General features: G+C 67.6%; 37 protein-coding genes, 2 tRNA genes and 2 pseudogenes. 14 read left to right on the top strand and 27 right to left on the bottom strand.

The annotated features are described in order from the left end of the window. From ASG64_RS22270 to ASG64_RS21010, 10 genes and pseudogenes are all read right to left on the bottom strand, one after another. Positions 1-599 (bottom strand): annotated as a pseudogene (locus ASG64_RS22270) (pyruvate carboxylase); the annotation flags it as partial. A 112-nt stretch (positions 600-711) separates the two neighbouring features. Next, positions 712-2,217, bottom strand: a pseudogene (locus tag ASG64_RS22180) (ATP-binding protein); the annotation flags it as partial. A gap of 1 nt (position 2,218) precedes the next feature. After that, a partial coding sequence (locus tag ASG64_RS22175) for an ATP-binding protein (protein ID WP_442971175.1) occupies positions 2,219-3,064 on the bottom strand: 846 nt, incomplete at its 3' end. A 201-nt stretch (positions 3,065-3,265) separates the two neighbouring features. Then, positions 3,266-4,312 carry a 2-hydroxyacid dehydrogenase gene (locus ASG64_RS21040; protein ID WP_056076482.1) on the bottom strand — a complete coding sequence of 349 codons (1,047 nt, stop codon included), beginning with the start codon at positions 4,310-4,312 and terminating at the stop codon, positions 3,266-3,268. Continuing rightward, positions 4,309-5,235: a hydroxymethylglutaryl-CoA lyase gene (locus tag ASG64_RS21035; RefSeq protein WP_056076478.1), complete on the bottom strand. Its 927-nt coding sequence runs from the start codon at positions 5,233-5,235 to the stop codon at positions 4,309-4,311. Before ASG64_RS21035 ends, ASG64_RS21040 begins: the two co-directional genes overlap by 4 nt. Further along, on the bottom strand, positions 5,232-6,437 hold the full coding sequence (locus ASG64_RS21030; protein WP_056076473.1) for a CaiB/BaiF CoA transferase family protein: 1,206 nt from the start codon (positions 6,435-6,437) through the stop codon (positions 5,232-5,234). Before ASG64_RS21030 ends, ASG64_RS21035 begins: the two co-directional genes overlap by 4 nt. 17 nt (positions 6,438-6,454) lie before the next feature. After that, complete coding sequence (locus ASG64_RS21025; RefSeq protein ID WP_056076470.1) at positions 6,455-7,876, bottom strand: GntP family permease; 1,422 nt, start codon at positions 7,874-7,876, stop codon at positions 6,455-6,457. Positions 7,877-8,301: 425 nt separating this feature from the next. Continuing rightward, positions 8,302-9,090, bottom strand: a complete 789-nt coding sequence (locus ASG64_RS21020; protein ID WP_056076467.1) for an IclR family transcriptional regulator — start codon at positions 9,088-9,090, stop codon at positions 8,302-8,304. 578 nt (positions 9,091-9,668) lie between these two features. Beyond that, positions 9,669-9,744: transfer RNA gene (locus tag ASG64_RS21015), tRNA-Lys, on the bottom strand. A 92-nt stretch (positions 9,745-9,836) separates the two neighbouring features. Beyond that, on the bottom strand, positions 9,837-10,058 hold the full coding sequence (locus ASG64_RS21010) for a DUF3618 domain-containing protein (RefSeq protein ID WP_042575143.1): 222 nt from the start codon (positions 10,056-10,058) through the stop codon (positions 9,837-9,839). A gap of 114 nt (positions 10,059-10,172) precedes the next feature. Here ASG64_RS21010 and bcp point away from each other — a divergent pair, with 114 nt between their 5' ends. Then, positions 10,173-10,646: a thioredoxin-dependent thiol peroxidase gene (gene bcp, locus ASG64_RS21005; RefSeq protein ID WP_056076464.1), complete on the top strand. Its 474-nt coding sequence runs from the start codon at positions 10,173-10,175 to the stop codon at positions 10,644-10,646. Here bcp and ASG64_RS21000 read toward each other — a convergent pair. Both ASG64_RS21000 and ASG64_RS20995 read right to left on the bottom strand, forming a co-directional pair. Then, positions 10,624-12,024 (bottom strand): dipeptidase, encoded by a 1,401-nt coding sequence (locus tag ASG64_RS21000; RefSeq protein WP_056076461.1) that lies wholly within the window; start codon positions 12,022-12,024, stop codon positions 10,624-10,626. The two genes, bcp and ASG64_RS21000, sit on opposite strands and share 23 nt — an antisense overlap. 31 nt (positions 12,025-12,055) lie before the next feature. Further along, complete coding sequence (locus ASG64_RS20995; protein ID WP_056076458.1) at positions 12,056-13,261, bottom strand: hypothetical protein; 1,206 nt, start codon at positions 13,259-13,261, stop codon at positions 12,056-12,058. Between the two features lie 205 nt (positions 13,262-13,466). On the opposite strand from ASG64_RS20995, the gene ASG64_RS20990 reads away from it, so the two are divergent. Continuing rightward, positions 13,467-14,222 carry a TetR/AcrR family transcriptional regulator gene (locus ASG64_RS20990; protein ID WP_231568716.1) on the top strand — a complete coding sequence of 252 codons (756 nt, stop codon included), beginning with the start codon at positions 13,467-13,469 and terminating at the stop codon, positions 14,220-14,222. Between the two features lie 37 nt (positions 14,223-14,259). On the opposite strand, the gene acpS is transcribed toward ASG64_RS20990, so the two are convergent. Further along, positions 14,260-14,652, bottom strand: coding sequence for a holo-ACP synthase AcpS (gene acpS, locus ASG64_RS20985; RefSeq protein ID WP_042575146.1), 393 nt, complete (start codon positions 14,650-14,652; stop codon positions 14,260-14,262). Further along, entirely contained in the window at positions 14,649-23,849 is a 9,201-nt protein-coding gene (locus ASG64_RS20980) for a type I polyketide synthase (RefSeq protein ID WP_056076455.1), read from the bottom strand. The genes acpS and ASG64_RS20980 overlap by 4 nt, the downstream gene beginning before the upstream one ends. Positions 23,850-24,348: 499 nt before the next feature. Here ASG64_RS20980 and ASG64_RS20975 point away from each other — a divergent pair, with 499 nt between their 5' ends. From ASG64_RS20975 to ASG64_RS20960, 4 genes are all read left to right on the top strand, one after another. Further along, positions 24,349-25,056: a hypothetical protein gene (locus tag ASG64_RS20975; RefSeq protein ID WP_156388480.1), complete on the top strand. Its 708-nt coding sequence runs from the start codon at positions 24,349-24,351 to the stop codon at positions 25,054-25,056. A gap of 53 nt (positions 25,057-25,109) precedes the next feature. Beyond that, positions 25,110-25,194: transfer RNA gene (locus tag ASG64_RS20970), tRNA-Leu, on the top strand. Between the two features lie 58 nt (positions 25,195-25,252). Further along, positions 25,253-25,660 carry a transcriptional regulator gene (locus ASG64_RS20965; protein WP_197074778.1) on the top strand — a complete coding sequence of 136 codons (408 nt, stop codon included), beginning with the start codon at positions 25,253-25,255 and terminating at the stop codon, positions 25,658-25,660. Beyond that, on the top strand, positions 25,657-26,007 hold the full coding sequence (locus ASG64_RS20960; protein WP_042575148.1) for a DUF3817 domain-containing protein: 351 nt from the start codon (positions 25,657-25,659) through the stop codon (positions 26,005-26,007). Before ASG64_RS20965 ends, ASG64_RS20960 begins: the two co-directional genes overlap by 4 nt. Positions 26,008-26,011: 4 nt before the next feature. On the opposite strand, the gene rdgB is transcribed toward ASG64_RS20960, so the two are convergent. The 7 genes from rdgB to clpS form a co-directional block, all read right to left on the bottom strand. Continuing rightward, positions 26,012-26,644: an RdgB/HAM1 family non-canonical purine NTP pyrophosphatase gene (rdgB, locus tag ASG64_RS20955; protein ID WP_235579669.1), complete on the bottom strand. Its 633-nt coding sequence runs from the start codon at positions 26,642-26,644 to the stop codon at positions 26,012-26,014. Beyond that, positions 26,637-27,389: a ribonuclease PH gene (gene rph, locus ASG64_RS20950; RefSeq protein ID WP_042575171.1), complete on the bottom strand. Its 753-nt coding sequence runs from the start codon at positions 27,387-27,389 to the stop codon at positions 26,637-26,639. Before rph ends, rdgB begins: the two co-directional genes overlap by 8 nt. 48 nt (positions 27,390-27,437) lie before the next feature. Further along, positions 27,438-28,196, bottom strand: coding sequence for a cyclic nucleotide-degrading phosphodiesterase (locus ASG64_RS20945; protein WP_200933530.1), 759 nt, complete (start codon positions 28,194-28,196; stop codon positions 27,438-27,440). Between the two features lie 99 nt (positions 28,197-28,295). Beyond that, positions 28,296-28,934: a rhomboid family intramembrane serine protease gene (locus ASG64_RS20940; protein ID WP_056076453.1), complete on the bottom strand. Its 639-nt coding sequence runs from the start codon at positions 28,932-28,934 to the stop codon at positions 28,296-28,298. 61 nt (positions 28,935-28,995) lie between these two features. Then, complete coding sequence (locus ASG64_RS20935; protein ID WP_156388479.1) at positions 28,996-30,081, bottom strand: P1 family peptidase; 1,086 nt, start codon at positions 30,079-30,081, stop codon at positions 28,996-28,998. Continuing rightward, positions 30,078-30,662, bottom strand: coding sequence for an oxidative stress transcriptional regulator AosR (aosR, locus tag ASG64_RS20930; RefSeq protein ID WP_042575173.1), 585 nt, complete (start codon positions 30,660-30,662; stop codon positions 30,078-30,080). The genes ASG64_RS20935 and aosR overlap by 4 nt, the downstream gene beginning before the upstream one ends. 52 nt (positions 30,663-30,714) lie before the next feature. Then, a complete protein-coding gene (clpS, locus tag ASG64_RS20925; protein ID WP_042575174.1) occupies positions 30,715-31,026 on the bottom strand; it encodes an ATP-dependent Clp protease adapter ClpS in 312 nt (103 codons plus the stop codon). A gap of 71 nt (positions 31,027-31,097) precedes the next feature. Between clpS and ASG64_RS20920 the strand changes: the two genes are divergently transcribed. The 3 genes from ASG64_RS20920 to ASG64_RS20910 are packed head-to-tail and all read left to right on the top strand — an operon-like array spanning position 31,098 to position 35,054. Then, a complete protein-coding gene (locus ASG64_RS20920; protein ID WP_056076449.1) occupies positions 31,098-32,387 on the top strand; it encodes a nicotinate phosphoribosyltransferase in 1,290 nt (429 codons plus the stop codon). 2 nt (positions 32,388-32,389) lie between these two features. Continuing rightward, positions 32,390-32,944, top strand: coding sequence for an isochorismatase family protein (locus ASG64_RS20915; RefSeq protein WP_056076445.1), 555 nt, complete (start codon positions 32,390-32,392; stop codon positions 32,942-32,944). A gap of 40 nt (positions 32,945-32,984) precedes the next feature. Continuing rightward, positions 32,985-35,054 (top strand): ATP-dependent DNA helicase, encoded by a 2,070-nt coding sequence (locus tag ASG64_RS20910; RefSeq protein WP_056076442.1) that lies wholly within the window; start codon positions 32,985-32,987, stop codon positions 35,052-35,054. A 1-nt stretch (position 35,055) separates the two neighbouring features. Here the strand turns inward: ASG64_RS20910 and glgP are convergent, their stop codons facing one another. Continuing rightward, positions 35,056-37,632 carry an alpha-glucan family phosphorylase gene (glgP, locus tag ASG64_RS20905; protein WP_056076440.1) on the bottom strand — a complete coding sequence of 859 codons (2,577 nt, stop codon included), beginning with the start codon at positions 37,630-37,632 and terminating at the stop codon, positions 35,056-35,058. A gap of 232 nt (positions 37,633-37,864) precedes the next feature. On the opposite strand from glgP, the gene ASG64_RS20900 reads away from it, so the two are divergent. The 3 genes from ASG64_RS20900 to ASG64_RS20890 are packed head-to-tail and all read left to right on the top strand — an operon-like array spanning position 37,865 to position 43,577. Further along, positions 37,865-39,871, top strand: coding sequence for a maltotransferase domain-containing protein (locus ASG64_RS20900; protein ID WP_056076436.1), 2,007 nt, complete (start codon positions 37,865-37,867; stop codon positions 39,869-39,871). Next, entirely contained in the window at positions 39,868-42,084 is a 2,217-nt protein-coding gene (gene glgB / locus ASG64_RS20895) for a 1,4-alpha-glucan branching protein GlgB (protein ID WP_042575156.1), read from the top strand. Before ASG64_RS20900 ends, glgB begins: the two co-directional genes overlap by 4 nt. Next, complete coding sequence (locus ASG64_RS20890; protein ID WP_235579668.1) at positions 42,081-43,577, top strand: metallopeptidase; 1,497 nt, start codon at positions 42,081-42,083, stop codon at positions 43,575-43,577. The genes glgB and ASG64_RS20890 overlap by 4 nt, the downstream gene beginning before the upstream one ends. Positions 43,578-43,587: 10 nt before the next feature. Here ASG64_RS20890 and ASG64_RS20885 read toward each other — a convergent pair whose 3' ends face one another. Together ASG64_RS20885 and ASG64_RS20880 are read right to left on the bottom strand one after the other, a co-directional pair. After that, the gene (locus ASG64_RS20885) at positions 43,588-44,469 is read right to left on the bottom strand and encodes a tetratricopeptide repeat protein (protein ID WP_056076433.1); all 882 of its coding nucleotides are present in this window, start codon (positions 44,467-44,469) and stop codon (positions 43,588-43,590) included. Between the two features lie 69 nt (positions 44,470-44,538). After that, positions 44,539-44,931 (bottom strand): DUF3817 domain-containing protein, encoded by a 393-nt coding sequence (locus ASG64_RS20880; protein ID WP_082518636.1) that lies wholly within the window; start codon positions 44,929-44,931, stop codon positions 44,539-44,541. A gap of 108 nt (positions 44,932-45,039) precedes the next feature. Here ASG64_RS20880 and mce point away from each other — a divergent pair, with 108 nt between their 5' ends. Both mce and ASG64_RS20870 read left to right on the top strand, forming a co-directional pair. Then, positions 45,040-45,513, top strand: a complete 474-nt coding sequence (mce, locus tag ASG64_RS20875; protein ID WP_042575158.1) for a methylmalonyl-CoA epimerase — start codon at positions 45,040-45,042, stop codon at positions 45,511-45,513. A gap of 70 nt (positions 45,514-45,583) precedes the next feature. After that, positions 45,584-46,522: a hypothetical protein gene (locus ASG64_RS20870; RefSeq protein WP_082518639.1), complete on the top strand. Its 939-nt coding sequence runs from the start codon at positions 45,584-45,586 to the stop codon at positions 46,520-46,522. Between the two features lie 11 nt (positions 46,523-46,533). On the opposite strand, the gene ASG64_RS22170 is transcribed toward ASG64_RS20870, so the two are convergent. From ASG64_RS22170 to ASG64_RS20860, 3 genes are read right to left on the bottom strand one after another with little or no spacing between them, the layout of a single operon-like run. Then, positions 46,534-46,854 carry an ATP/GTP-binding protein gene (locus tag ASG64_RS22170; RefSeq protein ID WP_082518635.1) on the bottom strand — a complete coding sequence of 107 codons (321 nt, stop codon included), beginning with the start codon at positions 46,852-46,854 and terminating at the stop codon, positions 46,534-46,536. Between the two features lie 23 nt (positions 46,855-46,877). After that, a complete protein-coding gene (gene nucS / locus ASG64_RS20865) occupies positions 46,878-47,582 on the bottom strand; it encodes an endonuclease NucS (protein ID WP_042575161.1) in 705 nt (234 codons plus the stop codon). A 31-nt stretch (positions 47,583-47,613) separates the two neighbouring features. Further along, positions 47,614-49,164: an adenylate/guanylate cyclase domain-containing protein gene (locus ASG64_RS20860; RefSeq protein WP_042575162.1), complete on the bottom strand. Its 1,551-nt coding sequence runs from the start codon at positions 49,162-49,164 to the stop codon at positions 47,614-47,616. Positions 49,165-49,362: the final 198 nt, after the last annotated feature.

Below are 49,362 nucleotides of genomic sequence, written 5' to 3'. Positions count from 1 at the left end.
AGATGATTGAGCCGATCACGCCGCTCCGCCGACGTGCCCGAGAGCAGCACCTCGTCCTGCGTCGTCAACGTCGCCTCCCCACGCCCGGCGCCGCGCCCYKCCAACGCGGTGGTGCGGAACGGTTCCGGCCACCCRCCGGCCGGGGTGCCCAGATCACCGCGCAGGAACCCGATCACCGAATCGGGAATGTCGAACTTCCCCGGATCCGCCGCGAAGTCCTCCATCGACACCCCCGCCCCCACCAGGTGCAACGCCAGATCGCCCACGACCTTCGACGACGGCGTCACCTTGATCAACCGGCCCAGCAACCGGTCCGCGTCCGCGTACGCCTTCTCCACGTCCTCGAACCGGTCCCCCAGCCCCAACGCGATGGCCTGCTGACGCAAGTTGGACAGCTGCCCACCGGGGATCTCGTGGGTGTAGACGCGGCCGGTCGGGGCGGGGAGCCCGGACTCGAACGGGGCGTACACCTTTCGGATCGCCTCCCAGTAGGGCTCCAGATCGCACACCGCCGCCAGATCCAACCCGGTGTCCCGCTCGGTGTGCGCCGCCGCCGCGACGATCGCCGACAACGCCGGCTGACTGGTCGTGCCCGCCATCGACGCCGACGCCCCGTCCACAGCGTCCGCCCCGGCCTCCCACGCCGCCATCCTTCACTCTTCTGCAGGCGTAGCCGGCTGCGGTGAGCCCCGGTCTGGTCGTGCCCGCCATCGACGCCGACGCCCCGTCCACAGCGTCCGCCCCGGCCTCCCACGCCGCCAGATACGTCGCCAACTGACCACCCGGAGTGTCGTGGGTGTGCACGTGCACCGGCAGGTCGAAATTCTTGCGCAGCGCCGACACCAACGTCGCCGCCGCCGGCGCCCGAAGAAGCCCCGCCATGTCCTTGATCGCCAACACGTGCGCTCCGGCGTCGACGATCTGCTCCGCCAACCGCAGGTAGTAGTCCAGGGTGTAGAGCTTCTCGCCGGGGTTCGACAGGTCACCGGTGTACGACATCGCCACCTCGGCGATCGTCGTGCCCGTCTCACGGACAGCGTCGATCGCCGGGCGCATCTGGTCGACGTTGTTCAGCGCGTCGAAGATGCGGAAGATGTCCACACCCGTCGCCGCCGCCTCCTCCACGAACGCTGTCGTCACCCGCTCCGGGTACGGGGTGTAGCCGACGGTATTACGCCCGCGCAGCAACATCTGCAGGGCGATGTTCGGCACCGCCTCCCGCAACGCCGCCAACCGCTCCCACGGATCCTCGTGCAAGAACCGCAACGCCACGTCGTACGTCGCACCGCCCCAGCACTCGATCGACAACAACTCCGGCGTCAACCTCGCCACATGCGGCGCCACCGCCAGCAGGCCGGTGGTGCGAACCCTCGTGGCGAGCAACGACTGATGTGCATCACGAAACGTTGTGTCCGTCAACGCCAGTGCGCGTTGTTCCCGCAGCGACCGCGCGAAACCGTCGGGGCCCAACTCGAGCAGTCGCTGCCGCGATCCTGCCGGCGGGGCAGCGTTCAGGTCGGTCGCGGGGAGCTTGTCGCGCGGATACACCTCCGTGGGGCGCCGCCCGTGCGGGGAGTTGACGGTGACATCGGCCAGGTACCGCAGGATCTTCGTCCCCCGGTCCCCGGAGATGTTCGCAGCAAGCAGGTTCGGGCGTTCCTCGATGAACGAGGTGGTGACATGACCGGCCCGGAAATCGGGATCGGCGAGCACCCCCTGGAGGAACGACATGTTCGTCGACACACCGCGGATGCGGAACTCCGCCAACGCGCGCCGCGACCGCGCCACCGCATCTTCGAACGTGCGTCCACGGCAGGTCAGCTTCACCAGCATCGAGTCGAAGTACGCCGACACCTCCGCACCCAGCGTGGTCCCGCCGTCGAGACGGATCCCGGCACCGCCCGGGGTCCGGTACGCGGTGATGCGGCCGGTGTCCGGGCGGAACCCGTTCGCCGGGTCTTCGGTCGTGATGCGGCACTGCATCGCCGCACCGCGGATTCGGATGTCTTCCTGCCGCAACCCGAGATCCTCGAGGGACTCCCCCGAGGCGATCCGCAACTGCGACTGCACCAGGTCGACATCGGTGATCTCCTCGGTCACCGTGTGCTCGACCTGGATCCGCGGATTCATCTCGATGAACACATGATTGCCGTCCCGGTCCACCAGGAACTCCACCGTGCCCGCACACGAGTACCCGATCTTCCGCGCGAACGCCACNCCGCGGATTCATCTCGATGAACACATGATTGCCGTCCCGGTCCACCAGGAACTCCACCGTGCCCGCACACGAGTACCCGATCTTCCGCGCGAACGCCACTGCGTCACTGCACAACCGGGCACGCAGTTCGTCCGAGATGTTCGGCGCCGGCGCCAGCTCGACCACCTTCTGGTGACGACGCTGCACCGAGCAGTCCCGCTCGAACAGATGCATCACGTTGCCGTGGGTGTCCGCGAGGATCTGCACCTCGATGTGGCGCGGCTCGACCACCGCCTGCTCCAGGAACACCGTCGCATCACCGAACGCCGACTCCGCCTCGCGCGCCGCCGCCTCGATCGCCTCTCGCAACCCCGACGGCTCCGCGACGCGCCGCATCCCGCGGCCACCGCCGCCGGCGACCGCTTTGACGAACACGGGGAACGTCATCGACTCCGACGCCGCCACCAACGCATCGACGTCCGTCGACGGCTCCGAGGACGCCAACACCGGCAGCCCGGCGTCCTTCGCCGCCGCGATCGCCCGCGCCTTGTTGCCCGTCAGCTCCAGCACCTGCGCCGACGGGCCCACGAACGTGATGCGCGCCTCCGCGCACGCCGCCGCCAACTCCGGATTCTCCGACAGGAACCCGTACCCCGGGTAGATCGCGTCGGCACCCGACCGCTTCGCCGCATCGACGATCAGATCCACCGAGAGGTAGTTGCGGACCGGATGGCCCGGCTCGCCGATCTCGTAGGCCTCGTCGGCCTTGGTCCGGTGCACCGAATTGCGGTCCTCGAACGGGAACACCGCCACCGTCTGCGCCTCGAGTTCGTACGCCGCACGAAACGCTCGGACGGTGCACCGAATTGCGGTCCTCGAACGGGAACACCGCCACCGTCTGCGCCTCGAGTTCGTACGCCGCACGAAACGCTCGGATCGCGATCTCGCCGCGATTGGCCACCAACACCTTGGAAAACAACGACTATCCCTTCGACTGACAAATTTGTGTTGTACGAATGCCCTCGAACCGAACTCGGCCGGCGTGCTGCGCCGCCATTCGAGCTGCTGTCACGGCAAGGCTGTGGACGGTCGTCCGAGGACGTCGGCGTCCGTCATCTCGCCGACGCCGTGAGACCAGGCTTCGCTGTTGACCGGATGGGGTGGTAGCACCCCGTTTGCCATGGCAACCGCGTTCTCCGCACACAGCGTTGCCATCTTCGCCCGCACTTTCACGGTCGCGCTCCCGAGGTGCGGGAGCAGGACGGCGTTGTCGGCCTGCGCTAGTCCCGGAGCGAGGTCGGGTTCCGCTTCGTAGACGTCGAGGCCGGCTGCGGTGATATCGCCGTCGCGAAGGGCTACGACGAGTGCGGCCTCGTCGACGACCGGTCCGCGGGCGGTGTTGATCAGGATCGCCGACGGCTTCATGGCACGTAGGACATTCGCGTCGACGAGGTGGTGAGTGGCCGGGGTGAGCGGGACGTGCAGGGACAGGAAGTCGCTGTCGGCGACGAGGTCGTCCCAGCCGACGTGGTGGACACGGTCGGCAAGGGATCCGAGTTCCTCGTCGGTGACCGGTCTGTCGCCGGGTGGGCGAGGGCAGAAGTTGACGGTCATGCCGAAGCCGAGCGCGCGTTCCGCGGTGGCGCGGGCGATGCGGCCGAAGCCGGCGAGCCCGAGTACCGAGCCGGACACATCGCTGCCCAGCAGTAGCTCCGGTTCCCATCCGCGGAAGCGCCCGGCACGTACGTAGGTGTCGGCTTCGACGGCGCGCCGTGCGGTGGCCAGTATGAGCAGCAGTGCGATGTCGGCGGTGGCATCGGTGAGGACACCGGGGGTGTTCGCGACGACTATTCCCTGTGCGGTGGCCGCCGAGACGTCGATGTTGTCGCACCCGACAGCGTAGTTTGAGATTCCGGTCAGACGGGCTTCGGACAGCAGTTCGGCGTCGAACCGGTCGCGCAGTTGGGCCACCACCACCGAGTAGTTGCCGGAGGCGCATGCGTCCGCCAGCTCGGGCGGCGACATCGGACGGACATCGACGTGGATGTCCGGATCCGCGGTGAGCAGTGTCATGCCGGGCCGAGGGAGCGGCGTGGTCACCAGGATGGCGCTCATATGACCCATTCGAACGCTCGGGCCGTGGACCGGGCGCCCTGCACTGCCTTCGATCGCATGGGTTCGCCGAGTTCGGCGAGGAGCTTCTCCGACAGGTGGACCAGACTCGCGAGGATGTTGGGGGTGAACCAGTCCGGCCGGGTGGCGAACAGGATGTCCTCGGTGGAGGTGTTGCCGCTGGCGCCGGGCGCGAAGGGGCATCCGCCGAGTCCGCCCAGTGCGCCGTCGACGAGAGTGGCTCCCGCAGTGATGGCCGCGAGGGTGTTCGCCACGCCGAGTCCCCAGGTGTCGTGGCCGTGGAATACGATTCTGCGTTCCGGACTCTCCGCCGCGACGCGTCGAATCAGTGAGGACACCTGCGCGGGAACGGCTTGGCCGAGAGTGTCACACACGACGATGTCCACTGCGCCTCGGGCGCGGACGTCGTTCGCGATCTGCAGTACTCGTTCCTCACTGATCCGGCCTTCGAAGGGACAGGTGAAGGAGGTGGCGATGCACAGTTCGACCTGCCCGCCAACTGAGCGAGCAATGTCGACTGCATCGGGCATGGCAGCGAGGCTGGCGTCGGTGGTCCGTCCGATGTTCGCCTGGTTGTGCGAATCGGACGCGGAGAAGCAGTACTGGAAGTTGCGGGCTCCGGCGGCAGCGGCCTTGTCCACGTGTCGCGGTGTCGCGACCCAGACCCAGCAACGTTCCAGTTCCTCGGCCGTGAGTTCCTGGATCACTTCCAGGGTGTTGGCCATCGGCGGGACCTTGTCCGGGCGGGCGAGCGAGCCGATCTCGATGGCGGGCACACCTGCCGTCAGCAGATCCCGGACGACCCCGAGTTTGCGATCGGTCGAAAGCATTTTGCCGGTCAGTTGCAGCCCGTCGCGCAAGGTGACGTCGCGGAGTTCGGCGGTGGGGGTGAAGGTGTCGGTCATGCGGTCATCTCCTCGTCGGTCCTGCCGAGCAGCGTCGACAGAACTTCCTGCGTGTGTTGGCCGAGGTCGGGTCCTACCGATCTGATGGGCAGCGAGGCGCCACCGATTACGGGAACGATGCCGACGAACCCCACGTCGGTCGGGTCGGTGCTTCCGATATCGACGGGAAAGTTCTGGATCATGTTGCGGGCTTTGTACTGTTCATCGGCGACGATGTCGGCGGCGGTGTAGATCGGTCCGGACGGGACGCCGGCGGCGTCGAGGATCGCCAGTGCTTCCGCGCGTGAGTGCAGCGCGGTCCATGCGCCGATGGCCGCATCGAGTTCGTCGCGGCGGTTCCACCGACCGGCATTGGTGGCCAGGTCCGGGTCCGCCCCGAGGTCCGGACGCTCGATGGTGTCCATGTAGCGCTGGAAGATGGCGTCGCCGTTGCCGGCGATGATGATCGATTGACCGTCGTTACACGGGTATGCATTCGAGGGCGCTATGCCTTCCATGCGGCCACCGACGCGTTCACGTTCGACACCGTAGGCGAGGTAGTCGGGGATCAGCGATTCCATCATCGACAGGATCGACTCGTTGAGTGCGACATCGATCGAGCGTTGCTGCAGCGACAGTTCACCTTTCGCAGTCTGGCGTTGAAACAGGGCCATCACGCAGCCGAAGGCGGCGTAAAGGCCGGCGATGGAGTCACCAATCGATACTCCGACGCGCACCGGTGGTCGGTCGGGGTCGCCGACGAGGTTGCGGAATCCTCCGTAGGCTTCGGCGACGGCAGCGAAGCCGGGGCGCTCGGACATCGGCCCCGTCTGCCCGAAGGCGGAGATGCGGGTGATGATGAGGTCGGGGTTGTTCTCGCTCAACACTTCTGGCGAGAGTCCCCACTTCTCGAGGGTGCCGGGCCGGAAGTTCTCCAGGACGATATCGCACTGTGCGGCGAGGTCGAGCACGTCCTGTCGGCCCTGCTCGGTGCGCAGATCGAGCACGATCGACTTCTTGTTGCGGTTGATCGTGCGGTAGAGCATCGAGGTGGTGCCGGAGTAGAGGCGCCAGTTACGCAGTTCGTCGCCGGTGTCGGGTCGCTCGACCTTGATGACCTCGGCGCCGAAGTCAGCGAGCATGCGTGCGGCGGTGGGCGCCGCGATGTAATTGCCGAGTTCGAGAACTCGTATCCCGCTCAGGGGGAGATCGGTGTCGTTCATGGTGTTCCCTTCTGCGCTCACAGCACGAAGCTCATGGGCATGATCAGCAGGATGGCGATGACGGAGGCGACCGAGACGCCTACCGAGCAGGTCTTGAGGGTGCCTCGGGTGCTCTGGCCCATCAGGGACTGGAGCAGCCAGAACGTGTTGCTGGTGACGTGGACGGCGAACAGGGATCCGGCACCGGCGGCGAGCGCGATGAACACCGGATCGAGCCCGATGAGCGGCGCGACCGGAGCGAGAATGCCGGCGGAAGTGATGGCGGAGATGGTCACCGACCCGACCGCGACGTGTAGCGCGGCAGCGATGATCCAGACCATCAGCAGGGGCGCGGCGGTGTTGGCGGTGAAATACTGACCGAGGATGTCGCCGAGACCGGCCTCGTTGATCATCGCGGCGAGGGAGCCACCGACACCGGTGAGAAGCAGGATCTGCCCGCTCTCGGCGAAGCCACGCGCAAGCGCCTCCTCCACGCGTTTCTGGCCGACATGATAGCGGCCGATGAGGCAGGTACCGACCAGGCCGATGAGGAGCGCGATGACGGGGCTGGCGATGAATTCGATTATGGGTTGGGATGTCTCGGCGACTTCGAGGACGGCTCCGGTGGCGATGAGTACGAGGGAGAGCAGCAGGGGCGAGAGCAGGACGATCAGGCGTGTCTGCTTTTCGGTGCGCAGTTTCTCGGCGACAGCCCCTCCCCGGCCGGCACCGGTGCCGGCCGCGTCCGGCGACTCGCCGGTACCGACAGTGTCATCGTCGGTCGGGGTGTCGGTCGGCGCCGCGATAATGTTCATCTGCTGCTCGTCCTTGTCCTCGTTCCACCAGCCGTGGCGGAAGACGAAGGACATGACGGCGACCGAGAGTACGACCACGGGGACGATCAGCACGAAGCCGTAGATCATCATCTTGCCGAGGGGGACTCCGAGGAGTCCGGCGAGGGCCAGGGCTGCGACGCCGGGAACCATGAAGACGATGCCGCACTCGAGGGCGATGGCCAGCGCCGTGGCCATCCGCGCAGTGCCGTACTTACCGATCTTCGGAGCGACATTGCGGGCCAGCGGCGCCGAGATCACCAGCAGCACGTCGAGGAAGATCGACTGCAGAAGGGTGGCGATGGTCAGGGACAAGGCGTAGGGCAACCGCTTGGGCCCGAACGTGCGCAACAACGTTCCCACCAGCCGTTGGATGGCGTTCATCTCCTGCAGCACCGAGCCCATCAGGACTCCGAACCCAATCAGCAGGCCGACCTCGGCCATGATCTCGCCGAAGCCTCCGGTGATCGTGTCCACCGTCGCCGACACACCGAGCTGGGTGGCCAGACCCAGGTACGCCGCGCCGAGAACCAGCGAGATGACGGGGTTGAAATGAAAACGAACGATGAACACGACCACCGCGAGCACTGCCACCGCGGTGTTGATCACGATCCACATGTCGGACATTGGGGAACTTCCTACGAGTTGTGAGTGCCGTCATGCCCTAATGCGGGTGTGATGCGCCACACTGTCGCTCACATTATGGGCATAGATTCATCTTGTGAGCAAGACCCTGTCAGTTTTCGGATCGTTGGACTGGCAGGCCTCATGGACGGGAGGCCGCAACCGTCACCGTGAATGCGTCCGGCCGACCATGAGGCCCCGACGGGAAGAGGTATCTCGTACGATTAAATTCGAGCCGCCGCGGTGCTATGAACCGCGGCCCTACCCGGCGAGGGTGGTCTCGACACCAGGCGCGTTGTCGAAAAACCGCTGTCGGCGGCTCGCAAGGGAGGAGCCGGCGCGTTCACGTGAGACGGCTACGTCGCAGCCAACTCGTAGCAATGACTTCCGCTGAGCCCGATAGGTCGAGGCACGAGCGTGACGCGGTCTCAGACGGATGCAGGGTACCTGCCGCCGAGTGTGCGAGTGATCTGTTCAGCGTGGGAGACCACCAGGTCCACCCACTCCTCGCACTTTTCCTGAGGCATGCGCACTGTGGGCCCGCTGACCAGCACCGCCCCGATGATCTCAGCGGCGGAATTGAACACCGGCGCAGACAGACCCGATGCGCCGGTCTCCCGCTCGCCGGTCGAGATCGCGTAACCGTCCGACCGTGCCTGCTGCACCAGTTCCCGAAGTCGACCAGTCTCGGTGATCGTCAGATCTGTGATCGACTCCAGCTTGTCCGCCAGCACTCGTTCAGCCAACTCAGGATCGTAAGCGAGCAGCACGCGGCTGGCCGATCCTGCATTCAGTGGAATCACTTTGCCCACGTACATGTCTCGGCGTAACGCATGGCGTGTCTCGGCGATCGCTACACACACACGGTAATTCTGTTCCGCGCGAAAGAAGCAGGCCGTTTCCGTGGTCACGTCTCGCAGGTTCTTGAGAACCGGGTTGACCACCGAGAGAATATCGAGATCTTTCATCGACGTCGCTGCCCAGTACGCCATCCGCACACCGATACGGATCTGATCACCACTGCGGTCGAGGAACCCCTGCTGCACCATGTTCGTCACCAACCGCTGGACCGTCGAAGTCGGGATGCCCGTGGTCTGGTGCAACTCCCCTAGCGTCATGGACGGGCGATCGAAAGAGAACGCATCGAGAATCTCGGTTATCTTCCCCAACACCAACAATGGTTGCAGCTTGCCGGAGGCTGCGTTCTCGGTGCTCACAACGCCGACGATACTCGACGCCTCTGTTGCGTCACGTGATTCTATCCCGACGAACGGAGGGGTCGCACGCGCTGCGCCTTTGCCTCACCGCTGTACCGGCTTCCCGACTGAGGCTCAGTCTGGTGTGCCACTTCAGGTCGCGGTGCCGACTAAAGGAAGCGATCCAGGCAGCCGTCACCACCGAAGTCATCGACGTCAACCCCTTCGCGCGTATCCCGCCAGACTCGGGTGGAGCGTGCGACGGTTCGCTGACCGGCTATGGCACTGCAAGGGCGCCGTCATTAGCGGACCAGGTACGGTCCTTTAACCTGCCCTCGACACGTGCTGTGTTCCGAGTGCAGAGCGGGCCGGTGACCGCGCCGTGGTGGACGCCCATGGCTACACGACTCTTAATCACACGGTCTATTGGACCCAGTACAGACACGAACGCGACGCCCTGACCAGCAGCAATGCAGCGCAAATCTTCGCCTGCAGGCCCGAACACGCGAGTTTCGAGTTGAAAGTCATGAATAAGTAGTGAGTGGCACCCAAACCAGAAGGGCCCCTGTTCAGCATAACCGCTGATCAGGGGCCCTTTTTGGTGCGCCCACAGGGACTCGAACCCCGGACCCAGTGATTAAGAGTCACTTGCTCTACCAACTGAGCTATAGGCGCATGGTCGGAGCAACGTGCGCTCCTTGGTGCGTGAAAGACATTAACACCTGGCGCGCGGGGAGTGAAATCGAGTCACTGACCTGCGCGGATGCTCAGCTGACGATCTTGCGGATCACCAGCAATGCGACGACAGCTCCGACTCCGATGAGCGAGAACTTCACTGCCGGCTCGTTGAGGGTGCTGACGACGCTGCGCTTGGTGTTCTCCACCAGGCGCTTGGGGTTGGCGCGCACGCTGAGCTCGTCCAGCGTCGACGCCAGCTGGTCGCGTGCGGCCTCGATGTCGCGCTCGATGTTGTCGGTGTTGCGTGCCACGAAAGCCCTCCCGGGTGAGCGTCTGTGCAGAACTGGTGCGGTTGACTCACGAGCCTAGAGCACGCCGTCCGGCTCGCTCCTCCGACTGTGAGGTGTCGAGATAGGTTTGGTGGCGTGACCGCGAACTCGAGACTCTCCGCCGGCGATGCCGCTCCCGATCTGACCCTGTCCGACGCCGACGCCAACACCGTCTCGCTGGCGGACTACGCCGGTAAGCGCGTGGTGGTGTACTTCTACCCCGCCGCAGGGACACCGGGCTGCACGAAGCAGGCCTGCGACTTCCGCGACAGCCTCGCTCAGCTGAACGACGCCGGCCTGGACGTGCTGGGAATTTCCCCCGACAAGCCCGCGAAGCTGGCGAAGTTCCGTGACGCGGAGGGTCTGACCTTCCCGTTGTTGTCGGACCCGGAGAAGTCGACTCTGCAGGCGTGGGGCGCGTTCGGCGAGAAGTCGATGTACGGCAAGACCGTCACCGGTGTGATCCGGTCGACGTTCGTCATCGACGCCGACGGCAAGGTCGAGGTGGCTCAGTACAACGTGAAGGCCACCGGCCACGTCGCCAAGCTCATCCGCGATCTGAAGCTCTGAGCCGCCACTCCCCCGGCACTCTGCTGAGGAAGGCGGCTTCGGCCACGGCTATGTTCTCGATCTCGGTCGGGTCGACGCTCTCGTTCGGCGCGTGGATGGTGCAGAGGGGCTCCTCGACGCCCATCAGGACCATCTCCGCGTCGGGCACGGCCCGCTGCAGCGCAGTGCACAGCGGGATCGAGCCTCCCTGCCCCGCGAACTGCACGGGCTGACCGTAGGCGTCGCCGAGTGCGCCGAGCAGCGCGCTGTACGCGGGGCCGTCCGTCCGCGCGGAGAACGGGGCACCCACCGCGTCGGGCGTGACGTTCACGCGCACGGACCACGGTGACGCCTTCTCGATATGGGCGATCAGAAGGTCTCGTGTCCGTTCGGCATCCATGCCCGGCGGGATGCGCAGACCGATGCGGGCGGACGCTCGCGGAACGACAGCGGCGGCGCTCCCGACCACGGGCGGGCAATCGATACCCATGACGGTGACCGACGGCCGCGCCCACAGATGGTCGGCGATGCTGCCGCTGCCGGTGAGGTCGACACCGTCGAGCACTCCCGCGTCGTCCCGGAGGCGGTCGATCGGGTAGTCGGCGCCCTGCCACGTCCCGGTGCCGTCGACACCGTCGATGGTCGTGTTCCCGTGCTCGTCGTGCAGGGACGCGAGAACGGCGATCAACGCCACCAGTGCGTCGGGCGCCGGCCCGCCGTACATTCCGGAATGGACTGCACCGTTCAATGTTTCGATGTCGACGCGAATGATCGCCATTCCGCGGAGAGATGTCGTCAACGTCGGGGTGCCGACGGCGATGTTGCCCGTGTCACCGATCACGACGATGTCCGACGCGAACAGTTCGGGCCGCTCGTTCACCAGGTCTTCGAGGCCACCGGTGCCGGTTTCCTCCGACCCTTCGCAGACGACGACCACGCCCACCTCCGCATCGTCCGCCAGCGCACGAAGTGCTGACAGGTGCATCAGGACGTTGCCCTTGCAGTCCGCGGATCCCCGCCCGTGCCAGCGACCGCCACGTTCGATCAGCTCGAAAGGTGGCGTGTTCCACAGTGACTCGTCGCCGGCAGGCTGAACGTCGTAGTGCGAGTACAGCAACACCGTCGGTGCGCCGGGTGCAGCGGGTCGACGGCCGATGACGGCGGCCGAGCCGTCGGACGTGTCGTACAACTCGGCGTCGGTGATGCCGACATCGCGGAAAGCGTCGCGCACCCATTCCGCAGCTGCACGACACTCGGACGGGGGCGCCTGCTCCGGGTCCGCGATGGAGCGGAAGGCCACCAGCGTGGCCAACTCGTCACGGACTCGGGGCATGCCAGCGCGCACCCGCTCGCGCAGTTGCTCGACGGACGGGACAGAAGCTTCGGTGCCTGACGTCATCCACCCAGTCTGGCACTGTGCCTGCGAGCGGTTACTGCGGGAACTCCTGGTTCAGCCACTGGCCGGTCTCGGCCCAGTGCTTGGCCCACGCCTCGTCCTGGAGTTGCTGACGGGACTTGCTCGGATCGTTCTCCGGCACAGGGACAGTGAACTGCGGCGGCGGAACGGCACTGGGCGACTGCGACGACGACGGTGACGTCCACGAGGTGGGTGCCGGGGTCGCGGCAGTCCAGGGAGCGGGCGCTGCGGCTGCGGGCGCCGTCCAGTCGGGTGCGGCAGCCGGAGCGTCGGCTGCGTCGGTGGGCAACGGTTCCGCAGGAGCAGCAGGAGGTGCGACGGGAGGAGCCGCCGGAGCAGGCGCAGCCGCGGCGAGTGCGGGACTGTCGACGGTCGGCGCGGAATCCGGAGCCTGCTGGGTCGCAGCCGTGTTCTGTGGTGCGCTGTCCGATCCACCCGAGATCACGGCGGCGGTGCCGATGCCGGCGGCGACCAGAACTGCTGCGGCGGCAGCACCGGCGAACCCGACAGCTCGGCGGGACCGACGGGGCGCGGCGACGGCCGCGGCAGTGGGGACGACCAGGAAGGATTCCGTCGGCGCGTCGTCGTGCTGCACGGCCACCTCAGGGAGGACGACGGCCGGGAACACCTCCGTGTCGGTGTCGTGAACGGTCGGACGGTCCTCGACGGCCGGTGCGGGAACGACCTCGGGTTCGGTCGCGGCCGGTCGTGCTGCGGCGGCCGCAGCAGCCGCAGCGGCGACCCCGGACTTCTTCACCAGTGACGGGGCCGGACGTGCCGTCGTCGCGGACGACCGGCGGATCGGCACGGCCGGAACCGGTCGAACGGGCGACGTGGATCGCGCCACGGCAGGCTTCACGGGCGCTACCTCGTCCGAGGACGGCGGGGGGGTGGCGGAGCCGAAGACCGGCACGCCGAACGCGAGCTCGAGGATGGGAGGTGCGACGTCGATGTCCGCGGCGGCACCCGAGGTCACGACGCACATGACGTTGGCTTCGGCGACGTCGACAAGATCCCACAGGATCGGCACGGTCAGCCCGATCTGTTCCGGCGAGAAGCTGTCGAGGTGGATGGATTCGGCGGCGCCCAGCTCGGAGCCGTCGACAGGTGAGAGCAACGTGGCGGTGACGGTGCTGCCGTCCAGGTCGTAGAGGAGGACAGCAGACACCACCGTGGTGTCACCACGTCCTCGCGCACTCTTCTTCGGGGTGTTGCTCATGGTGTGCCTCCTCTTCTCGCAGACAGGCGCAGCCGACCCCACCGTTGGAACTCCCCCGAGACCGGTATCCATGGCCGACTGGACGCCACTTCAGTGAACGTCTTGCCTTGTTATCGACTCTAAACATACCGTAAGTTCATATTGGTCGCTGCAGAATGGTGTCGCCCTGTTCGAGATCAGCGGCGAAACGGATACTGTGGGCACCGTGGAGTCGACCGACGGATCACCGATGCTCAGCGCGCGGGACCCGTCGGCACCGCACCCGTCGACCGGTCCTCACCAGGACGAATCCGATGTCCGCGACGGTGACGACACCAGCGAGAACGCCGACGCGAACGAGCCCGTCGAGCTGCTTCCGCGCCGACGGCCCACCCAGGAACGCAGCAAGAAGAAGTTCGACGCTCTGCTCAGTGCATCGCGCGATCTCCTGACGGACGTGGGTTTCGAGTCGTTCACGTGCGAGGAAGTGGCAGCGCGGGCTGGTCTGCCCATCGGCACGCTGTACCAGTTCTTCGCCAACAAGTACGTCATCGTGTGCGAGCTCAGTCGCAGAGATCTGTCCGGCGTGGAGCAGGAGCTGTCGGATTTCGACGGTGAGATCCCGTCGCTCGACTGGCTCCGCTTCCTCGACGACTTCCTCGACCACCTGTCCGGACTGTGGACGTCCGACCCGTCCCGGCGCGAGGTGTGGCTGGCGATGCAGTCGACACCGGCCACCAGGACCACCGGAATGATCCACGAGAAGGCGTTCGCGGCCCAGGTCGAGCGGATGCTGGCGCCGCTGACTCCGCGCACACCCCGTGTCCGACGCAACCTCATGGCCGAGGTGCTGGTGCACGTCGTCTACTCGATGCTGAACTTCTCGGTGCAGGACGGCCAGTCCCATGCGGATGCCGTCGCCGAACTCAAGCGCCTCATGGGCGCCTACCTCCTGGTAGCAGAAAAGGAGAGCCGACGCTGATCGCGCCGGCTCCCCTCGTCTCGCAGTTCTCCGGAGGTCACTCCTCCAGAATTGCCACCGCTCCCGCGATGTCACCGTCGTGCGTCAGCGACAGGTGGATCTTGACCGTCGGCAGGAACTCCGCCGCCATCCCGTGCAGCTTGATGGACGGCCGTCCCCACGCATCGTTGACCACTTCGATCAACGGGTACGGGTTGTCGCCGATCTGGGGCGCACGTGCGAAACGTGATGCGGCCCATGCCTTCAGCACAGCTTCCTTCGCGGCCCACCGCGCGGCGTAGTGCCGCGCGGGTTCCGCGCTCTTGGTGGCGGCGTGCCGCCGCTCGCCGGCAGTGAAGCTGTCGCGGACCATGGTGGTCCCCACTCGCTCCATCTGCTCGGCGAACTCCGAGACCGACACCAGATCCAGACCGACTCCGAGGATGCTCACTTGGCCACCGTACGGTAGACGTCGTCCGCGCCGAGGCGAGAATCTTCGCTGAGCAACATGTCGACCTCGCGCTGATGCTTGGCATCGCTCGACGTTCCCTCATGACCCAACCGGCGGTCTTCCGGACGCTCGTACAGCGCCGATCCACCGCACATCGCGTCCATCAACCGGCGTCGGCCGGCGACGAGGCGCGCCTGCGCCTTGGCCACGTAGTCGTCCCGACGCTCGGCCGGTACGGCCTCGATGAACGCCTGCGGATGCACCACGGCGATGAGGCCGGACACGTGCCCGAAGCCGAGGCTGGTCAGCAGACCGGCCTTGAGCGGCAACCGATCTCCGAACCGGAGCGGTTCACGAGCCCACACGAGGTGGTCGAACTCGGTCATCTTGTCGTCGACGCAATCGAGACTGCGGTTCGGCGGCACGACTCCCTGTGCGAGCACCTGGCACAGACCGATCAGCTGGAACGCTGCCGCTCCACCCTTGCTGTGTCCGGTGAGCGACTTCTGCGACACGACGAACAGCGGGTTGCCGTCCGTGCGCCCGAGGGCCCGGGCGAGACGAGTGTGCAGCTCCGCCTCGTTGGGGTCGTTGGCGTTGGTCGAGGTGTCGTGCTTGGAGATGACCGCGATGTCGTCCGCGGCGACTCCGAGTGCACTCAGCGACAGAGCCATCGCCGAATCCTGTCCTCCGCGGCCGACGCCCAGAGCACCGAGGCCGGGAGCCGGAATCGAGGTGTGGACACCGTCACCGAACGACTGCGCCCATCCGACGACGCCCAGGACCGGGAGTCCCATCTCGAGCGCCAGGTCACCGCGAGCGAGGAGAATCGTTCCGCCGCCGTGCGACTCGACGAAGCCGCCACGTCGCCGGTCGTTGGCCCGGGAGAACCGGCGATCACTGATGCCCTTGGCATGCATGGACGCCGAGTCGGCCGTCGCGGACATGTCACCGAATCCGATGATGCCCTCGGTGCTGAGGTCGTCGAATCCGCCCGAGACGACGAACGTCGCCTTGCCGAGTCGGATCTTGTCGACGCCTTCCTCTACGGACACCGCGGCCGTGGCGCACGCCGCGACGGGGTGGACCATGGCGCCGTACGAACCGACGTAGGACTGGACGACATGCGCGGCAACGACATTCGGCAGAGCTTCCTGCAGGATGTCGTTCGCCCGCGCATCACCGAGCAGCGTGTCGATGTACAGCGAGCGCATCGATTCCATGCCGCCCATGCCGGTGCCCTGCGTGTTGGCCACCAACGAGGGGTGGGTCCAGCGCATGAGCTCGGACGGGTCGAAACCGCTGGTGATGAACGCGTCGACGGTGCAGACGATGTTCCAGAGTGCGACGCGGTCCACCGAGCCGGCCATGTCGGGCGAGATGCCCCACTTGACCGGGTCGAAGCCCGTCGGAATCTGTCCACCGACCGTGCGGGTCAGCTTCATCTGACGCGGCACGCGGATCTCGGTGCCGGCCTTCCGCGTGACCTGCCAGTCGCCGTCCGCGTTCGTGTTCACGACGGTGCGCTCGGGGTCGGCTCCGACGAAGGCGCGAGCCTCCGCTTCGCTGCCGACGACGAACGTCAGGTCGTTGTCCAGGAACACCGAGGTCATCAGCGGCGCCGTGTTGTTCACCATGGCGCCGTCGTCCTCGTAGCGACGGATGCCGCAGCGCTCGACGACCGTGTCGTGGTACTTGTCGGCGATCTCCGCCTCGGGCACCAGGTCACCGGACTCGACGTCGTACCACCCGGGCTTGGGATCGTTCTCCCAGACCACCAGGCCGGTGCTCCATGCGAGCTCGAGAACGCCTGCCGCCGAGAGCTTCTCGTCGACCTCCATCTCGAAGCGGGTACGAGCACTGCCGTAGGGTCCGAGCTCGCCGGTACCGACGATGACGACCATCTCGGCCGGATCGATGTCCAGTGCGGGCCACGACGGTGCAGGCAACTGCTCGGCCGGGCGCGGCGGCGCCGGCAGGGCGTCGATCGTTGCCAGGTCGTCCGCGACGGTCTCGTCGGCGACGGCCTCGTCGGCCGCCTGCTTGGCCAGTGCGGCCAGGTCGAGCCCGGCCTCGGCCAGTCCGCCCGTCAGATCCACCTCGAGCGGAGCCTGCGCAGCGGCCTCACGGGAGGCCTCGTCGCAGGTTGCCAGCAACTGTTCCGCCATCTCGGCGGTGGACCAGGTGCGCACACCGGCCGCTTCGGCTGCATTGGCGACAGGATCGTTGTGGCCCATGAGGCCGGTGCCCCGGACCCACCCGATCCGTGCGTGCACCAACGTGACTCGCTCGGCCCAGGTGCGCTCGGCCTTCCACCGGTTGACGACTGCGTCGAGCGCAGCCTTCGACTCGCCGTACGCACCGTCGCCGCCGAAGAGGCCGCGGTTGGGTGAGCCCGGCAACGTGACGTGCAGTCGCGCATCGACGTCGCGGTCGATACCGATCTTCGACAGTCCACCGATCAGACGCTCCACCGACCAGAGCAGGACTCGCATCTCCATCTCGGCCCGCGATCCGGCGTCCGACAGCTCGCCGGCCACGCGGGGCGCGGCGAACGGGAAGAGCATCGTCGGCGTGATCGCCGGTTTCACCAGCGTCTTGGCGCCACCGGCGGAGTCGATCTGATCGCTACCGATCCACTCGATGAACGCATCGACGTCGGCGTAGGACGCCATGTTGGCCGGAACGACCCAGAGTGCAGCTCCCGCAGTGGCACTGGTGCGGTAGAGCTCCCGGTAGAAGCCGACACGGCTCTCGTCGAGGCGTGAGGTGGTCAGGAAAACCGTGGCACCTCCGGACAGCAGTTCGCTCGTCACCGCGGCGGCGATGGAGTTCTTGCTCGCACCGGTGACCACGGCGACCTGGCCTGCCCAGCGGGTGGAGGCCTCGCTGGTCGAGGCTGCAGCCGTCGCGATGGCGCGGTAGGTCTCGGCCAGCGCGGTCAGACCTTGCGAATCCGCACGGTTGCTCCACCAGGTCGCATGATCGGCGACAGCGTCGCCGGTCCCGGCGAAGGCTCCGACGGCGAGCGCCTGAGCCTTCGCGTCTCCGACCCACAGGCGAGCGAGGTCCTCGCGCGCCGTGGCCCAGCGGTCGTCGATCAGGACGGCCTTGCGGGCGTCGAACGACGGTGCGACCAGACGCGGCCAATCGGTACCCAGTTCGGTCGAGACGAGGTCGACCAGTTCGGCCTCGCTCGCGTCGGCCTCGGGAAGCGTTGCCTCGTCGGCGAATCCGAGCTGCTCGAGAACCAATCGGGCGGCCGAGGCGAGGACGCCGCTGCGTCCGGTGATGTTCTCGGTGAACTCACCCAGTGCAGCTGCGTCGACGGTGCCACCACCGCCGCCGCCACCGCTGGACGGCATCGACACCTGGATTCCGCGACGCTGACCCACCGCGGCCACGGCCGCGTCGATCACCGCGTCGACGGCAGCGCCGTCGGCCAGGGCACCGGGAGCGAGCCCGCCGAGATCCCCACCGCGGATGGACGATCCGTCGCGAGTACCGAGAGCGACCTCGGCCGTGACGTGATGCGACCAGCCGTCACCGAGCTGCCAGACCTTGGCGATGCGCTCGGCGATGGATCCGGGACGGCGACCCGACGGTCCGAACACCTTGCGCAGGTGGTCGTTGACGGAGTCGGTCAGCACGGGGCCGTAGGGGCGGTAGGTACGCGCCAACTTGTTCACGGTGCCGGCGAGAGCGCCCATGTCGGCATCGGCTGCACCGTCGATGGCACCGAGCGAGAGCTCGGAACCGAGGTCGACGAGCAACTGGTTACGGCGCGAGGAGACACCGTCGCACAGCGCCTCGATCGTGTCGGCGGGGCCGATCTGATCGATGCGGAGCTTGGTCCACAGGGCGATCAGCACTGTCGTGGCATCGGATGCGGTGAACGCGATGTCGTCGGGACGGGGAGCACCGGCAGGTGCCGACGGGGCTGCAGCGGGTGCCGCGGCAGCGGCGGGAGCCGCCGTCGCCGCGGGGTCCGTGGCAGGAGCCTCCGGCTCGTCGACAATTTCCGGGTCGGTGTCGGTGGAGAACACGACGGCAGCATCGCGCTCGATGTTGAGCACCTCGACCGGGTGGCCGATGCGACCCGGCAGCTTGAGCGTGTTCGTGGCCAGATTGGCCACCGTCGGAACCGAACCCAGACCGACCTCGACGAAGCGCTCGATACTCAGACCACCGTCGGACTCGTCTCCGAAGAGCAGGTCCTGGGTCTCGATCCATCGGACGGGGCTGGCGAACTGCCATGCGAGCAGCTCGGTCAGCACCACGCGGCACAGATCGGACGGGCGCGCGGCCCAGTCGTCCCAGCTTCCGAGGACATCGGAGAGCGGCTGCGACGGAACCAGATCCGCGATCTCCTGCACGAAGTCGCGCTCGAGCGAGAACAGACGCGGGACCAGGTTCGGGATGTAGCGACCGACGAGGATCGACGGGTCGATGTCCGCGGGCAGCAGATCGAGCAGTCGCGCGCGGAAGTCGTCCACACCGCCACGGAGCACGGTGGAGTGGAACGGCACGTCGATGCCGGGAACGACGATGAAGGCACGCTTGCCACCGAACTCGGCACGGCGACGGTCGATCTCGACCTCGAGAGCGTCGAGACCGGCGACCGTTCCGGCGATGGCGTACTGCGAGCCGCGCAGGTTGAGGTTGACCACCTGCAAGAACTCGCCGGTGCGCTCACCGATCGCCTCGACGAAGGAGATGACGTCCTCGTCGGCCAGGCCGATCTGCGACGGGCGGATGGCGGCCATGCGGTACTGGCTGCGGCCCTTCGCATCACGTGGCACCAACTGGTGCATGGCCGATCCGCGCTGGAAGACCACCTCGAGGACAGCTTCGAGAGGGAGCACGCCGGCGACGGCGGCGAGTGCGTTGTACTCACCGACCGAGTGACCCGCGAGGAACGAGCCCTCGACGAAGGCGCCGGACTCCCGCAGTTCCGCCACCTGGGCGACACCGAGGACGGCCATGGCGACCTGGGTGAACTGCGTCAGGTGCAGGACACCGTCGGGGTGACGATGGACGACTCCCCTGGCCCGCAACTCCGTCGGGTTGTCCCGCACGACAGCGAGAATGGAGAACCCGAGCGCCGCGCGGGTGTGCTTGTCCGCACGCTCCCAGATCTCGCGGGCGGCCTTCGAACGAGCCCGCGCATCGAGACCCATTCCGGGCTGCTGGATTCCCTGACCCGGGAAGGCGTAGACGGTCTTCGGTGCAGCGATGCGGCCGGTAGCCAGCATGACCATGTCGCCGTCGACCTTGCAGGAGACCTCGACGACCTCGGTGCCGGCTTCGAAGCCGATGCGGTCGACACGGACGTCGATGGTCGCTCCCGGACGGACCATCCCGAGGAAACGGGTGGTCCATGCGGTCAGGCGACGCGGCGGTGTGGTCGCGGACGGATCGACGGCGACGACGACCTGCTGGGCGGCGGCCGAGAGCCACATGCCGTGGACGATCGGGCTTCCGAGGCCCGCGAGGAGTGCTGCGGCATCGGAGGTGTGGATGGGGTTGTGGTCACCGGACACCTGTGCGAACGCACCCATGTGGCGGGGTGCGGTGACGGCGGTGTCGCGGCGGCGACGACGCGGGGTCTCGACCAATGCGTCGGTCACCGAGCCACCGGCGCGCGGCGGATCGGACAGCGTGCCGGTGCCGGTGCGCCCGCGGATGGCGAAGCGCTCGACCAGCGTGGCGACGACCGGGGCGTCGAGCCCCTCGCCGAGCATCGCGCCGATCTCGACGGACACCTCGACGACGCGGCCGAGGTCCGTGTCGACGACCTCGCCCGCTTCGGCCTTGACCACGAGGATGCTGTGGTGATCGGGCAGCTCGCCCACCAGGTCGATGCGGTGATCGAGGTGCACCAGGTCGAGCATGCCCTCGATGACGGCGCCGGCGTCGGCGGTCCGGGCGGATCCGAGCACGGCGAACACGGCGGGCCAGCAGGCGCCGACGAGCACGTCGGGAACAGCCGAGTGGCCGATACCGAAGGCCGCGGGCAGTCCGGATCCCGTCACGCCCGCGTGATCGGCGACCAGATCGGGCGACCAGGCGATGTTGAGGCGTGCGGAGCCGTTCTTGACGGTCGGAAGATCCTGTCCTGCAGCCACTCCGAGCAGAGCCGACATGGAGGACTCGGCGTCGGCATCGGTCACCAGCGGGGCGCCACCGTCGACGGCGGACGCGGGGACGCTGATCCGGATGTCGACGGTCTTACCCGGCGAGAGGGGTACGGACAGCAGCACCTGATCGGTTCCGACGACCGACAGCGAGGCACCGGTACGAGCGTGGGTGGCCAGTTCGTCGGACACGACGTCCCACTCGGACAGTGCGCCGAGTCGACGCACGGGGTTGGGAGCCAACCGCGATGCCCAGGTGATGTCGGGAGCCGCGAGGACCATGCCGACCAGTCCACCGGCGATGTCGGGGTGGCGACGCGTCGCGACGGCGACGGACTCGACGCCCTCGGCGAGAAGTCGATCGGCGGCGGCCTTCTCGAACCGGTTGAGCAGGTCGCCGACCGGCTCGTTCAGCCGGTCGATTCCGGCGACGGCGACGGTGCCGGGGATGACGCAGACCTGGTCGGCCGAGTAGCGGGCGTCGTGTGCCTGCCACAGCGAGTCACTGCGCCACCACCGACGGACGTCCTTGTCCACCACGGGGACGAAGTTGACGGGCTTACCGGGAAGACGGCACAGCGAGATGAAGAACGGGACGTCCGCCGGATGCAGTTCCACCGAACCCGCATCGGGGTATGCGGCGGTGAGGGCTGCGATGGCGTCGGCCGGACGGTTCAGCAGATCCTCGTCGGCGAACAGCGTCGGCACGGGGCCACGGTCGGACGGATGCAGACGGGCCTCCGCGCGCTGCAGCATGTCGCGGAAGCGCACGCGCCACGTGACGTCCAACCACGGTGTGTCGGTGTCGATGTCGTGTCCGACGGCCAGCTCGACGTACCGCTCGAGCCACTGCAGGTAGGTCATCGACGCGACGTCACCGAAGTACGGCTTCGCGGTGGAGTCGAGCGCCGCGATGATCTCCTCGCGGCGTGCCGCGACGGCCTCGTCGTCACCGGCGACGTCGTCGAGCAGACGGCCGGTACGCGAGGCGGCGTTGTCGATCTCGTGGATGTCCGCGCCGAGCTGACTGCGACCCGACGCCATGCCACCGATCGCGGTGCCGGCGCCGACCCAGTCGGGGGTTCCGGGGGTGTCGACGAGGAGCTGCTTGACCTCGGGTGAGGTGGTCGCCTCGAGGGTCGCCATGGCAGCGGTTCCCACGAGGATGCCGTCGAGCGGCATGGCCGGGAATCCGGCGGCCTCCGACCAACGGCCGGTGAGGTAGTCGGCTGCACGCTCGGGTGTTCCGATGCCGCCGCCGACGCAGATGACGATGTTGTCGTGCGACCGCAGTTCGGCGTAGGTGGCGACCAGCAGGTCGTCGAGGTCCTCCCACGAGTGGTGGCCACCGGCGCGGCCGCCCTCGATGTGGACGATGACCGGGTAGTCCGGGACCTCGTTGGCGATCCGGATCACCGCGCGGATCTGCGCCACCGTGCCCGGCTTGAAGCAGACGTGGCTGATGCCGACCTCGGTGAGCTCCTGGATCAGCGCAACGGCTTCCTCGAGCTCGGGGATACCGGCCGTGACGACGACACCGTCGAAGGGGGCGCCGGCGGTGCGGGCCTTCTGCACGAGGCGCTTGCCGCCCAGCTGCAGCTTCCACAGGTACGGATCGAGGAAGAGGGAGTTGAACTGGACCGACCGGCCCGGCTCGAGAAGGTCCTGCAGCTCGGCGACGTGTCCGGCGAAGATCTCCTCGGTGACCTGTCCGCCACCGGCCAGTTCGGCCCAGTGTCCGGCGTTGGTCGCGGCGGCGACGATCTTCGGATCGACGGTGGTCGGGGTCATGCCCGCGAGCAGGATCGGCGAGCGGCCGGTGAGCTTGGTGAAGGACGTCTCGACGCCCGTGTAGCCGTTCGGCAGCTGGACGACGGTCGGGGCGAAGTCGCTCCACGGTCGGTCGACCTCGGGTGCGGCGCCCGGCGTCAGCAGGTTGCGGTGACCGGTGCGTGTCGACGCGGCGACGACGCCGACACCGTGTCCGCTGATGTTCGAGGCGGTCAGGCGGGTGAGGGCGTCACCGGGTCCGAGGTCGAGGATCCACGATGCACCGGATTCGACGACGGATTCGGTCGCGGCGACCCAGTCGACGGGATCGACCAGGATCGACTGCGCGAGCGAGCGGGCGCGTTCGACGTCGACGCCGCACCGTGCGGCCCACGACGCGACGACGTCGACTGCCTCGTCCATCTGCGGGTGGTGGAAGCCGACCTCGATGTCGAGGGGTTCGAAGACGGGAGCGAAGATCGCCCCGCCGCGCTTCTTGGCATCGCGCTCGCGAGTCTCGGCTGCGGAGATCTCCTCGCAGCGCTGCTGGACTCGGACGAGCTTGGTGTACGGGCCGCTGAGGACCACGCGGCGGCGGCCGTTGCGGATGGCGACGACGGCGGAGGTGGAGGCATCGTCACCGGCGACCTCGTCGACGATCGTCTTCAGGCGCACCGGGTCGACGGCGGACACGGCGATCATGGGAGCGCGCTCGCCGGCGCCGATGAGGCCGCGTCGACGTCCGACCAGGCCGGCGGCTGCGCCGATGAGCTGGGCGACCGCGAGGAGTTCCGCGTCGCTGCGACCCTGGTCCGCGACGGCTGCCTGTGCGAGCACACCCTGGGAATGACCGATGACCGCGGCCGGAGGGGTCGCGGTGTAGTCGAGCCCCTGCACGGACAGTGCGCGCAGTGCAGCGATCTGGGTCAGGAGGACACCGGGAACGGAGACGGCCGCGGACGAGAGGGCTGCGGTGGACGGTCCGGCGGAGGGGTCGTCGGCAAGTTCCTGCTCGAGCATCCAGGCGATGGGGTCGAATCCGAGCGGACGGACCACGAGGAGTTCCTGCGAGACCGGAGCCAGGATGGTTGCTGCCGAGTTGACCAGTTCGGTGATCTGCGGCTCGAGAGCGCAATCGCGCGTGAGCTCGTCCAGGGTGGGGAGCCAGGGTGCACCCTGACCGCCGAATGCGAACGCGTAGCGCTCACCCGCGACGAAGCGCTCGGCGAGAGCCTCCGCGCGATCGGTGGATCGTTGCCGATTGGGGGGTGTGCTCTCGTTGATGGTCACGCGTGCGTGTCCTCTCCTGCCTCGGGTACGAGGCGCTGGGGTCGTGTGGTGCTCGAATGAGCGGCCCCGGTGTCGATCGACCTGTGTGGGTCTCACGTAGGACCGATATCGGCCTCGTCGCCATGGACGTCGGGGCCGAGCCGGTGGCAGTCGTCATCGACAGACCACTCTCATCTCGTGGAACCAGGGTCGCACAGAATCATGAGGAATTCCTCACGTTCTGTTTGACGTCCTAGTGCTACCGGCGGGTATGTCGTGATCGTGGCCAGAATTGCGGCCTCAACTGACCGAAAAGTAGGGAGTATCGCTGCAGACCAGCGCCGTTTCCTCGGCGCGCGAACCTGAGGAAACCCTCGTGTTCATCGTTATAAAAGCGTTACATTAGGTCGAGCGGTCACGTTGCCCGACGTCGCCGATAACCAGCGACTTTCCTGTCGGACCGACGGTTTACGGTCCCCTCTGCACACACCGTGCACCAGTGCTGCTTCCGGGGGGAATCATGACGCTCGACACCACGTCCACGTTCGACACCACGCCCACGTTCGACACCAGGCCGATAGATCTGGTCACGCCGCTCCACCGCGTCGTCGCCGCCATCTCCGACGCGATGCCGCGAGAGAGCTGGCCCTTCTGGTTCGACGGGTGGCCTCAGGACTCCGAGGCCGCACTGCTGGACGCGATCTTCTCGTCCCGTGCCACGTACGGCACCGCTGCCACGGGGGTCCGCAAGGTCGTCACGTCCTGGCGCGCGTGGCGCGGCGACGCATCCGACGACCTGTCGTCGTTCGCGCTTCTCTCACCCGAGGAACTCCTCGACATTCTGGGCAATCGCCAGCGCGTGTCCGGTAACCGGATGTCGAAGGCCGAAGCGGTCCGTGACTGCGCGGCTCTCGTCGTCGGGTTCGGTGTGCGATCGGTGGGTGAACTCGCCGCACTCGACTCGGACGGCCTCGCCGCGGTACGTGAGGCCGTTCTGGGAGTAGCAGGAGTCGGGCCGGCGTCGTGGGACGTCTTCGTCGGGTCCTCGGGCGTCGACGTAGCTGCGCTCGATCGGCACGTCGCTGCGTTCGTCTCGGAGGCATGCACTCGTGACGTGCCGGACGTCGAGTGCCGCGACCTGATCGCAAACGCGGCCATCGTCCTGCAGGTCGACGTGGCGACAGTCCGGCACAGCATCTGGCGCTACCAGCGCAAGCCCCGCATCTAGCCGCGCCGCAACACGTGGCGCACGCAGCTCCTGAGTTAAGCTGCGTGCGCTACGCGCGAGTGGCGGAATGGCAGACGCGCCACACTTAGGATGTGGTGTCCGGAGGACGTGGGGGTTCGAGTCCCCCCTCGCGCACCATGCTTCTGCGAGTACGACGCACTGTCGTTGATACTCGCTCGTCCGGTACCGTCGTGGTGTGGAACAGACCGGCGACAAGGCCCGCGGAACGCGTCGACCAGCACTCATCCTGCTCGTCGCCGTCAGTGCTGTCGGCTGCCTGGTGCTCGGTTACTGGCAATGGGAACGGTTCGAGTCCTCGTCCGGCACGGGTCAGAACCTCGGCTACGCGTTCCAGTGGCCGCTGTTCGCTGCGTTCGTCGTCTTCGCCTACCGCCGCTTCGTCCAGTTGGAGGACAGCGTGGACGAACCGACGGACGACGACGGCCCGGCCCCGATGACCGAGATCCCCGCCGACCTGCTGCCCCGGCGTCCGGAGTCGGCCACGTCCACGGGCGACGACGCCGAATCCCGTCAACTTCGTGAGTACAACCGCTATCTTGCAGAGCTGGATTCCAGCCGTGAGAACGACAGGAGCACTTCGTGAGCACCGCAGAACCTCGATCCACGACTCGTGCCGACGGCACCCGGATCAGGCCGGCGCTGCTGCGCTACCGCGTGCTCGCCTACGCCACCGGCGTCTGGCTCCTCGTACTGACCGCAGAGATGGTGGCCAAGTACATCTTCGGCGTCGAGAACACTCCGACCTGGATCGCGGTCGTGCACGGGTGGGTGTACTTCGTCTACCTGATCGTGACGCTGGATCTGGCCGTGAAGGTGCGCTGGCCTGTCGGGCGCACCATCGGCACCCTCCTCGCCGGCACCATCCCGTTCCTGTCCTTCGTCATCGAGCACAAGCGCACGCAGCAGGTGAAGCGGGACTTCGCGGTCTGATCGGTCAGGGAACGAGCGCCGCGATCTGCGGCAGCAATTCCCGCAGCGCCGTTCCCCGGTGCGATGCGGCGTCCTTCTGCTCGGGGGTCATCTCTGCGGCCGAGACCGCCGATCCTTCGGGGACGAACACCGGGTCGTACCCGAATCCGCCGGACCCGGCCCGCTCCCACGCGACCGTCCCCCGCCACTCTCCCCGGACGACGGTCTCGCGACCGTCGGGAAGCACCAGCGCGCATGCCGAGACGAAGGCCGCGCCCCGGCGATCGTCCGGGACGTCGGACAGTTGCGCCAGAACCAGTGCGGTGTTGGCCTCGTCCTCGCCGTGGCGTCCGGACCATCTCGCCGACAGCACACCGGGCATACCGTTCAGCGCATCGACAGCGATCCCCGAATCGTCTGCGACACAGGGTAATCCGGTTGCCGCGGCGCCGTCGCGCGCCTTGATCAGAGCGTTCTCCTCGAAGGTGGCTCCCGTTTCGGGGGTCTCCGGGTACTCGTCGACCTCGTCGAGGCCCACCAGGTCGATCCCGCTCACCTGCGCGCGGTCGAGCACGCGGCGCAGTTCCGCGAGCTTCTTGGCGTTGCGGCTCGCGACCAGCAGTCGGACCGTCCCGGTGCTGGGCGTCAGGTCAGGCACCGGGCAGTTCTCCCGGGTACGGCGCGGCGAGGGCTTCCTTCTGGATCTCGAAGATGCGCTCGCACCCGGCGAGCGCGTTGTCCAACATCGCATCCAGCGTCGACCGAGGGAACGTCGCGCCCTCACCCGTTCCCTGGATCTCGACGAGGGTGCCCGTGTCGGTGGCGACGACGTTCATGTCGACCTCGGCGCGGGAATCCTCCTCGTACGGGAGGTCGAGGCGCACACGGCCGTCGACGACACCGACGGAGATCGCGGCGATGGCACACGAGATGGGCTGAGGATCGGCCAGCTTGCCGTGCGCGGCGAGGTAGGTGACGGCGTCGGACAGGGCGACGAAGGCGCCGGTGATGGCCGCGGTGCGCGTGCCGCCGTCGGCCTGGAGGACGTCGCAGTCGAGCGCGATGGTGTTCTCACCGAGGGCAGCCAGGTCGATGCAGGCTCGCAGCGACCGACCGATGAGACGACTGATCTCGGACGTGCGCCCGCTGACCTTGCCCTTCACGGATTCGCGGCTGTTGCGGGTGTGAGTCGCACCGGGAAGCATCGCGTACTCGGCTGTGAGCCATCCGAGTCCGGATCCCTTGCGCCAGCGAGGAACTCCCTCCTCGACACTGGCCGTGCACATCACTCGCGTGTTGCCGAATTCCACCAGCACCGACCCGGCCGGGTGCGAGGTGAATCCGCGGGTGATCGTGATGTTGCGGAGTTCGTCGTCTGCTCTACCGTCTTCGCGTGTGGACACGGCTGCCACCCTAGCCGTAGCGGGGATCGCCCATCGGAACGCCGGTGATCAGATCTCGACGACGTACCCGGGAGTCACCGCGTCGACGGGCCCGTCGAACTCGGCCGCGGCTTCGGCGATGACGTCCTCGCGTGACGTCCACGGCGGGATGTGGGTGAGCAGTAAACGGGACACCCCGGCAGCCGCGGCCAGCCGCCCGGCCTCGGTACCCGACAGGTGCACGCCCACGGGACGGTCGACGTCGTGTGTCCACGAGGCTTCGGCCAGGAGGACGTCCGCCCCGGAGGCCAACTCCTGCACGGCATCGCAGACGCCGGTGTCACCGGTGTAGGCCAGCACGGTGCCTTGCTCGGTGGTGATGCGCATCCCGTACGACTCCGGCGGGTGGTACACCCGGCGCGGCTCGATGGTCAACGCGCCGAACTGCAGGGTTCCGCCGTCCCGCAGGTACCTCAGGTCGAGGGTGTCCGACATGTCGTCGATGCGTCCGCCGCTCTCCGCGGACGCCACCCCCAGCCGGAACGCCATGTCCGACGGCCCGTAGACGATGGCTCGGCCCGCCGCCGGGGTCGGGTGGTACCGACGCCAGACGAGCAGACCGGGCACGTCCAGACAGTGATCGGCGTGCAGGTGCGACAGCAGCACATGGACATCGGCCGGGTTCACGTACTTCTGCAACGCGCCGAGGACGCCGGGACCGAAATCCATGACGATCGGCGACGTGTCCGGAGCCTCGAGCAGATAGCCGGATGCCGGTGAGTCGGGACCCGAGACGCTGCCCGAACAACCCAGAACCGTGAGACGCATGAGGGTCATGCTGCCACGCCGGGCACGCGCCGCGAGCACGTTCCGCGACCGGCCGTGTCGTGACATTCTCCGTAGGTCACACGCGGACGTCGGGAAGTGTCAAGAGAGCCTCTGCTGCACCGTGATCGGCGCCGAACGCTCACGTCGAGCATGACCGGCGAACATCCAGGCGGCCAGAATTCCCGCGAGTGCTCCGAACAGATGTCCCTGCCACGAGACGTCCTCCTGCGTCGGCAGCACTCCCCACAGGGCGCTGCCGTAGACGAACAGAACGACGACTCCGACGAGGAGTTGCTTCATGTCGCGGGCGAACACGCCGCGGACGATGAGGTACGACAACCATCCGAACACCACGATCGACGCGCCCACGTGCAGGGAGGCGGTCGCTCCGGTCAACCACGTTCCCAGTCCGCCGACGATCCAGACGACCGCCGTGACCGCGATGCCCCGGCCGATTCCCGAGAGCATCAGCACGAATCCGAGAACGAGGAGCGGGCCGGTGTTGGCGAACAGGTGGTCCCAGCCGTGGTGCAGCAGTGGGGCGAAGGCGATGCCTTGAAGTCCGTCGATCGACCGGGGACCGATGCCGTGGCGGTCCAGCGCCAGACCGGACGCGACGTCGACGGCTTCGATCACGTACAGCAGGAGGACGAAGCTGCCTGTCACCAGTGCGGCGCCTGCCCACCGTGACCGTCCGCGCGTCGTCGCCGGCGATGCGCCGGGTGTTCCGATGGTCATGGCAGTCCCGTCGTGCAGATCGGTGAGGTGTCCTGGTTCCGACGATACTCGAGCCGTCGAGTCAGGCGTGAGCACTCGGGAAGACGTCGCGATACGTGGGAATGCCCGCCACCGGCGTGGCGCCGAGTACGGCTCGAACGATGGCACGTTCGACGACCACGGCCACGGCGGCACAGAGGGCGTCGAGCACGGCGAGGTCCGGAAGCATCGCAGGATCGTCGGGACCCGAGGAGTCGACTCCCCCTGGGCCGTCGTCGATCGGCTCCGTGCGGCCGGTGGCCAACGCGAAGATCGTGTCGCCGTCCAGCGGGGAGTGCGCCGGACGGATCGCCCGCGCCAGACCGTCGTGCGCGGCGACGGCAAGGCGTCGGCACGCGGGTGCACCGAGGTCGGCATCCGTCGCGACGACACCGATGGTCGTGTTCAGCGAGGTGTCCTTCGGGGCGAGTGCAGCGGCGGCGGCGATGTCGGCGGCATCGGGGTCCCGCAGATCGAGCTCCGGTACGGACGATGCGCCCCACAGGGTTCCGGTCGCGGGATCGAACACGGAACCGACGGGATTGCACACCATGAGTGCGCTCACGGTGAGTCCTGCCGCGGCACCCGACTCGATGAGCATCGACGCACTGCCGACGCCACCTTTCAGCACTCCTGCGCGTGCACCGGTCCCCGCACCGACGCTGCCCGCTGCGTAGTCGGCCGCGGCGTCGGCCGCCGCCGCGTAGCCGAAGTCGGCGGTCGGTCGCGTCGACCAGTCGCCGACCGGAAGATCGAAGATGACAGCGGCGGGAACGATGGGCACCACTCGGTCGTCGCGGCCCATCCGCACCCCGCGACCGCGTTCCTCCAGGAACCGCATGACTCCGTCCGCGGCGGCCAGACCGTAGGCGGATCCGCCGGCGAGCAGCACGGCGTCGACTTTCTGCACGGAATGCGACGGGTCGAGGAGATCCGTCTCCCGCGTTCCCGGTCCCCCACCACGGACGTCGACCGCGGCAGTCATCGGCGCATCGGTCATGACGACGGTGCACCCGGTCGCTCGGCCGTGGCCGTCGACGTCGGGATCGGACAGGGTGACGTCTGCATCGAGCACGTGGTGGTGCCCGACCGTCAGTCCTGCGACATCCGAGAGGAGGTCGCGGATCACGGCATCAGGACCTGGACGAGCGAGTCCTGCATCCAGGTGAGCCAGTGATAGACGTCGAGATGCGGCGCTCGCGGATCGTCCTCCTCGAGCTGGTCGGGGGTATCCGCGTCGATGCCCAGCGTCGTCCCGAGCGCGAGGCGGACGTCGTTGAGGCCGGTCAGCCAGGAATCGGCCTGTTCACGGGTCAGCGCGATCTTGCCTCCGCCCTCGGGAAGTGTCGACAGGATGGTCGCGCCCGCTGCACGTTTGACGTCGATGATCTCCGGCTCGTAGAGGCCGCGCAGAGCGCCGTTCAGATCGGCCTGCTCGGCGAGTCCGTCGGACTCGGCCGAGTCCGCACCCTCCGGGCGGTGGAAGTCGGGGAGCAATCGCGCGAGTGTCGGGTCCTCCGGAGGCCGCGTGTTCCCCGAGCGCATACCGGTCAGCTCCGCGAGGTCGTCCGTCGGTGCCTCGGCGCCTCGGCGGTCGAGCAGGCCGATCACGGACTCGACGAGCGAGCGGAGCACGGCCACTTCACGGGGGTCCATCTCGGACTTGAACTTGACGCCGCTCAGCGCGTTCTTCCGGGTCCACATGCGCACGACGACGGTCCTTCCAACGATCACGGGGTAGTTCTCTTCGCGAGCCGACAGGTCAGATGTCGTGCTGCATGGTGGCCCACAGGCCGGCCGCGTGCAGCTTCTGCACGTCGACTTCCATCTTGTCGCGATCTCCGCTCGAGACCACGGCCTTGCCCTCCGAGTGCACCTGCATCATCAGCTCGGTCGCCTTGTCCTTGCTGTATCCGAACAGCTTCTGGAAGACGTAGGTGACGTAGTGCATGAGGTTGACCGGGTCGTCCCAGACGATGGTGACCCACGGGGTGTCCGTCGCCGTGTCCTCCGCCACCGCCACGTCCGCGTCGGGGGTGGCCTGCGGAAGTGTCGCGGTGAGATCCGAAGCCATGGGTTCGAGGATACGGCGTGACGATGTCACCGCGGACACGACACCGATCCACGGGTGGGATCTAGGGTGGCCTGGTGACGTCAACAGCGCTGTTCACCGATCAGTACGAGCTGACCATGTTGTCCGCCGCCCTTCGGGACGGTTCCGCGCACCGGTCGTGCACCTTCGAGGTGTTCGCACGCCGGTTGCCCGGTGGACGGCGGTACGGCGTGGTGGCGGGTACCGGCCGCTTTCTCGACGCTCTCCGGGACTTCCATTTCGGCGAGGCGGAGCTGGACTCGCTGACGTTCCTCGACCCCGACACGCTGGCGTGGCTGCGTGACTACCGGTTCGGCGGTGACATCGACGGCTACCGGGAGGGCGAACTGTTCTTCCCCGGCTCCCCCATCCTCTCGGTCCGCGGCACCTTCGCCGAGTGCGTGATCCTCGAGACGCTGGCGCTGTCGATCTACAACCACGACAGTGCGATCGCGGCCGCCGCGGCCCGCATGGTCAGCGCGTCCGACGGCCGACCGTTGATCGAGATGGGCTCACGACGCGCCCACGAGGAAGCCGCGGTGGCCTCCTCCCGCGCCGCGTACATCTGCGGTTTCTCCGCGACGTCGAACCTCGAAGCGGTACGCCGGCACGGCATTCCCGGCGCCGGAACCAGCGCCCACGCCTTCACGCTCCTGCACACCGACGCGAACGGTCCCGACGAGGCCGCTGCCTTCCGGTCGCAGATCGCCGCGCTCGGCGTGGGCACGACCCTCCTCGTGGACACCTACGACATCACCGCGGGCGTCGCGACGGCCGTCGAGGTGGCCGGACCGGAACTGGGCGGAGTGCGCATCGACTCCGGCGATCTCGGGGTTCTGGCCCGCCAGGTCCGTCGCCAGCTGGACGACCTGGGCGCGACCGGCACCCGCATCGTCGTCTCCGGTGACCTGGACGAGTACGCCATCGCCTCGCTGCGTGCGGAACCTGTCGACACCTACGGCGTCGGCACCTCGCTGGTCACCGGATCGGGCGCACCGACGGCAGGCATGGTCTACAAACTCGTCGAGGTCGACGGCATCCCGGTGGCGAAGCGCAGCTCGCACAAGGAATCGCGGGGTGGCCGCAAGCGCGCGGTGCGGCTGGCGCGGCGGACCGGAACCGTCGTCGAAGAGCTGGTGCTGCACGCCGACGCGGCGACACCGGCCTCCGATCCGTACACGGTGCGCGAGTTGTCCGTACCGCTGGTACGAGGGGGCGAGGTGGTCGAGCGCAGCACCGTCGAGGACGCCAGAACGCTCGTCGCGGACGGCCTCCGGTCGCTGCCCTGGGAAGGCCTCGGCTTGTCCCAGGGTGATCCGGCCGTTCCGACGGTATTCTCCTGACCGTGGGTACAGCGCTCGTGGTGGTCGACGTCCAGAACGATTTCTGCGAGGGCGGGTCACTGGCCGTCGAGGGCGGTGCGCGCGTCGCCGCGGCGATCACCACTCTGATCGCCGGGTCCACCTACGACGCCGTCGTCGCCACCCGCGATCACCACATCGATCCCGGCGCACACTTCTCCGACACCCCCGACTACGTCGACAGTTGGCCGCCGCACTGCGTCGTCGGCACGCCGGGGTGCGACTTCCATCCCGATCTCGACCTGTCCTCCATCGAGACGGTGTTCTCCAAGGGCGAGTACGACGCTGCCTACTCCGGCTTCGAGGGCGCTGCGGACGACGGTGCGCGACTCGCAGACTGGCTGCGTGCCCGCGACATCGACGCGGTGCACGTCGTCGGCCTGGCCACCGATCACTGTGTACGGGCCACGGCGCGCGACGCCGCGAAGGAAGGCTTCGACACCACCGTGCTGGTCGACTACTGCGCTGCCGTGTCCCCGACCACCGTGCCGTCAGTACTCGACGACCTCGCCCGCGACGGTGTCCGCGCCAGCAGATGAGGTGAGCAACCGCGACGGTGGCGAGCGGTAGCCTTCCACGGTGCCGCCGAAGTCCCCGAAATCCCAGAAGTCTGATCTGCCCACCGTTCCCAGCCTGCTGAGCACCGCGGTCACCGCTCTCGGCGGCACCGAGCGGACGGCGCAGCTCACCATGGCGTCGGCGGTGGCGCACAGCATCGACACCGGCGAGCATCTCGCGGTCCAGGCGGGCACCGGTACCGGTAAGTCCCTGGCCTATCTGGTCCCGTCGCTCCGGCACGCGGTGACCTCCGGCAAGACCGTCGTGGTCTCGACGGCCACGATCGCGCTCCAGCGTCAGCTGGTGGACCGCGACCTTCCTCGCCTGTCGAAGGCCCTCACCACCGCGCTCTCTCACGAGCCGAAGTTCGCGATCCTCAAAGGGCGCGGCAACTATCTGTGCCTGAACAAGCTGCACGGCGCCCCGTCCGAAGCGCCGGAGGACGAGCTGTTCGACGCGTTCGCCGTCTCGCGACTCGGCCGCGAGGTCAAGCGCATCACCGAGTGGTCCTCGGACACCGAGACCGGTGACCGGGACGAGTTGAACCCCGGCGTGTCCGATCAGGCCTGGCGGCAGATGAGCGTGACCTCACGCGAATGCCTGGGCAAGTCGCGCTGCCCGTACGGCGAGGACTGCTTCGCCGAGATCGCGCGCCTCGACGCCGGCCGAGCCGACGTCGTCGTCACCAACCACGCGATGCTCGCCATCGACGCGATCACCGGTATCGCCGTCCTGCCGGAACACGACGTGGTGGTCGTGGACGAGGCCCACGAACTGGTGGATCGCGTGACCTCCGCCGCCACCGCCGAGATGTCCGCCACCGCGGTGGGCGCGGCCATGCGTCGATGCGGGAAGCTCGTCGAGGACGAGATCCTGGACCGCCTCGCCGGCGCCGCCGAGGGGTTCGCCGCACTGCTCGACGAGCTCGACGGCGGACGCTGGGAAGAGTTGCCGCACGGCGGTTCCCAGACCATCGCGAGCATCCGCGATGCGGCGTGGGCCGTCCGTACCGCGATCGGCCCGGCGAAGCAGGGCGCCGCCGCGGCCGATCCCGACGCCGCCGCCGCACGGACGGCCGCGCTGGCGGCCATCGACGACGTGCACGACACCGCGGTGCGCATCCTCGAGACGTTCGAGGAGTCGGACCCGGCCAAGCGCCGCGACGTGGTCTGGCTGTCGGTCGACGAGTTCCGCGGCGTCGTCAAGCGGGTGGTGCGGGTGGCGCCGCTGTCGGTGGGCGGTCTGCTCCGGACTCGCCTGTTCGCGGAGTCGACCGTGGTCCTCACGTCCGCGACGCTCACCGTCGGCGGCTCGTTCGACGGGCTCGCCGTCAACTGGGGACTCCCGGCGGCCAACCCCACACGTGTCGACGCCGCCCTCGCCACCGGGTCCGAGGCGCCGTCCGACGCGGACACGTTCCGCTGGAACTCCCTCGACGTGGGTTCGCCCTTCGACCACGGCAAGGCGGGAATCCTCTACATCGCGAAGCACCTGACCGCCCCCGGTCGTGACGGCACGTCGCCGAGCCAGTTGGACGAGATTGCCGGGCTGGTCTCCGCGGCGGGCGGTCGGACGCTGGGACTGTTCTCCTCGATGCGCGCCGCCAAGGCCGCGGCCGCGGAGATGCGGGAACGGCTCGACACCCCGGTGCTGTGTCAGGGCGACGACGCCACCGGCGCGCTGGTCGAGAGGTTCGCGAAGGACGAGGCGACATCGCTGTTCGGCACCCTGTCGTTGTGGCAGGGCGTCGACGTTCCGGGCCGCTCGTTGACGCTGGTGATCGTCGACCGCATCCCGTTCCCCCGGCCCGACGATCCGCTGCTGGTCGCACGCCAGCGCGCGGTCGAGTCGCGGGGCGGCAACGGCTTCCTCGCCGTCGCCGCCAACCACGCTGCTCTGCTGCTCGCTCAGGGAGTGGGCCGACTGCTGCGCAGCGTCGACGACAAGGGTGTCGTCGCGGTCCTCGACTCCCGCCTCGCCACCGCGCGGTACGGCGGCTACCTGCGGGCGTCGCTGCCGCCGTTCTGGGAGACCACCGACCCGGAGATCGTGCGCAAGGCACTCACCCGCCTCACCGCCGACCCGGCCTGAGTCAGCCCACAGGTCCCGCGACGCGTCCCAACTCGGCATCTCCCGCGAGCAACGCGTGGTGGGGCAGCACCCGCACGGTGTAGCCCACCGATCCGGACAGCGGAAGCGTCGTCGTCACGGTGAACCGTTCTCCGCCCGACGCGCCACCCTCGTGCGTCATCGGAACGCTGACCACGTCGCGGAGTTGCTCGTCCTGATCGACGTGGCCGAACACTGCCTGCACGGACACGTCCGAAGAACTGAGCCCACCGAGAGCGACCGTGGCCGACAGCGTCAGCGACGATCCGAGTACCGGCGTGTCGGGCAGCCCGTCGGCGTCCACGTCGGTCACGGTGATGTCCGACCAGGCGGAGTCCACGCGTCGGCGGTATTCGGCCAACGCCTTCGCTCCGGCGTAGTCTTCGGTGATCACGGCGGCACCCGCCCTGGCGGCCGGACCGTAGTACTGCGCCGTGTAGTCGCGAACCATCCTGGACGCCAACACCTTCGGACCCAGCGTCGTCAAGGTGTGCCGCACCATCTCGACCCAGCGAGCCGGCAGGCCGTCGGCGCCGCGGTCGTAGAACTTCGGCAGTACCGACTTCTCGAGCAGTTCGTACAGCGCTGCCGCTTCGAGATCGTCACGCCTGTTCTCGTCCACGATGCCGTCGGCGGTGGGGATGGCCCAGCCGTTCTCGCCGTCGTACATCTCGTCCCACCACCCGTCGCGGATGGACAGATTGAGTCCTCCGTTGAGCGCGGACTTCATGCCGGATGTACCGCAGGCCTCGAGAGGACGGAGCGGATTGTTGAGCCAGACGTCGCAGCCCCAGTAGAGGTAGCGGGCCATCGACATGTCGTAATCGGGGAGGAACACGATGCGGTGCCGCACGTCGTGCTGGTCGGCGAAACGCACGATCTGCTGGATCAGCGCTTTGCCGCCGTCGTCGGCCGGGTGGGACTTGCCGGCGACGACCAGTTGCACGGGACGCTCGGGGTCGAGCAGCATCGCGCGCAGGCGTTCGGGTTGACGCAGCATCAGGGTCAGCCGCTTGTACGTCGGCACGCGGCGCGCGAAGCCCACGGTGAGCACGTTCGGGTCGAACACGTCGTCCGTCCACGCCAGTTCGGCGTCCGTCGATCCGCGTTCGAGGCTCGAATTGCGCACGCGCCGACGCACTTCCGTCACCAGCTCGGCGCGCAGAGCCGAGCGCGTCTCCCACAGTTCGGCGGCGGGAACGTCGACGAGCTGCTCCCACCCGCGCGCTTCCTCCATGCTGTCGGATCCGACGGTCCGCTTCGCGAGGTCGAGCCAGCGCGGCGACGCCCATGTCGGCGCGTGGACACCGTTGGTGACCGAGCCGATGGGGACGTCGGACGAGTCGAAGCCTGGCCACAGCTCGTCGAACATGCCTCGACTGACGATGCCGTGAAGCTTGGACACACCGTTGGCGCGCTGCGCCGATCGCAGACCCATGTGCGCCATGTTGAACACGGTCGGGTCGCTCTCACGGCCCAGCTCGAGGATGCGTTCCATCTCGATGCCCGGCAGGAGCGAGGAGTCGGCGGTGCCGTCCCCGAAGTACAGCCGGACCAGATCCGCGGGGAACCGGTCGATGCCGGCGGGAACGGGCGTGTGGGTGGTGAAGACGGTGGACGCTCGCACCGCCGCCAGCGCGGCGTCGAAGTCGAGGCCGTCGACGTGCAGCTCGCGGATGCGTTCGAGACCGAGGAAGCCGGCGTGACCCTCGTTCATGTGGAAGACGCTCGGCGCCGGCAGCGAGTGGTACTCGGTGTAGGCGCGCACGGCCCGGACTCCGCCGACGCCCGCGAGGATCTCCTGCTTGACGCGATGATCCTGGTCGCCGCCGTACAAGCGGTCCGTCACGCCGCGCAGTTCCGGGTCGTTGTCGGCGATGTCCGAGTCGAGCAGCAGCAGCGGAACACGGCCGATCTGCGCAATCCAGATGCGCGCGCGCAACACACGACCGCCGGGCATGGCCACGTGGACCAGGACGGCGGCATCGGACTCGTCGGTGAGCAACCGCAGCGGGAGCCCCTGAGGGTCGAGCGACGGGTACCGCTCGGCCTGCCAACCGTCCGCGGTCAGCGACTGGCGGAAATAGCCGGACCGGTAGAGCAGGCCGACGCCGATGAGCGGCAAGCCCAGGTCGGACGCGGCCTTGAGGTGGTCGCCGGCCAGGATTCCCAGGCCGCCCGAGTAGTTGGGCAGCACCTCCGAGACACCGAACTCCATCGAGAAGTAGGCGATCCCGACGGGTAGGTCCTCGCCCGCGTCGACCTGCTTCTGGAACCACCGCGGCTGCGCGAGGTAGAGGTGCAGGTCCTCGACCAGGTCGTCGACCCGCCGGACGAACGCGTCGTCCTCGGCCAGTGTCTGCAGACGCGAGGCGTGGACCTCACCGAGCATGCGGACGGGGTCGCGGTCACCACTGACCCACAGCTCGGGATCGATGCTCTCGAAGAGCTCCAGCGTCGGCGGGTGCCACGACCATCGCAGGTTGACGGACAATTCGGCCAGCCCGGACAGACGAGGCGGGAGTTGTGCGCGGACGGTGAACCTGCGGAGGGCTTTCACGATTCCGAAGACTACTGCCGGGAGAGCTCGCGCACGCCGGAAAAGCGTTTGCAGAACTGCCGTGCGGGTACATCACGCACGAGAGATCCGAGGATGCTCCGTGCCCTCACGTCGGGTCGCGGTCGTGCTCTCGGTCGGTTCCGAGAAAGACCGAGCCGGTTCGTCTACGGTTGAACTTCAGGCTCAGCCCGACACCATAGAACTGGCGACAACCAGCAGAAAAGGGGCTTCGGTGACAGGCCGTATCGGCATCGACGACGTACTACCCAACACATCGTCCGGTAAATATCCCGCCAAGGCCGTTGTGGGAGAAACTTTCCCGATCACCGCCGCGGTGTGGCGGGAGGGACACGACGCCGTCAACGCGACGTTGGCGGTCCGCGGGCCCGGCCAGGGTAAATCGGTTCACATCCCGATGACTCCCGGTGAACAGCCCGACATCTTCCACGGAGTCTTCACTCCGGACACCGAAGGTTTCTGGATCGCACGCGTCGAGGGGTGGGGCGATCCCATCGCCACCTGGATGCACGCGGTCGAGGCCAAGCTCGGCGTCGGCCAGGGGCCGGCGGAACTGGCCAACGATCTCGAGACCGGGGCACGCCTGTTCGAGCGCGCGACCAAGAACGTGGACCGGGCCGACAAGCCCCTCCTCGAGAACGTCGTCGCGGCGCTCCGTAGTGACGCGCCGCTGCCGTCGCGGGTGTCCCCGGCGTTCACCACCGAGGTGCGCGAGCTTCTGCACGCGAAGCCTCTGCGCGAGCTGGTGACGCGCGGCGAGGCCATCAACGTGTGGGTCGACCGGCGCGCGGCGCTGGTCGGCTCCTGGTACGAACTGTTCCCCCGCTCGACCGGCGGGTGGAACGACGACGGCACTCCGCGACACGGCACGTTCGAGACCACGATCGGCGCACTCCCCCGCGTCGCGGCGATGGGCTTCGACGTCGTGTACTTCCCGCCGATCCATCCGATCGGCAGAGTGAACCGCAAGGGCCGCAACAACACTCTGACCCCCGGCCCGACCGACGTGGGCTCGCCGTGGGCCATCGGCGCCTCCGAGGGCGGGCACGACGCGGTGCACCCGGAGCTCGGCACGGTCAAGGAGTTCCGCGCCCTGGTGACGGCTGCACGCAAGCTCGGCCTCGAGGTCGCGCTCGACCTGGCGCTGCAGTGCGCACCGGACCATCCGTGGGCGAAGGCTCATCCGGACTGGTTCACCGTTCTCCCCGACGGCACCATCGCCTACGCCGAGAACCCGCCGAAGAAGTACCAGGACATCTACCCGGTCAACTTCGACAACGATCGCAAGGGCATCTACGCGGAGGTGCTGCGCGTCGTCAGATTCTGGATCAGCCAGGGAGTCAAGATCTTCCGGGTCGACAACCCGCACACCAAGCCGCCGGACTTCTGGGAGTGGCTGATCGCCGAGGTGAAGAAGACCGACCCCGAGGTCCTCTTCCTCGCCGAGGCGTTCACGCGTCCCGCTCGCCTGTACGGGCTCGCCCGACGCGGATTCACACAGTCCTACACGTACTTCACGTGGCGTGTGGCCAAGTGGGAACTGACCGAGTTCGGTCAGGAGATCGCCGCGAAGGCCGATCTCGGGCGTCCGAACCTCTTCGTCAACACTCCGGACATCCTGCACGAGAGCCTCCAGATTGGTGGCCCCGGCATGTTCGCGCTGCGGGCAGCCCTGGCCGCGACGCTGTCGCCGACGTGGGGTGTCTACTCGGGTTACGAACTCTACGAACATGTTCCGGTCCGCGAGGGCAGCGAGGAGTATCTCGACACCGAGAAGTTCGAGTTGCGTCCCCGCGATTTCGAGGGAGCCCGCGCACGCGGAGAATCTCTCGAGCCGTGGTTGACCACGTTGAACGCGATCCGCAAGGCGCACCCGGCCTTGCAGCAACTGCGCAACATCCATTTCCACAGCATCGACAACGATGCGCTGATCGCGTACTCGAAGTTCGATCCGGTCACCGGCGACGCCGTGCTGGTCGTGATCAACCTGAACCCGTTCGGTGCCGAGGAAGGCACCGTCTGGATCGACATGCCGGCCATCGGACGCGACTGGCAGGAACACCTGACCGTCACCGACGAGGTCAGCGGCCAACAGTTCCAGTGGGGCCAGGCCAACTACGTCAAGCTCGAGCCGTGGCGCTCGGTAGCGCACATCCTGGCGCTTCCGCCCGTCCCGTACTCCCTCCGCACCGAACTCGCTTTCCGGAAGGAACAGTCATGACGGAACGCACCTCCCCCGGTTCGGGGTCCGACACGCTCGCCGCACCGAGCGGCAACGACCTGTCGCTGCTCGCACGCGGCCACCACCACGATCCGCACTCCGTGCTGGGTGCGCACCCGGTGCCGGGCGGGACCGCCATCCGCAGCCTGCGTCCCAACGCGCTCAGCGTCACCGCCCTCATCGGCGGGAAGGAATACGAGCTCTCTCACGTCGCCCACGGTGTGTTCTCCGCCGAGGTGCCGGTGGAGGATCTCGCGGACTACCGTCTGCGCGTGGAATACCCGGGTGGCCACACCGTCACCGTCGCGGACGGATACCGGTTCCTGCCCACGCTCGGGGAACTCGACCTGCACCTCTTCGGCGAAGGCCGTCACGAGCGGCTGTGGGACATCCTCGGCGCGCACACCCGCAGCTACACCACACCGGACGGCACCGTCACCGGAACGTCGTTCGCCGTCTGGGCGCCCGGCGCCGTGGGCGTCACCGTCGTCGGTGAATTCGACGGCTGGGGCGGACAGACCTGGCCCATGCGAGTTCTCGGCACCACCGGTGTGTGGGAGCTGTTCGTTCCCGACATCGGCGCGGGCACGCTGTACAAGTTCCGCGTGCACGGCAAGGACGGGTCCGTGAAGGACAAGGCCGACCCGATGGCATTCGCCACCGAGGTTCCGCCGTCCACCGCGTCGGTCGTCAACCACTCCACGTACGAGTGGAACGACGACGAGTGGATCACCGCGCGAGCCGAACTCGAACCTCACCGCGCCCCGATGAGCGTGTACGAGGTGCACCTCGCGTCGTGGCGTCCCGGCCTGAACTACCAGGAACTGGCGGAGCAACTCTCGGCTCACGTCCGCGAGACGGGCTTCACGCACGTCGAGCTCCTCCCGGTCGCCGAGCACCCGTTCGGCGGATCGTGGGGTTACCAGGTGACGTCGTACTACGCGCCGACGTCACGGTTCGGTTCCCCCGACGACTTCCGTGCCTTCGTCGACCTGTTGCACCGCGACGGCATCGGCGTCATCGTGGACTGGGTTCCCGCGCACTTCCCCAAGGACGACTGGGCCCTCGCACGGTTCGACGGCTCCCCCCTCTACGAGCACGGCGACCCGCAGCGCGGCGAGCAGTTGGACTGGGGCACCTACGTCTTCGACTTCGGCCGCACCGAGGTGCGCAACTTCCTCGTCGCGAACGCCCTCTACTGGATCGACGAGTTCCACATCGACGGACTGCGTGTCGACGCGGTCGCCTCGATGCTCTACCTCGACTACTCGCGCCCCGAGGGCGGATGGTCGCCGAACATCTACGGCGGTCGCGAGAACCTCGAGGCCGTGGCGTTCCTGCAGGAGATGAATGCCACCGTCCACAAGCTCCACCGCGGTGTCGTCACCGTGGCGGAGGAGTCGACGTCGTGGCCCGGTGTCACCCGGCCCACCAGCGTCGGCGGACTCGGCTTCAGCATGAAGTGGAACATGGGCTGGATGCACGACACGCTCGGCTACGTCGGGCGCGACCCCATCCACCGCGCGTACCACCATCACGAGGTCACGTTCTCCCTGGTCTACGCATGGAGCGAGAACTTCGTCCTCCCCATCAGCCACGACGAGGTCGTCCACGGCAAGGGCACTCTGTGGTCCCGGATGCCGGGCGACGACTGGGCGAAGGCCGCAGGACTGCGCGGAATGCTCGCGTACATGTGGGCTCACCCGGGCAAGCAGTTGCTGTTCATGGGCCAGGAGTTCGGGCAGACGGCCGAGTGGTCGGACGAACGCGGGCTCGACTGGTGGGAAATCGGTGACGACGGCGTCGGCGCACTGCACCGCGGTGTGCAGCAGCTCGTCGGTGACCTCAACCGCACCTACGTCGCCGGGCCGGAGTTCTGGACGCAGGACGGCTCCCCCGACGGCTTCTCGTGGATCGACGCGAACGACACGGCGAACAACGTGCTGAGCTTCCTGCGCTACGGCGACGACGGATCCGTCAGCGCGTGCCTGTTCAACTTCTCCGGCTCACCCAAGGGCGACTATCGTGTCGGATTACCCGAGCCGGGTCGCTGGGTCGAGATCCTGAACACCGACGCGGAGGTCTACGGCGGTTCGGGAGTCGGCAACCTCGGCGAGGTAACGGCAACGGAGCATTCATGGCACGGTCGACCGGCATCCGCCCGCGTCGCCCTGCCGCCTTACGGAGCGATCTGGCTCAGACTGGAGAGATGATGGTCGGGGCTCGCGTCGATATCGATGGATCGACTCGACGCGGGCCTCTCCGCACCTTCGGTTCCACGAGCCTCCTCGCGCTGGCCGCGGTCACGGTCCTGTCCTCGTGCGGGTCCGTGATCGACGGCACCGCCGTCTCCATCTACGACGACCCCTTCACCGTCGCCGGCCTACCCGTCACCGACGGTCCGTCCGGTCCCCGTCCCGGCGTCGGTCACGCCCAACTCGACGTCGTCGGCTTCGCCGGGACCGAGACCGACCTTCTGGCCGCCGATGCGGTGGACGACATCCAGAAGTTCTGGCGCACCACCTATTCGACGCTGTTCCGCGGATCGTTCCAGCCCATCCGGTCACTGGTGTCGTGGGACTCGTCCGACGAACCCGGCGAGGGTCCGATCTTCTGCGACGAAACGACGGACGGCCTGGCCAACGCGGGGTACTGCTCCCTCGACGACAGCATCGGCTGGGACCGCGGCGTCCTTATGCCCGCGATGGTCGACGCCTTCGGCCCCATGTCGGTCGTCATGGTGTTGGCACACGAGTACGGACACGCCGTGCAGACGCAATCCGGACTGATCGGCGACGACGATCCCACGATCGTCGCCGAGCAGCAGGCCGACTGCTTCGCCGGCGCCTTCATGAGGCACGTCGCCGAGGGCGACTCGACACACTTCACGCTCAACACCTCGGACGGACTGAACGACGTCCTCGCCGCAACAGTCGCGGTGCGGGACGTGGATCCGAACGATCCGGATTCCGTGCACGGGTCCGCCTTCGAGCGCGTCACCGCCGCTCAGATCGGGTTCACCGACGGCGCCGAGTCGTGCACGCGAATCGACGAGAAGGAGGTCGAATCGCGGCGCTCGACTCTGCCGCGACAGTTCGACAGCCCTCTCGATACCGGTGAGCTCCCGGTCACGCGTGACACGCTCGAGCAGTTCGCGAAGACCTTCGAACAGGTCATGCCGACGGATTCACCTCCGACGGTGGACTACTCGGGTGCGGACACCGGATGTCCCGACGCGGACACCACCGAACCGGTGTCGTACTGCCCGTCCACGGACACCATCGGCATTTCCGTCGATGCGCTGGCAGATCGTGGACGCCCCACCGAGATGAGCGACGACGCTATCGTGCCGGTGGACGTCACCGGCGATTACGGCGCCTACGTCCTCTTCGTCTCCCGCTACGTCCTCGCGGTCCAGAAGGACGCCGGCCATTCCCTGACCGACGCGCGCACCGCCCTGCGGTCGGCCTGCCTGTCCGGCGCCGTCACGGCAGCGCTGAGCCCGACGGATCCGACCGTCGCGGCCGGACTGGCGGTCACGCTCTCCCCCGGCGACCTGGACGAGGCGGTGTCCGGACTGCTGTCCGACGGACTCGCGGCCAGTGACGTCGACGGGCGCACGGTCCCCAGCGGCTTCTCGCGTGTCGACGCGTTCCGCTGGGGCGTCCTCGGCGGCAAGGACGCGTGCGACGGGCGTTACCGCTGACGAGAACCGGTCAGTAGAGAGCCGTCGCAAGCTTGCGTCGTGCAGCTACCACCAGCGGATCCGCCGGGTCGAACAGCTCGAACAATTCCAGAAGCCGGGCCCGTGCGCGGGCACGGTCGTCCTCGCGTGTACGGGCGACGAGGGCGATGACCCGAGCGAACGCGTCCTCGGTCCGCTGCTGGTACAGCAACGAGTCGGCAGCCTGCAGACCCAGGTCGACATCGTCGGGAGCCGCGTCCGCCTTCTCCAGGACGCCCTCGGGCAGATCCTGGATGCGGGCGAGGAACCTAACCTGTCGGACACCGTTCAGCGCCTGCTTGTTGGCCGGCTCGGCATCGACGATGTCCTGGAACGCAGCCTCGGCCGCAACGAGATCCCCGTCGGCGAGAGCGTTCTCGGCCGCGTCGAAACGCGGGTCCTCGGGCTCGGGCGCGGGGCCGTCGGCTCCCGCGGGTCCGGTCAGTTTGCCCTCCACGGCGCGGGCGATGGCCGCGAGCCATTCCCGCAGGCTCTCCTCCGGCTGCAGACCCTGGAGATCGGCGAGCGGCTGTCCGGCAGCCACGGCGACAAGGGTGGGGATCGCCTGGACGCCGAATGCCTGCGCGATGCGCGGATTGACGTCGACGTCCACGTTCGCCAGCACCCACTCACCGTTGCCCTCGACAGCGAGGGCCTCGAGCGAGGTGGTGAGCTGGAGCGACTGCGGGGAGCGCGGCGAGAGCAGGTTGACGATCACGGGGACCTGGCTGGACCGCACCAGCACCTCGGGCTCGAAGTCCAGCTCGGTGACCGTGATGGACACCGCCAGACCGTTCTCGGCGGTCGGAGGCGGAGGGCCTGCGGCGGCCTGCGCCTTGGCCTTGAGCGCGGACAGGTCGACGGCTCCGGACATGGCGGCGGCCGCAGCGGCGGACGGGCGTACTGGGGGACGAGATCCGGGTCGAGTCACGCCGCTATTTTGTCACTTGTCGACGCGCTGTGGTGATGCGGGCACAGCGGTACGGACCAGCCGTCCGGTCCGCGACGCCCACACCTCGAAGATGATGGTCCCGAAGGGCGGGATGCTGGCGAGCAGTGCCACGACTGTCAGGCCCTTGCTCCAGCGCAGAGCAAGTGCCGTCAGGACGGTCACGACGAGGTACAGCACGAAGACCGCACCATGCAGCATGCCGGGGATACGGACACCGCTGTCGATGTTCGGGTCCGGCACGTACTTCACGGCCATCCCGATCAGCAACGCCACCCAGGTGATCGCCTCGGCGATCGCCACGATCCGGAACCACCGGACGATCGGTGGAGCGACCGCCGGGCTGTTCGCGGAGGTGTCGGTGCTGGAAACACGGTTGTCGGCCATGCCCCTATTCTGCCGTAGGTCGTCACTGGGCTGTCACCAACGGAACAGGGCTTCGATTGTGACTCACACCACCGATACACCCGGCGCGAAAAGGTCTAACGTCAAAGCATGACGAGCACCCAGGAGACCACGGCCACGGCAGATGCGGTGTCGGCCGGTTTGGTCACCGCCATCGATCACGTCGGTATCGCGGTCCCGGATCTCGACGCAGCCATCGAGTTCTACCGTTCGCATTTCGGCATGACCGTGACCCACCGTGAGGTCAACGAGAGCCAGGGCGTCGTCGAGGCCATGATCTCCGTGCCGGGAGCCGACAGCGGTGCCGCTCAGATCCAGCTGCTCGCGCCCCTCGACGAGTCGTCGACCATCGCGAAGTTCCTCGACCGCAACGGCCCGGGACTCCAGCAGCTCGCCTTCCGGGTGAAGGACGTGGAGGAAGTCGCAACGTTCCTGCGCGACCGCGGCGCACGGCTGCTGTACGACGCTCCCCGTCGCGGCACTGCCGACTCGCGCATCAACTTCGTCCATCCCAAGGATGCCGGCGGTGTGCTGGTGGAACTGGTCGAACCTGCCGCACACTGACCCGCGTATCTCGGAGACCGGGTCGACGACCCGACAGCAATAACGGGGCGCGTGACGGTAAGTTGTGCCCATGGCCCCAGAGAACGTCACCGGTAGCAGCTCCCTGCCTTTCAGCATCGCCCGCAAGGGATATGACAAAGACGAGGTCCAGCGGTATTTCGAGAGGTTCGACGCCGAACTCCGGGTGATCTCCACCGACAGGGATGCCGCAGCGGCTCAGGCCCGTGATCTCGCGGTCCAGCTCGAGGACGCTCGCGACGACATCGACGATCTCCGTAAGGACATCGACCGTTTGTCCGTTCCCCCCACCACCGCGGAGGGCATGAGCGACCGCATCTCCAGGATGCTGCGCCTCGCCTCCGACGAGGCCTCCGAGGTCCGCGCCAAGGCCGAGGCCGAAGCAGCCGAGACCGTGTCCATCGCCGAGCAGGACGCGGCGCGTATGCGCGGGGAGTACGAGGGCCTGGTCGCCGAGCTGAAGGACCGACGGTCCGCGCTCGAGACCGAGCAGGAACAAACGCTGGCCGAGGCCCGCACCACGGCCGCGCGCATCATCGAAGAAGCCCAGGCAGAGCGCGATCGCCTGGCGGCAGAGGCCGAGAAGAAGCGGGCCGCAGCGCAGGAAGACTTCGAGATCACGATGGTGGATCGCCGCACCAAGGTGATGAACGCCGTCAACGAGCTCGAGGCCGATTCCAAGGCGGAGGCCGAGCGCAGGCTTGCCGACGCCACCGCGGAGGCCAAGCGTCGACTGCAGGCCGCCACCGAACAGTCCGAGCGGCGTATCGCACACGCGAAGGAACTGGCCGAGGAGCTCCGAGTTCTGCGTGGCCGAGTCCTGGCGCAGTTGCTGGGGATCCGCGGGCAGCTGGATTCCGTGCCGGCCATGCTCGCGTCGGTCAACCGCGAGAGCGAACTGCTGGACGCGCCTCTCGCCCCGGACGACCTCGAGATCGATGAGACTCTTTTGGACGACGAGGAGTCGGACACGTCCGTCGACGCCACGTAAACAGGGCGGGCTCAGGACCAGCGGCGAGTGAGGCCTCTGGTCCTTCGGCCGGACCAGCAGCCCGTGTGCCAGTGTCGACGGTCGTCCGCTCCCCCGATGCGATCGGACGGCCACACCACGACGTGCGCGACACCGGGAAAGATCTCCTGGTCGCATCCGGGGCAACGGTAGTGCTTGGTGGCTCGCGCGCCGGGGACGGGACGGACTACGTACTCCTCGTCGCCGTCGAACGCGGGCCCGGCCTCCCTGCGGGCAGTCGAGTTCCCGAACGTCGGAGCAGGCCGGTCCGCCCGTCCCGAGCGGCCGGTTCGCTGATTGTTACGCCGCGGCACAGCTCCGATCGTAGGCGACCGTGTCAGAACAATCTGAAGTCGGACGACTCGATACCGCGCAGCGAATCGTAATCGAGTGTGAGGCACCGAATCCCGCGGTCGTGCGCGAGCGTTTTCGCCTGAGGCTTGATCTGCTGGGCCGCAAACACCCCTCGTACCGGAGCGAGCAGCGGATCGCGGTTCAGCAGTTCGAGGTAGCGCGTCAGTTGCTCGACGCCGTCGATGTCGCCTCGACGCTTGATCTCCACCGCGACCGTCGCACCGTCCTCCGCGCGACACAGCAGGTCCACGGGGCCGATCGCCGTCGGGTACTCCCGGCGCACCAGCGTGTATCCGTCTCCGAGGGTGTGCACGTGCTCGGCGAGCAACTCCTGAAGATGCGACTCGACGCCGTCCTTGGTCAAGCCGGGATCGATTCCGAGCTCGTGGCTGGTGTCGAGCTCGATGTCCTCGATGGTGATGCGCAGTTCTTCACCGGCCTTGTTGGTCACGACCCACAGCTGCCGATCCGCCGGAACGACGTCGCCGTCCGCGGGGAGCGCCTCGGCGGGGTTCTCGACCAACCAGCACGGCGGCGTCATCCAGTTCAGCGGCTTGTAGGCCCGATCGTCCGCGTGGACGCTCACCGATCCGTCGGACTTGACGAGTAGCAGACGCTTCGCCCACGGCAGATGGGCCGTCAAGCGGCCGACGTAATCGACCTGACACCGAGCAATGACCAGACGCACGGGCCAACCCTATCGACCGGGTTGGGCAGAGTCAGGCAGGGGTCGCGAGCTGCGTCTCCTCCGACCGCCCCCTCAGGGTCACGCTCTTGCCGAACGACCACTCCTCACTCGACTGGTCGTGTGCGTGCTCCACCGTGCGTGCCGACGCCACCAGACGTCCGTCCGCGGTCTTGGCGAGCTCGGACAGTCGTGCAGCCTCGTTCACCGGATCACCGATGACCGTGTACTCGAACCGCTGCTTCGCGCCGATGTTGCCCGCCACTGCACGGCCCGACGCGATACCGATGGCTGCTTGGCAATCCGGGACCTCGAGCTCGAGGCGCCGCATGATGGCGCGTGCCGCGTTCAGTGCCTCCCCGCAATGATCGTCGAGATCACCGGGTGCACCGAAGATTGCCAGTGCCGCATCACCCTCGAACTTGTTGACGAACCCGTGGTGCTTGTCCACCTCGTCGACTACGACGTCGAAGAAGCGGTTCAGCAGGTCGACGACCTGAGCCGGCGGCTGCGACGACGCCAGCTCGGTGGATCCGATCAGATCGATGAAGAAGACGGCGATGTCCCGCTCCTCCCCGCCGAGCTCCGGATTGCTCTTGAGCGCCGCCTCCGCGACCTCCATGCCGACATGGCGGCCGAAGAGGTCCCGAATCTTGTCGCGTTCCGCGAGCCCCTCGGCCATCCGGTTGAAACCGCTCTGCAGTTCTCCGAGTTCCGTGCCGTCGTACACGGACACCCGAGCGTCGAGGTTGCCCCGTTCGACCTCGACCATCGCCGAGCGCACGTTGTCGATGGGCGCCGTCGTCGCCAGGCCGCCGAGCAGTGTCAGTGCGAAGCCGAACAGGAACGTGATCCCGCCGAGCGACAGGATCGCGACGGCGAACTGATCGGCCGTCGTGTCGTCACGGATGAAGGACGCGATCGCGATCACCATCAGACCAGCCACGGGGACACCGGTACCCAGAAGCCAGGACAGCAGCGATCGGCCCATGACGCCCGCGAGGCGGATGCGACGGAGATCGCCGGCCTCGAGCGCACGCGCCGCGGCAGGGCGTAGCGCGAACTCGGTGAGGAGGTAGCTGAACGCACACACGGTCGCACCACCGAACGCGATGGTGAAGGCGACCTTGGGAATGGAGTTCGGATCGATGATGCCGTCGGCCGTCGTCACGATCGCGAGCCCCGCGATCCACAAACCGATCTGCAACCGGGTGAGCCGCCACGGCATTGCCAGCGTGCGCTTCTGCTCCTTGCGCGTGGGGACGCGATCCTCGATGGCCCAGCGAAGCCCGTTGACCGTGCGCTTGGTTCCCCAGACCACCCCGATGACGAACGCCACCACCAGGTAACACGGGATCAGAATGAAGTTGACCCACCAGTACTCGCGCGGTGTGACCACATCTGGTCCCGGCACGACCACGCTGATGAGTGCACCTACGATGACGGCACCGATTGCGTTGGCGCCCAGCAGGAAGACAGTGAGCAAAACTTGCACCCGGATACGCCGGCGACGCGGGGATTCCTCGGTGTGCCCGAGCAGCGGGGAACCGAGGGGTGATATCGAGCGTCGTGGTTTCTGCGGCATTATGGGTAAGAGACTATCCCGGCGCGAACACGACGGAACTCTGCTTGATCGGACTGTGTCCGGACACCCGTACCCGTGAATGCAGAAAGCCCCCCGACCTGTGGTCGGGGGGCTTTCTGTGAAGGGTTGTTCGGCGGTGTCCTACTCTCCCACACCCTGTCGGGTGCAGTACCATCGGCGCTGGAGGGCTTAGCTTCC

This window comes from Rhodococcus sp. Leaf247 (assembly GCF_001426185.1).
In the GTDB taxonomy this organism is placed as follows: domain Bacteria; phylum Actinomycetota; class Actinomycetes; order Mycobacteriales; family Mycobacteriaceae; genus Rhodococcoides.
This window is presented reverse-complemented; position numbering and strand designations above follow the sequence as displayed.

Excerpts from the sequence above, each read along its gene's own strand:
- mce (WP_042575158.1), top strand. The coding sequence starts at position 45,040 with ATGACGAGCACCCAGGAGACCACGGCCACGGCAGATGCGGTGTCGGCC.
- ASG64_RS21035 (WP_056076478.1), bottom strand. The coding sequence starts at position 5,235 with ATGACCGACACCTTCACCCCCACCGCCGAACTCCGCGACGTCACCTTG.
- ASG64_RS21030 (WP_056076473.1), bottom strand. The coding sequence starts at position 6,437 with ATGAACGACACCGATCTCCCCCTGAGCGGGATACGAGTTCTCGAACTC.
- clpS (WP_042575174.1), bottom strand. The coding sequence starts at position 31,026 with ATGGCTTCGGATCTCACCGCGACACTTCCGCAGGCCACCCCCGACGCG.
- ASG64_RS20890 (WP_235579668.1), top strand. The coding sequence starts at position 42,081 with ATGATGGTCGGGGCTCGCGTCGATATCGATGGATCGACTCGACGCGGG.
- ASG64_RS21025 (WP_056076470.1), bottom strand. The coding sequence starts at position 7,876 with ATGTCCGACATGTGGATCGTGATCAACACCGCGGTGGCAGTGCTCGCG.
- ASG64_RS20870 (WP_082518639.1), top strand. The coding sequence starts at position 45,584 with ATGGCCCCAGAGAACGTCACCGGTAGCAGCTCCCTGCCTTTCAGCATC.
- ASG64_RS20880 (WP_082518636.1), bottom strand. The coding sequence starts at position 44,931 with ATGGCCGACAACCGTGTTTCCAGCACCGACACCTCCGCGAACAGCCCG.
- ASG64_RS20885 (WP_056076433.1), bottom strand. The coding sequence starts at position 44,469 with ATGTCCGGAGCCGTCGACCTGTCCGCGCTCAAGGCCAAGGCGCAGGCC.
- glgB (WP_042575156.1), top strand. The coding sequence starts at position 39,868 with ATGACGGAACGCACCTCCCCCGGTTCGGGGTCCGACACGCTCGCCGCA.
- ASG64_RS21000 (WP_056076461.1), bottom strand. The coding sequence starts at position 12,024 with ATGACGTCAGGCACCGAAGCTTCTGTCCCGTCCGTCGAGCAACTGCGC.
- ASG64_RS21040 (WP_056076482.1), bottom strand. The coding sequence starts at position 4,312 with ATGAGCGCCATCCTGGTGACCACGCCGCTCCCTCGGCCCGGCATGACA.
- ASG64_RS20945 (WP_200933530.1), bottom strand. The coding sequence starts at position 28,196 with ATGCGTCTCACGGTTCTGGGTTGTTCGGGCAGCGTCTCGGGTCCCGAC.
- ASG64_RS20940 (WP_056076453.1), bottom strand. The coding sequence starts at position 28,934 with ATGACCATCGGAACACCCGGCGCATCGCCGGCGACGACGCGCGGACGG.
- ASG64_RS20995 (WP_056076458.1), bottom strand. The coding sequence starts at position 13,261 with ATGAGCAACACCCCGAAGAAGAGTGCGCGAGGACGTGGTGACACCACG.
- ASG64_RS20860 (WP_042575162.1), bottom strand. The coding sequence starts at position 49,164 with ATGCCGCAGAAACCACGACGCTCGATATCACCCCTCGGTTCCCCGCTG.
- ASG64_RS20975 (WP_156388480.1), top strand. The coding sequence starts at position 24,349 with ATGACGCTCGACACCACGTCCACGTTCGACACCACGCCCACGTTCGAC.